The sequence below is a fragment of the Stieleria tagensis genome (assembly GCF_024129865.1).
In the GTDB taxonomy this organism is placed as follows: domain Bacteria; phylum Planctomycetota; class Planctomycetia; order Pirellulales; family Pirellulaceae; genus Stieleria; species Stieleria tagensis.
Genome location: NZ_JAMYFE010000081.1, coordinates 1 through 57,671, shown reverse-complemented (window position 1 = coordinate 57,671; position 57,671 = coordinate 1). Strand labels below are relative to the sequence as shown.

Below are 57,671 nucleotides of genomic sequence, written 5' to 3'. Positions count from 1 at the left end.
CTCCAAGGCTGCCCCGGGCAGGCGATCCTTATCATGAGCCGCATTTTGTGATCAATCGGAACTAGGTGAACAACCGGCAGGTCTAGCAAACCTGGGACCAATTTAGCTGTCGTGTAGTTGGTCACCCTAACCAGCCGATGACTTTGCTACGGCATCAAGGACGCCGTACGCCAGACGCTCACGATCCTCCCTCGACACAGCTGTCCGTCAAACGGATGCCGGTCGTCTCTATCGTTTGTGTGCCGCGGCGACATCGCACCGATCAACATCACGAAAAGTCACATGTCTGAATTCGCCGCTCCTCCTGTCGATCCCGATCTTGCCGAAGTCAAAAGTATTCGCAAGACGACACGGCGATCCGATGCAGCCCAGTCACCACTGGAAACCTATCTTCGCGAAATCAACGAGACGGCGCTGCTGACGGCCCGTGAAGAATTGGAATTGGCCGCGCAAATCGAGCAGGGTGATGTCGAAGCTCGAGACCGAATGGTTCGTGCCAATTTGCGTCTGGTCGTCAATATCTCACGTGGCTACACCGGCAAAGGTCTGAGTCTGCAGGACTTGATCGAAGAGGGCAATCTGGGGCTGCTACGCGCCGTCGAAGGGTTTGATCCCACCGTCGGCACGCGTTTTAGTACGTATGCCAGTTACTGGATCAAACAATCCATCAAACGCGCGCTGATCAACAGTGCGAAAACCATTCGCATTCCAGCTTACATGGTGGAGCTACTTAGCAAATGGCGGCGGGCAACGGCGCGCCTAAACGAAGAACTCGGGCGGACGCCGACCAACGAAGAAGTCGCACGCGTGTTGGGATTGCCAAAGAAGAAACTGCCGATCATTCGCAAAGCGATCCGCATCAGCAATAGTACCCCGCAAAGCGACCAATCTGAATCCGGATGGTCACTTGGGGAAATGGTGATGGACGAGCGGCTGAAGGCGCCCGACGAAATGATGCTCGATCACGACATCTTGCGCCACGCCATGGAATTGCTCGGTGACCTGGAGGAACGCGAGGCGATGGTATTGAAGCTTCGTTTTGGCCTGGACGGCACCGATCCCAAAACGCTCAAAGAGATCGGCGCCGAATTAGGGCTGACCCGAGAGCGTGTGCGTCAGATCGAAACCGAAGCGCTGCGAAGACTGGCCGACGGACTGACCGACCCACGCGAGCGGTTCGGCGCCTAGCTAATCGATGATGACCGAGTTGGATACCGAGTTGCCAAGGTGTTCAAAATCCATCAGCGACCAGACAACCTGTTTGTCGCGATCGATTTCCACGATCTGAGGTTGCCCGGGTCCGGCGTGACAATTGCCTAGCACGATGTTGCCGTTGTCCATGACTTGCAATGTGGTGACCCAGGCCAACGTGATGTCTTTCAAATCGTTTTGGTCGACCTTCCAAACGATATCTTTTTGCGGGGTGACTTCGATCACGCTGTGCCCGTTGCCGGTGCTGATCAACGTGTTACCGTTTTCCAATCGCAGTGCGCAAAAAACCGCGTCACCAAACGCTTCCGGGCCGTGACCGCCTTTGGCTTGTTTGCCGAACATTGGAACATCATATTCCCAAACAATCTTTCCGTCACGATTGTATTCACGGACAAACCCGTCGCCTTCCTGAGCAACCAAATAGGTCCACTGATCACCGGCGATGACCGGACGTACTTGTCGCGTGTCACGATGCGGATGCGGATTGTCACGTTTCAGTGTGATCGTGCGTTTGACGTTGCCGTCGCGGTCGATTTCAAAAATCTTGCCTTCGCCGCTGAGCGCGACCATCATTTGGCCATTGGGAAGCGGCGCGATCGAGTGCAGTTCGACGCGATCAACGGTCGCCAACTTTCGGGCGTCAAAGGACCAGACGACTTCGTGTGATTTGCCATCGAGTTCGACAATCTCGGTGCCTTGATGGGTCAAGACATTGCCGTTTTCGAGCACATGAATGTCGTGCGGCGCACCTTTCAATTGAACGGTCGACGTGACGTTTCCATCGGCATCAAACCAACACAGTTTGCCGCCTTCATTGGCAACCAGCGTGTGTCCGGCGGAGAGCGATGGAGTCAGGAGGGCCACCAAGGCCAGGCAAATCAAAGAGCGCATAATGGGGAAGGGGTTTCGGGGGGCGAAGAAAGTTAAGTTGCATCCAGCACACCGATACTTTATCAGTCATCGGTGTGCCGTGTCAGTTGCCCGCTGCGAGCGATTGCGAGCATCAACCAAAACATCAGCGAAACACCGCCGATCACGCCCAGCAAGCCGAACAGACTGATCGGTTCGAACTCGATCCCAAACGCGGACGAAAACGTGGGTGGAACCCGCTGAGCCATCAATAGCGACGAACCGACAAAAACAGCGCTGGCCATCACGCCCAGCACCAATCGATTGACCGGTGCCCCCAATCGCTGGTGTTCGAGTGTCAGACGGGTTTCGCCGCGACGCATCATTTGCATCAGTGACACAAATTCATCCGGTGCCGATTCAAGAAAGCTCTCTGCTTCCATGTAGATCCGACGTGCTTGGCGAAGACGCCGCTGCGGGCTAAGTCGACGCAACATTGATTTTTGCGCCAGCGACCGAATCACTTTCATCGAGTCAAAACTGGCGCCCAATTCAGACAGAGTGCCTTCCAATGAGATCAGCATTTTCAGCAGCAGCGCGGACTGGTTGGGCAACTTGATCGAATGCATGTGCAACAATTCGGTCAGCGCGTTGAGGGCACCGGTTAAATCAAATTGATCCAGCGATTGGCTTCCATAGGTGCCGACAAAATCAGCGACATCGATCGCCAACGCGGACTCGTCCAACGTCGGTGGGGCTTCGCCGACACGCCGGATCAGTCGAATCAATCGGTTTTGGTCTCCACTGGAAATGGCCACCATCATGTCTTCGATGTTTTCACGCAGCGATTCATCGATCCGCCCGGTCATTCCAAAATCCAGGATGCCCAACCGACCGTCGTCCAAACAGAACAGATTTCCTGTGTGAGGGTCGGCGTGAAACAGTCCTTCTTCGAAAATCATTGCCAAGTAGACGTCGGCAATGGCCTCACTTAGCTGCGTGCGTTTGGATTCATCCAAACGAATCGCTGGATCGGCGTCTTCATTCAAACAGGCGGCCAGCGATCGCCCTTGCAATTCATCCATCACCAAGACATGCCGGGTGCACAATGCTGCGACCGGCGCCGGCACAACGACGTCATTATGGTGCTGTGCGATCCATGCCACGAAATGTTCAAGTGATTGGCGTTCGCGGCTAAAATCCAGTTCCCGGGTGATGATTGGGGCCAGTTGTCGGACCACGTCGTTGGGACGCCAGGCGGCAATCGTATCGACGTGTTCGGCCAGCTGGGCCAACCCACTGAGCACCTCGATGTCTTGCTTAAGTGTCTTTTCAATTCCCGCACGCAGGACTTTGACCACAACCGCGCGGTCGTCATTCAAGACGGCACGGTGGACCTGACCGATCGATGCAGTTGCCAACGGCGTCGCGTCGATCATTTTGAAGTGAGATTGGTAGTCTTTCCCCAATTCACGCGCCAACGTTGCCCGCACGGTTTCGATGCTATCGGGGCGCACGTTGGCCCGTAGGCCTTTGAGTTCTTCGCTGAGTTTCGTGCCGACCAGATCGGGGCGGGCGGCCAGGATCTGCCCCAGTTTGATGAACGTGGGCCCCAGTTCCGTCAACGCCATGCGGACCCGCTGTTCGCGCGTGTATTCGGCCAGGGGGGTGCCCCGGTGGTCTTTGAACCATCCGCGAAACGGCATCTTCCGATGCTGGCTCAACCAATCCGCCAGCCCGTAGCGTCGAAGCACCGTCAGAATCTGTTGCCAGCGCCGTAGATTGCGATACAGTTGTGGAATCGCGGTGAATTTCATGCAGCGGCTGCCAAGAGCGAAAACAGGAACAATGATGCTATTGTAGCTCGCAGGGAAAAAATTCCTGCTCCCCGTTTCTTTGCCGGGGGTAGCTGGCACACCGATTTGATGGATTGAATCGGTTAGACTAGTGGTGCGTCAAACGTCAACTGAAACCTTGGCCTTGGTGCACCCCAGTGCTTTCGCTTGCCCGCTTGCCACCCTCTGCAATTTGACCCCATTCATGACCGAAGCACCTCCAATCGTTGACCAATCCACCGCTGCCGGCTCTGCGGCCCGCAGTGGATCTCAAGTTGCCGATGTTGCAGCCGTCTCGGAACTGGCCAAGCGGGTGATCGCCAATGTTGAACACGCGATCGTCGGTAAACGAAAGCAACTGGTGTTGTCGCTGGTGGCCTGGCTGAGCGGGGGACACATTTTGTTGGAAGACGTTCCCGGGGTGGCCAAGACGATGCTGGCACGAGCGCTGGCCAAATCGATCGGTTGCCAATTCAAACGGGTGCAGTGCACGCCCGATCTATTGCCCACGGACGTCACCGGCACATCCATTTTTAATCAAAAGAACGCTGAATTTGAATTCCGTGCCGGTCCGGTATTCACGCAGATCCTGTTGGCGGACGAAATCAACCGGGCCACGCCGCGTACCCAGGCTTCGCTGCTGGAGGCGATGGCCGAAGGCTGTGTCACAGTGGACGGCACCACGCACCGGTTGGAGCAACCGTTTTTGGTCATCGCCACGCAAAACCCGGTCGACCATGAGGGGACGTTTCCACTGCCGGAAGCTCAGCTGGATCGATTTTTGATGCGTTTTAGTTTGGGGTACCCCTCGCTGGACGAGGAGATGCGGATGTTGGAATTACTGCAACACACCCATCCGGTCGATTCTTTGCAGGCGGTTTCGTCAGCCGCGGAATTGATTGCCGCGCAAGGGGAGATTCGCAAAGTCCATGTGGACCCACGCGTGCGGCAGTATTTCCTGCAAATCATTGACCAGACCCGTCACAACAGCGACTTGGCGCTGGGCGGCAGCCCGCGGGCCACGATCGCCTTGTTTCGTTGTGGCCAGGCGATGGCCGCGATCCGAGGTCGCAGCTATGTCACGCCGGACGATATTAAACGTGTGCTGGATCCGGTCATGAATCATCGCTTAATCTTGCGTCCCGAGAGCCGGCTTCGAAAAGTCACGACCGAAAGTGTGCTGCAAGACATCGTCAGCGAAATTGCGGTGCCGACGGTCCAGACATGATCCAGGGAATGACGGGCAACGATCGTCTGTCCAGGGGTGTTCAACGTGGTGCCGAGCGATCTAGGCTGTATGCAATCATGACCGACCAAAGACCGACTTCGCGAGCGAGGTGAAGGGGTGCTCGAAGACATCACTAAAAACACGTTGCCTGGCAATGTCGTGCACGATCCGGGTGAAGTCCCGTTGGTCATTCATTCGGCGGTCACAGGACCGATCGCCGAGTTGAGTTTCATTCGTCGATCGCTATTGTTCGCCGAACTGTCGATGATTTCGTACAACGACCAGGCCGAAGCCACGAAAGCCGCGGTCATCGCCGGTTTCCCTGACGTCACGATGTTTGACCGCGATGGATCCCAGGCCTATCGGTTTCGTAATCAGCACGATTGTGTGATCGCGTTTCGAGGCACCGAGCCCAACGAGTGGAATGACATTCGCGCCGACGCCAACGCGCGAAGCGTGATTGCCGAAACGGTTGGACGGGTTCACAGCGGATTTAAACAAGAGGTCGACGACCTGTGGCCGATGGTGGAAACCGCGTTGCTGGACAACTCGCATGAGTTGTACTTTTGCGGACATTCATTGGGAGGTGCAATGGCGACGATCGCGGCCGGCCGCTGTTTCCTATCGCATATCCCCAGCGAACCTGCGGCACTGTTCACCTACGGCAGTCCTCGTGTCGGCGACAACCGCTACATCAATCATGTCAAACTCAGCCACTATCGTTTTGTAAACAACAATGACATCGTGACCCGTGTCCCGCCTTCGTTGCTGGGCTATCGACACAGCGGCGCGGAAGTTTATTTTGATCGCAACGGACGGATCCGCAAACTTGGAATCATTTCAAAGCGTCGCGACAAGTGGCGTGGCTTTCTACGTGGTCTCAAACGCTGGAAAATCGATCATTTTTCCGATCATTCCATTCACCGCTATATCGAATCCCTCTTGATCGCCATCGGTGATGAAGAGGAACGCATCAAGTCGGGCGGTCAAGCGAAACCGGCGTCTGCTTATGCGGGCACCGATGAATGACTGCTCCTCCCCTAGCCCCACGGCTGTGACACTCCCTATGACTGACGCGAAGCCCGATGCCGGTGACGGCAATCACGAGCATTCGACTCATATCGATATCCATTCGATCCGTTTGAAGTTGGCCAAACCCTACGAGAACCCGGGGCGCTGGATCGGCCAAAGTGAGATCTTGCAACAGCTTTTGGCATGCTGGATTTCATTGGACGAAGCCGATTTGCCGCTGACGCCACGAATCGTCGGTGCGCCAGGTGTCGGCAAGACCCAACTGGCGATCGCTGCGGCCAAGGCGCAAGGTCGACCGCTGTACATTTACCAGTGCACCGCTGATACCCGGCCGGAAGATTTGTTGGTCACACCGGTGCTAAGCCAAAATGGACAGATCGCCTATCATGCATCGGCATTGGTGACGGCAATGATTCGCGGTGGCGTCTGCGTGTTGGATGAAGGTAACCGCATGAATGAAAAATCATGGGCTTCCCTCGCGCCGCTGTTCGATAGCCGGCGCTACGTCGAATCGATCGTTGCCGGAATCACCATCGATGCACACCCTGAATTTCGTGCGGCGGTGACGATGAATCAGGACGAATCGACATTCGAAATTCCAGACTACATTATGAGTCGGCTGCAACCGACCCTGCCGGTTGGGTTTCCGAACAAGCAAGACGAGATGGCGATTCTGCAGTACCACCTGCCGTTTGCCGAACCGGAAATGCTGGCGATGACCGTCGAGTTTCTGCAGCGTTCCCACGAACTGAAACTAGAATTCTCGCCGCGTGATGGTATCAATTTGCTGCGATACGCGCTGAAACGGATCTCCCAAGACCCGGATCATCCCGTCAGCCGAGATTCGGCCTGGCAAGAAGCGCTACAAAAATGTTTGGGCGACGAAGCGTTCGATCTAGAACAATTGTCACAACGCAAGAGCAGGACCCTGGGCGGCGACGCTGTTCCATTGGGTTTGGCGGACCTGTTCTTCGACGCCGACGATCCAATGCACCCCGATCGCGACGACGATGACGAACAGGACGACGAGGATTTTAATGTCTGACACAGTTGTGAAGCAGGCAGCACATCCCGAGGTAAACACCGCCACTGGGCCTCGAAGTGTGGCTGTCATCGATATCGGCGCCACGGCGATCCGCATGGCAATTGCCGAAATTCACCAAAACGGTGAAGTGCGGACCTTGGATCAACTGGTTCAGCCCGTTCAATTGGGGCAGGAAGCATTTGAAACGCGACGGTTGTCACGTAAAAGCATCGAGCGTGTTGCTAGCGTGCTGACACAGTACCAACGTGTGTTGCATGAATATGGTATCGATCGCACCGCTGACGTCCGCGTCGTCGCCACGAGCGCCGTTCGTGAGGCGAGTAACCGATTGGCATTTGCCGATCGCGTGTTCACTGTGACCGGGCTGCATGTCGAACCGATCGACGAAGCCGAAGTCAATCGAATCACGTACATGGGAATCACGCCTCAGCTATTGGCCCATCCGGATCTGGCCGACGGCAAAGCCATGGTGCTGGAAATCGGCGGCGGTAGCACCGAAGCGTTGGTCGTCCGCAGCGGCAACGTGTTGGCCAGTCACTCGTACCGGCTAGGCTCGCTGCGAATGTTGCAGGCCGTCGATATGGCACGTGCCGGCGTCGAACGCGAACGGGCGCTGATGGAGAACCATATCAATCGCACGCTCACTCAATTGGGTGATCTGCTGCGCAGCGAATCGAAGCTGAATTTGGTTGCGGTTGGGGGTGACATTCGATTGGCGACACGATTGTTGGTCGACGACTGGCAAAGCGGTGAATTGGCCATTTTGAAGACCAGCGATCTGACCCGACTGACCGATTCGGTGATCCAATTAGCCGATGACGAAATTGTCAAACGCTATGGCGCCTCGTTTGTCGAAGCCCAGACGATGGGGCCGGCGCTGCTGGCCTATTCGATGATCGCCAAGCACTTTAACATCGACAAACTTTATGTCAGTGACACCAACCTCCGCGACGGACTGTTAAAAGACATCGCGCTTGGTGGCAGTTGGACGGCGGAATTTCGCAATCAAATCGTGCGTTCGGCTCTGTCGCTCGGGCGACGGTTCCACTTTGATGAAATGCATGCCCGCAGTGTCGCCGAACTCTCACGAAAGTTGTTCGACCAACTGCGCAACGAACACAAGCTGGACACCCGCCACGAAGTCATCCTGTATGTCGCGGCACTGTTGCACGAGATCGGCATCCAAATCAACGTTCGCAGCCATCACAAGCACGCGTTGTACATTATCAAAAACAGCGAGCTGTTCGGGCTATCACAGTCCGAACTACTGCAGGTCGGTTTGGTCGCCCGCTACTACCGCCGGGCCGCGCCACAGCCGACGCATACTGAATACATGTCACTTGATCGCGACACCCGCGTGATGGTCGGCAAGCTTGCGGCCATCCTGCGATTGGCCACCGCGTTGGATGACACCCGGACCAGCCGAATTCGCGAGATCGAGTGCTTGATCGATCACAAACGCATGATCATTCAGGTCCCGGGCGTCCGCGACGTTTCTCTGGAACAAATCGCGATGAAACAGCAGGCGTTGCTGTTTCGTGACGTCTACGGATTATCCGTGATCCTACGCGCAGGTGAACGCTGACTAGACGGCTGCGGCGCTGGCCAATCCGTATGCCAAAATCGTTTGCTGCAGCTTGGCTTCGGATGCCTCGTCCAACGGTGTCATGGGCAAACGCAATTCGCCGGTGTCTCGGCCGACCATTCGCATCGCGGCTTTGACCGGGATCGGGTTGGTCGCTAGCCCTAACATGTTCGAACAGAGTGCGAACAGTTGGTGGTGCATTTGTTGGGCTTTGGCATAGTCGCCTGCGGCGGCGGCGTTGACCATCTTGATCAGATCACTTGGCACAAGGTTGCCGGCAACGGAAACAACCCCTTCGGCACCCACACTCATCATCGGTAGTGTCAGGGTGTCATCGCCGCACAACACGGTCAGGTCGGTGGTGCCGACGATGGCAGAGCATTGATCCAGTTTTCCGGTGGCCTCTTTGACCATCGTGATGCCCGGCAATTCGGCCAGTCGTTGGATGGTGGAGACGTCAATTTCCTTGCCGGTTCGGCCGGGAATGTTGTACACACAAACCGGGATATCGACCGCGTCTGCAACCGCTTTGAAGTGTTGGAAAAAACCTTCTTGAGTCGGCTTGTTGTAGTACGGAGCGACCTGCAGTGTGGCATCGGCCCCCTCGTTAGCGGCCCGTTTTGTCAATCGCAATGCTTCGGCGGTGCTATTGCTGCCTGTACCGGCCATGACTTTGACACGTCCGGCAACACACTGGATGGTTTCGGCGATCACACGTTCGTGTTCGTCATGCGTCAGCGTCGGCGATTCTCCGGTCGTTCCGACTGGGACGATGCACCGCGTTCCCGCTTCGATTTGAAACTCGATTTGCTGTTTCAACCGATCGTAATCGACTTCACCGTCGGCAAACGGAGTCACGATGGCGACCGACAAACCAGCAAAATCAGATCCACGACGCTGGGGCATTTCAGCTCTCTCGAATTGGGAATGGAAGCGTTGAAAGGGCTCTCTCTCGTACCCAAAAGCCTACCGGGGATGAGAAAAAACACAATCACCGGACAACGGGATTGCCGCCGTGGTTCGGGAAAAGCACCATTCCCACCCACACCACAAGGGTGAAAAAACTGATTCCAATCGTGGGCCAAAGCCACCATGGGCGGTAGAAAAATTCCACCCGCCAATCACCCGCTGGCAGCAAAACCGCCTGGTTCAGATGGCTGGACCGGTGCACCACGGCATCGATTTGTTGTCCCGAAATGTTGGATGTTAACGAGGCTTGCCAGTGACCATCCTGAAAAAAACAGCGTTCCAGCAAACAGGGAACGTCAGTTTTCACGTCGATCTGGCCCTCTGGCCCTAGCTGCAATTGCGGCGGCGCGGTGGAGACCTGCTGGGGAGCCGCCACATTGACGTGGGGCAAGGGAACCGATTGCGTTTGGCCCAGCAACTCAATCAGCGCCGGCATTTCGATTTCCCGTTTCCAATCGCGAAACACGCGGACCTGTTGACGCGGGCCGGTTTTCATCCAGCGGTCGACATACACCATCACTTGGCCTTGGGCCGCGACGCCGCGTGATCCATCGACATGCGACACACCGTCGATCGCCAACCAACGACAGACGGAATCCCAAAACGCTTGCTGTTGCGACGCATCTAGATCTTTCAAATACTGATTGGCCGCCGGCCAAAAGCTCGCAATCGCTTTGCTACGAATACTGACCATGCTGTTGAACACCGCGCGACGCTCTGCCAGGTGCCAGCGGCCGAACCACGCCATCCGCTCACTTGCCGCCACCTCCAACGCGCGCTGTTGTGACGCAGTTGTTTTCCATGGATCAGGCCAGGAACCGGACTGGGTGCGTAGCGTCCGCCAAGGGTGGATCGGCGCCGGGCTGGCTTGATGTGCCAATTGTCGCTCCCGGTTCACGTCGACACGTGGCAACAGCGTGTAAGCATTGATCCCGACGTCCGCTGCGATCAACAACCAGATCGTGCCCACGGCAATGGATCGGACACGGCGTCGTGGGGAAACGGCAACGCCACGGGCGACCAACAAGCCGACCAACATCAGCCCCGACCACATCCATGACATTCGCGAGAGTAAAAAACCGTCACGAATCTGAAGCGGCCCCCAGTACTCATCTGCCGTGATGCTGCGAAATTGTGTCTCGTGGGAGGCGCCCCAATGCGCCACACCGCAGCCACCGACAAACAAAATTAACAGTCCCAATCCTCCTTTCCATTCCAGACCAGCACGTGGCGTAGCGATCCATTGGCCTGCCACCAACGAACTGGCAATCGCAAACAGGGGCAACCATTTCACCGGGTAGCGAAAGGAGGTGTAGCCAGGCACGATCTGACACAATAGCCAATAGGGGCCACCGATTGCGCTTTCGGTTTGTGGCAGTAGCGTGGGAATTTGTTGTAGCAGCCAGACCGCACCAAAATGGCCAAAACACAACAGCAAACTGACCAAGGCAAGGGACAGCCAGGGATCGGAGAAATAATTCTGAGGGGCTAAGAGGCGAAAGAACAACGCCAGCCCAACCACCAGACCGGCGTAAATCGAGGGGGTCCACATCCTGCCGTCCCCGGGTATCAGTTTCGATAGCTGACGATTAATCGGAAACGGATGCCCAAACGGACGCATCGAAAGCGTCTCCAGGGCATGCCAGGGGGCAAGTGAGAAATCGTATCGCTCTGTGGAATGCTGGCCACCCAAGACACGGTCACTGTGACGACTCCAATCCAGCGAGGCGGCGATCTGGATGGATGCCAGACCCAGCGCCAAGACCGATGCCGCCGCGGCGACTTTCATCGAGTCGACAAATTCCAGCGACCTCTCAGCGGGACGAACCCATCGGGCCACACCGCGACACAGCGACACGGCAATCACGACGATCACGCAGTGCAACGCTGATTGCGGGTCTCCGCCAAGCACCATCATTGCAAACGCAAATCCGGCCAATGCGATCCGACGACGGGTCGAGCCCTGTCCCGCCATGCCCTGTCCGACCAGGCAGGCGCCCAGCGCCAATGGCAACCAGGCTGCACCCACTAAAAACGGTGGGTTGCAACACAGCGAAAACACGCTGCCCGATAGCGAGTAAACCAAGGCGGCAGTGACCACGCCGGTCGTTCCGATTCCAACCCGTCGGGCTAACCAGGCGGCTGACGCAGCGGCCAAGATCACGTGCAGAGCGAGATAGATGCTAAGTGCGGTTTCGTTCTCTAGGGGAAACGCATAGACCAGATAGCGCAGCGGGTACAGCACGGCGGTGGTCGATTCACCGACCAGCGGCATCCCGGTGTGATCCAGCGGATTCCACATCGGCAGCCATTCGTTGGCGGTCCGTTGGGCGACATAGTCGTACAGCGGCAAATAGAAATGACTGACATCGCGAAACGCAACTCGCCGGCCGGCAAGCGTCGGCCATAGCGTCATGAAGATTACGAAGCAAACAAATCCGATCGGCGCACTCCGACGAATCACGTCACCAAGCCTTTGGTCACTGTCATGAAGACATCTTCCAGCGTCGGTGCGCGATCATTGAAGGAACGCAGTCGGACTCCTTCGGCGATCATCGTTTCCATCAACGTCGCCAATCCTTCGTCATCGGTTTCCAATTCGGCGAGGATTCCGATCGGTTGCTGCTGGATGGATCGTAAATTTGGGCTACTGCGCAAGATCGACATTCCGGCTTCAGCGTTTTCGATAAATTGGATTTCGACATGTCGATTGCGTCGAATCTGGCGATACACCGTGTCAATGGGCCCGCTCATCAAAAGCTGACCGCGTTCAATGATTCCGATCGACGTGCAACAATCGGCCAGCTCGGTCAGGATATGGCTGCTGATCAGAATGGTTTTCCCCATCCGACGCAGTTCCTTCAGCAACTCTTTCACATCCACTCGGGCACGCGGATCGAGCCCGCTGGCCGGTTCGTCCAAGATCAACACCGGCGGGTCGTGCACCAGGGTTTTTGCCAAACACAAACGCTGTTTCATTCCCCGCGAAAGCGCATTGACAAAATCGTCGCGTTTATGGGTCAGATCAAGCAGTTCCAGAACGTTGTCAATGATCTGTTTGCGGTCTTTGCGTCCGATCCGATAGGCAACGGCGAAAAAGTCTAGAAATTCCCAGACCCGCATGCCGTCATAGACACCAAAATTATCGGGCATGTATCCGACGGCTTGGCGGACTCCCACCGGGTCTGCCATCACATCACATCCGGCGACTTCGCCCCGACCACGGCTGGCCCGCAGCAGCGTCGCTAAAAATCGAATCGTCGTGCTCTTTCCAGCTCCGTTGGGACCGATAAACCCAAACGTTTCGCCGGCGTCGATGTGCAGATCCAATTCTTTGACGGCGGTGAAGTCCCCGTAGTCTTTTCCGAATCCGGTCAATGTGATCATGTGCGATTGAAAAAAGGAGTCGTTTGGGCAGCAGCACCGGGCCGCGTTATTGAGAATCGGACGGTGTTTCCGAATCGAGTTGATTGACGCGGCGAAAATCGCTCACCAAATTGAAATCGGATTCCGGCGGTGGAAGTTTGGCGTGCTCGAGATGGATGATCGCGATGGTCTGGGCGACGTGTTGGCTGGCCGTCGGCGTGATCTGGACACCCTTTAGCGACCCGTCGATGCGGGCCACCAATCGACTGCTGCCACCAGGAATCAATCCGGGCGTGGCAAAGCGGCGGATCAATCGACTCGTCTGCATCGGCAATCCGGTGGCGACCATCAGCCGCTCGGTACTGCGAAAATCCAGTGTTTTTGTTTCCCCGGCGGCGAGCCCACCGACCAAAGCCACTTGGGTCTCGCCGTCGACCGTCTTGCGCACCACCAATCCATCGGTCAGGTCCAGATCGGATTCACTAGTCAACGTTTGTTGTCCGTCAAAGAAAAACGAACCTCCCAAATCCACGATTTCTTCGGTGTGCACATACCGCATTCGGTTACTGGGCACGGCCACGTCGGCCAGTGCCGGCCCCTCTTCAAACGACACTCGCAATCGCGGCTGCACGGTGGTGCCCGGGTCGGTTTCGTTGTTCAAGGTCGATCCAATGCCATCGACTGAAGCGAATTGCAATTCATAGCGACTGGACAGTGAATTGTAGATCCCGACCAGACGCGTCAGATGGGCTCTGGGATACCCGGCATGAGCTTCCAAGACCGCCAGTTCTGTATTGCTGCGCGCAAAACCGATGTCCAAACGGGCTTGGCGGGCGGCCCAAATTGCGCCCAGCACGGCGATCAATGGGACGGCAAACCAAGCGTATTCCAGACGGTTCATCAAACGAAAGACGATGTAGTTAATCGGCACCAACACGATCAAGTAGATTGCCAACGACCGGATCACCAGCGCCGAACCCGGAATTTCGATCCCGGCTTCGCTGGTCAAGGTTTGTCGCAGCAACGCGATCGTGTCGCTGTTGTCGTTCCAACTGGAAAGACCAGTGATGGCGTCGATGCGATGAAACGAGTCAAACGGGCTGTTCACCTTGCGATCGTTATCAGTTCCCGCTGCAAGAATCCAGTCGCGCGTCGCGAGTCGAAACTGGGTGTTGACTGCGGCATCGGCACTCGATTTGGTGCCTGTAAACACAAGCCCCAATTCCTCTGGTGCATACCCATCGTCTTCCGGGTCGACGGCTTGATTCTGGCTGTACTTTCGCGGCGGTCGATTCAGCACCACGCAATTGACGAAACTGTCGTAGGAATCCCAGCCTTCGACCCAATCATCGGTCAGATCGAATCGTGGCTGAATCACATGGCCGCGGCCGACCGATCGCTGCAAAACCAAGGAGGCTGTTTTTTCGACCGCGGTGGCGTTCGGATCAAGTTGCCCATCGATGGCGATCCGACTGTTACCCGATTGCACGTACTGAATTTGCTTTTTCAACGAGCGATCGGTCTTCACCGACCAGTTCGTTAACAGTTCCGACGCGGCTTGGCCATCGAGTTCGATGTTGCTGGTCGGCAGCAGCGGCAATAAATCAGCCAGCAGCGTATTGGCAATCGCTTCACTGGCAGCCGGGCCGTTGACAACCAAACGCCCACCAAAGCGAATCCAGTCTGCGATCGCCGACTGTTGCAGCGGGGTCAACGCGTCTTCGGATAGGTCGTCCCAGAACACCACGGCGGTGCTGGTCATGTCCAACATCGTTTCGGGCAGCGGCAGAAGTTCGCCGGCTTTCGGGACCACGATCCGATAGTTCACATCGGGGACCGCCAAGTCTAAATTCTGTTCGGACGATCGCGACCAATCGGCAACTTGGAATCGCGTGAAGCGGTCGGGGCGGTTGGTCAAAACCACAAAGAAATATTCGCTGGCTCGCATCACCGTGAACGGTTGTGCTCCGGTGTCCAACACACCGCCGCTGCGCGGTAGCAAGCGACTGGCCAAATTGATCCGCCGTGTCTCCACCGATCGAGGCACCGGACAAAGAAAGCGAAAATCGAACCCCCGCATCTGGCCTTTGGGCAGAACGACCGGACGAATCGTATCCAAACTTTCGATCGAATCGCTGGTTTCCATGTCCATGTTTCGCAGCGATACCGCCGATCGACTGATCAATTCACCTCGCATGTCGCCTTTGTTGCTGCGAATCGATTGCTCAGCGGTCATCCAGTGACCGGGCTTCACCGCACCAAAGGTTGCACTCTGGTCGGCCGGGAAAACCACGGCCGGTTCGGTCGAATACGCTTGCCGCGGTGCTTCGTCGTCGGCGCTGGAATCCTGAGGTCCGGTTTGACGACAACCTTCACAACCGACAATCAGCGGCAGCGAAAGCAATGCGAACAAGAAAAACGCGGGACGCTGCATGCCGAACAATTTCGATTAAAAGAAAAGACCTAGAACGTGCCACTAGTTTATGCGATCCGCTACGCTCGCGGGGAAGGGGTGGATCAAGCCGGTGGATGGTTCAATTGCCGGCGGTTCTGATCATGCTGGGCTGCGATGGGGGCGCTGCGGCGGTACTGCGAGCCGTCATGTGTTGCCACAGTTTTTTTGCCGCATCCAAATCACTCTGACGTGCTTTGCCACGCCCATAGACAATGCGATCATGAGCAAACGCTAAACTGCGTGCCGCCGATTCAACCGGCTGCAGCAGAGCGCTGGCGTCGCTATTGCGTGCGGCAGCTGCGCGCAAGCGATCGATGAATTCGGACGGTGTTTCATCCGGCCGGCGCGGCCATCCACGTTCACGCACCCACGCGTCAAAGGCATGCACCGTGATCAACACCGAGCGTCGCGGATCCTTTTCTCGACCGAGGGGATTGGTAAACGCAGAAAACGGCTTGGGCGGCGCTTGCTGAAGGTCTGAGATTCCGCTCGGCGCGGCCGACGGCGAATTTGCGGGCTCTCGTGAAAATAAGGATTGCCACCAATTCAGCAACTGCTCACGTATTTGGTACAGGTAAAAGCCGACCACGGCGATTAAACCCAGAATCATCAACAATCGCAGCAAGCTTCCTAGCGCCCCCAAGGCTCCACCGAGCGAGGGCATGGAACTCGGCGAAGTGGAATTCGTAGAAGACTTTGAACCGGAATCGCTTTGATTTGACGACTGTTGCTCTGAGGCCTTCGATTCGCCAGGCTTCGATTCGTTCTCGCCGCTCTCCGATTGATCGTCCTCGGATTGTTTTTCGTCGCCCTTTGAATCGTCATCCGTTTCAGCATCTGATTCGTTCTGCCCCTGTTTCCGCTCACCCTCCTCCAGCGATTTAGCCTCAGCGTCTGCCTTCTTCTTTCCGTTTTCCGACTGTTGCTGACCCGACTGTTGCTGTCCTGACTGTTGCTGACCCGACTGTTGTTGTCCCGACTGTTGTTGTCCCGACTGTTGTTGTCCCGACTGTTGTTGTCCCGACTGTTGTTGTCCCGACTGTTGTTGTCCCGACTGTTGTTGTCCCGACTGTTGTTGACCTGACAGTTGTTGACCCGACTGTTGTTGTCCTGACTGTTGTTGTCCCGACTGTTGTTGTCCTGACTGTTGTTGTCCTGACTGTTGTTGTCCTGACTGTTGTTGTCCTGACTGTTGTTGTCCTGACTGTTGTTGTCCTGACTGTTGTTGTCCTGACTGTTGTTGTCCTGACTGTTGTTGTCCTGACTGTTGTTGTCCTGACTGTTGTTGTCCTTTCGCCTCCTCTGACTGCTTCCCATTCCCTCCGGTCCCCTTCTGCTGCTTGCCGTTGGGTTGGCTATCACCGGCGGTCTCGGCAGCGGATTCGTCTTCAAATTTGTCAGCAGCCTCGTTGCCCCAGCCGACTGAACTGGCGTTTTGTTCGCCCGTCGTTAAGAATTTCGGAACGGAAATGTGGGCGAGGGCGGCGCCTGGCATCGGAGCCAGAAAGGCGAGAATCAGGAGTGCAGCGATCATGGCCACGCCGCCAGCGAGCCAAGCGACGGTGACATTGGTTGGCATGTCGACATCGCGTTGACGCAGGTAGCGTCGCAGGTTCAAAAAGCTGGTTGTCACCAACAGGGACAAACTGGCGAACAGATACAGCCCCAGCATCAACTGGGCACGCGCCCAAACACGAGGGCTATCCTGGAGCATGAATTGGCCGAGACCAAACAACGGTAGCGCAGCGAGTGCGAGTAGAAAGACGGTGCGTCCAGGTTGGTGACTTCTGCGTCGACGGCGTTCCTTGTCGGTCAACGGCGTCTCCTCAGCAACGCGGTCAGCGTTGACGCGGTCCGGCAGCCCACTGGCTTCATCGAGTCCGCGGTCGATCAGGCCTTCGCCGCTGGCATCGACCGATTCGTCGATCAACGTGCAGTCATGCACGATGCGGTCGGCCAGGTATCCAATCAATACGATCAGACCCAATGTGAAAACCGGGTTGCCCAAAAACCGGGTCATCACGAATAGCATCGCAGCGCCCAGTCCGATCGCATAACCGGCCGAATACGCCCGGTTTTCTTCGATCACCAAGCGTGCCAGCGCGACAGCGCCCATGGTGTACATCAGAATCAGGTAGAAAACCCGATCGTGGTAGTTGCCATCATAAAACAGCATCACAAAGAAGTTCGCCAAACTGCTGATCATCAAAAAAATCAGCACCGGGCCGACACCCACGGCAGCATAATCAGCGGTTTCGGGGCGGCTTTTCAAGAGACAATTCGCGAGGCTACTTGGCCGTTGATTCGGTCGATTCCGGATGAGCTCGTTTCCAGTGCTCCATCGCGGGCCCGATCTTGCTCATCGGAATCCACTTATTGCGTGTTTTGGAGCTCTGCACAAGCGTCTCCGGCTCGATTTGCCCTTTGTCAATCTGCAGCAGTAGCTCGGCGTCCGAAAGTGGGCCGATTCGTTTTGACTTTCTCAACCACCCGCTGGCGATATAAAACCATTGTGTAGACATTCGATCTCCACCTTCTCACTCGGGGTGAAACATTCGTGGAGAGTCACCGATCCAATTGCTGGCGTGCCCGCTAGGATCGACCGCAAGGCTTGCAAGAAACCTAACGGCGGATAGCTCCACTGTAAGTTTATCTTAGCGTACACCCAAACCGCGATGCGCTCTCAATCGGTCGGGATTCTGGCGCAAACTGCGTTTTCGCGACTGCAAACGCCGTGATTCGGACGGTGAACCCCCTCCGAGGAGCTGTTTCGGGGGCGGGGCAATGGCGAATCGGAAAGCGAGCGGTATAGTTTGGCAATCGGCCCCCTTCGTCTAGCGGCCCAGGACATCAGGCTTTCCGCCTGGAAACGCTCGTTCGAATCGGGCAGGGGGTACTGGCTCGGGCATTTTGGCAAGGTTTCTCTAGAAATTCGCTATTTTCAGCGCGTGATCCTTGAATTGCTCGCTAATTTTGTTTGACGAGCTCTGCGGAACCATGGGATAATCTGGAACCGCAAGTGGTCGCATCGTTGGCGGCTGGATTGCCGATGCGTTTGCGGTCCTTCTCTTTTCTGTGGCAACGCCTGCCCACCTAAACAATGGATTCGTTATGACTCGAACGACCTCTGATCGCATTCACAGTCAGCCCACCGCAAGTTCACTGGCCGTCGTGGCAGAACGAGCGCTACCGACATCCAATCTCGATCAGCAAACTTCGGCCATTCGCTGGGTCGCTCTCTTTTTTGCGCTCGGGTTTGCGGCCCTCGTCGCAGGAACCGTGTCCGGCCAAAAACCCAAGTACCAGGTGATGGAACTGGACGAACAGATCGACAAGAACCTGAGTGCCTATCAGCGCGAAGCCAGCTTGTATGCAACAGCGCAAGACGTGTCCAGCATTCCCGAAAATCGAGCGCTCGGCGTTCGAAAGTACTTTCAAATCTACGTGCCGTCAAAGATCACTCAGCCAGACGCGACGGACCAAATCTCTGAAATCATGAGTCATGCGATTTCATCGATGGATCGTGGTATTCGTTCAAAAACGGCTGGTGGCAATGATGTCATGAAATGGCTGTACATGGGACTGAAACCGGTCGCAGTTGGCAATTACCAGCCGGCAGCCCGAATCAATGCCATCCTGTTCATTTCGCGATTGGCGCGACCACCGGCACAACGCGGCGGTCTACCCCAGCCGTATCCCTTTGTGCTCGCTGACATGTTGGCTATCTATGGCGACGCAGCAGCACCCGCAGCCGTTCGCGCGGCCGCCCTGCAGGGGCTGGAACGGTTTGTCCGCTACACCCCGCCAGCTTCGATTCCCGCTGCAGCGAAAGAGCAACTGAATCTGGAAATGACAAAGTTGTTGGAATCCCAACCGGCGCCGGGCCAAGACGAACTGGTGCATGCATTTTTGCAGCGTTACGCCGTCAACATTCTGTCGAATCTCAGCACCGACGCCACGCTCGGAAAACAGTTGGTCAGTCTTAGTACCAATGAATCCAGCCCCAATTTGATTGCGTTGCATTCGGCGGCCGCGATCGCCAGTCTGCCACAAAAAATGGCCGCCGGAGATTTCGAGACCAAAGAAGTGTTGTCGCAGTGGTCCCAGCGCGTTTTGAAAGCCTATGAGTCCGAAGTCAAGCGACTAAAAGCCTTGGATCCCTCGCAGCAACAGAAAGCACGGCAGCCGGTCGCACCGGAGAGCTTTCTGAAAAAGAAAGTCGAAAAGACAGCGGCCACCGCCCGGACCATGATGGGTGGGTCGGACATGATGATGGATGACAGCATGTACGATGACATGATGATGGACAGTTCGATGATGGATGATTCCATGATGGGCATGGATATGATGATGATGGGCGGCGGAAGAAGAATGATGGGAATGACGGATAAACCACAGCCCGCCGAGATCATCGCCAGTCGCAAGAAACTTAATCATGTGTTGGAACAAGTGTTGCGTGGCGTGACCGGCAGTGGCCAATTGGTCGAAGATGTCGATTCCATTGAACCCACTGCGGGGTTGATTGCCGCGACACCAGCCGAATCGCTGCCTAACGTCAAGATTTGGATCGAGTCGATTAACACGCTTGCCGGTGAATTGAACGACCGCAGCATGATCGAGCGACGAGCCTTCGTGAAGGCGCTCGAAGCCAATGTGGAGTCGCTGAAGGAACTGGCCAAGGGCAAAGCGGTCGTGGCTCGCGAACCGATCGAACAGTTCCCGATGGGATTCGGTTTCGGAGACCAACCGGCTGAAAACGCCGGGGGACAACCACCCGCCGCAGGTGCTGGCGCAGAGGGCGCGGCGGCGAACCCTGCCGCCGAGGAAGCCCGTGGCATTGAAGCCGAGATGAATGCCCTGCTCAACGAATAGCGAACCGGTAACCGGCCAATCACCGCCTGGTCAATCGGCTCTCAAAAACTCGCTCATGCGGTCAGCGGATGCATCTCCGCTGGCCGTTTTGCGTCTGATACTGGGCGTGACCTTTTGGTTTTGGGCGTCCGGATTTCTGCAGGATGATCGTTGGCGGATCTTTTTTGTCCAACCCATCCTGTTGTTCAAATACGACTACTTCCGCTGGGTACAGATTTGGCCGGGTGATGGAATCTGGTGGCATTTTCAAATCGTTCGCGTCGCCGCAGTCTGTTTTGCCCTGGGACTGCTGACGCGAATCAGTGGCGTGCTGCTGTCGGCATCAATGGCATATGTGCTATTGGTTGAACGCCAACTGTATAACAATCATGACTACCTGTTGGCGTGCAGTGTGTTGATCTGCGCGCTGCTGCCGTCCCAGCGACGGTTCTCAATCGACCGCATACTCTTTCATCGTTCCGATTGGCCGACGACCATGCGTCATTGGCATTGGTGGTTGGTACGTTTTCAATTGGGGCTGCCCTACTGCTTTGGCGGCATTGCCAAACTGAATGCCGACTGGTTGGCCGGGCAACCGGCCGGATTATTCTGTAGCGCGCACGTCGACGCGCCGGTTGTCGGACCGTTGCTTGCTATGCCCCACGCCGCCACCATCATGGCCTGGGGCGGGCTAATGTTCGATCTGTTCATCGTGCCAGCCCTCTTATGGAAACGTACTCGCCCGTTTGCGATTGTTGCGGCACTCGGGTTTCACCTGACCAACGCAATGGTTTTCCATATCGGCGTGTTTCCCTGGTTCATGATCGCAACCCTATTCGTCTTTTTTCCGATCGACTTTATCCCGCGACTGATCACGCGCCTCGGCGGTAAAAAATTCGGCTTTGAATCGATCTTGCCGCCCAACGACGCGCACCCATCGCTGCCAGCGTCGACCCTGCACAAGTTGGCTGCGACCGCGGCGGTCATCTATGTCGTGATCCAGTTGCTATTGCCGATTCGCCCTTGGGTCATGCCCGGCGATGCCGGTTGGAACGAACGTGGCCATCGCTTTTCGTGGCGGATGATGCTGCGGCACAAAGATTGTTTGTTATGGTTCAAACTGGTGACAGAAAAGGATTTCTTGTTCGCACCGGCCACGATGGTGATGACACCTAGTCAAGTGTTGCGGGCGCCCCGGGATCCGGAATTGATCCGACAGGCTGCTGTGAAAATCAAACAGCTGGCAACTGAAATTGGGCAACCGGATTGTCAAGTTCACGCACTTGCATTGGTTTCGCTCAATGGTCGTCCGGCCAAACCAATCGTTGATCCAGAAGTGGACCTGACCGGTGTGACTCGGGGCTGGTGGTACGATGATTGGGTGCCACAGGATCCAGGGCCGCTGCCGCAAGATCCATGGCAAGTCCCGCCCGATCAATGGTGGCAATCGGTTGATTTAGGCACCTCCTTTTCGGCTCTCAAGGCATACCGCCCCAGTCAAGCACAAGTGTTGTACGATCAACTTCGACAGCAAGAGTTAGCGAAACAACCAACGCAACCGTAGCAATTCCCCCTAGCGCGGGCATCCGTGGTCTGACGACCACGGCAGAGGGTTGTGTCGGCCTGTGGCCTGGATTCTTTTGAAGATCTCGGAAGTCTTTGAAAAGTGAATTGCGGGCGAGAGTCAGAGACGTGTATTTTGGTCCTCTTGCAAGTCGAACGTCCAACTGAAATCCGCATCACACTCGCTTCATGACGAACGAACACGCCGATTGGTTGACCGTTACGTATCCAAACATCGCTGCTTTCTGCATTCCGCCAGATGCACATCAGCGATTGATTGATGATGATTGCACGATTTGTGTGACCCATGACGGGACCGACGTGCTGGCCAGCATTTTCCCGCTTCAACAATCAGCAACCGCTAGTTCGAGTTCACTAAAACGTGAACTGCGCGATTTTACCGAACGCTGTATCCGACCTCTCGCCAAAGTGGTCACGGAATCGTACGAAGCCGCGACAGACGTTGACTTCCCCGGCGTTGCATGTATCCAGTCGGTACTGATGATCGACCCCAATCGGGTTTGGATTGCGCGGGCGTATGCTCGAATTGGCGGCGACGAATTGCTGTTGATACACTGGAACGGTCCACGCGATCTTGCACCAAAATTCCCCATGATGCTTTTTGTGTCACTGGTTCCTTTGTTTGCAATCCCCACCGGTGATTAGCAATGACATCTAAACCAACATTCAACGCAGCGTTTCCATACCAAGAAGACGTGCTTGCGCTTCCGGTAACGGATCTTTCCTGTGCTTCCGACTGGTATTGCAAGCACTTCGGAATGGAAGAGGTGCAGCGAATCGCAAGCCCGGTCCCAACGGTGGTCCTCCAACGAGACGGAACCCGACTTGGATTTTCTGTCAATGGTGGCGACGCGTCCCAGGACGGCGCGGCAATTCTGGTCACTGACATCCGCGGATTGAAACGCGAATTCGATAGCGGTGGACTTAAGACCGGGGACATCCGCACGGATGAACGCGATGGAACGACGTTTCTCGTTTTCTTCGTCGTCGCACCCGACGGTCTGTGCTATTACTTTCATGAACCCAGCAACGAAGAAAAACCAACTACCATTTGACATCGCACCCATTGAATGCGATGTCTGCATCTGGATGTTTCTCCGGCCCCAAAAACAGCGTGCGTGCAACTACGATTCTTTCGTTGGCTGACCGTCCGGATTGCGCCAAGTTTGTTGTCGATTGGCTGCATCGGGAATGGGGCATCGACGTTGACGAAATCTCGAGCTTGATTCAAGCTTCTGACGAGCGGCCTGGAGCAATCCTGGCGGTTGAAGACGACCATCCGATGGGCGTTTTAGCCTACAAACGCTACCACGCAAACTTTCAGTTGCGTCCCGAGTTGTGGATCAACGCCGTTTACGTTTTACCTGATTTTCGGCGAAACGGTGTAGGACGCAAACTGGTCATTGCCGGCAGCATGCCGCGTTACGTCGGCGATCCCAAAGAAATTTTCGTGTACACCGATGTTCCCGCACTGTACCTGTCGTGCGGATGGAAACTGGTGGTGTCCGATGCCACGACAGGGATGCATACACTGCGGTTTCCGATCGTGTCCAGGTAGCGAAACGGTGGCCCAGTTGGCTCGTATCGCTAACCATCCACGCGATCTGCGTCAGCAAAATGGATTAGGGAGCTTTGTTTGGAACTTGGCCGGGGCCCATCAGGTATTTAAACAGCTGGCGGACTTGGTCATCGGTCATGGTTTCCAGTTGTCCTGAGGGCATCAGGGACGCTTTGGAGAGGGATTGTTGTTCGATTTCATCTCGTGACAACACGATTTTTTCGGTCGCGGTTTGCACGGTCACCGCGTCGTCATTTTCCGTTTGAACAATGCCGCTGATGACACGTCCGTCGGCGGTTAAAAACGATTGCATTTGATAGGCGCGGCCGATCAATGCATTGGGCTCCAGGATATTCTCCAACCAGTAATCGACTTTATTGCGGTTGGCACCGGTGATGTCAGGGCCGATGTCGCCACCAACACCGAACAGTTTGTGACACTTGCCACAATTGGCTTCGTACAAGCTGCGTCCCAGTGATGCATCGGCGCCGGCAATCGCATCGGGATGGAGCAGGTTGCGGTATTTGGCATACTGATCTTTCATTTCCGCCGAACTGACCGTGATCTTGCCCCAAACCGTTTCCAGTCTCTGGTTGAGTGATTGGTTGTCGAGAGCCAGGATTTGGCGGACGATGAATGCGGGCACTTGGTCGGCGGGAATCACATTGGATTCCATCGCGGTGATCAAGGCATCGGCAGATGAATGTCTGGCAACCAAGGTGGCTAGGGCGCTTGTTTTAGTTGCTGCATCGAAGTTGGCAAATTGTTCGATCAAGCGTCCTGCCGTTTTGGGATGATCAAACTGGGCCAACGCCGCTGCGGCTTGGGCAGCCAGATTTGAATCGTCCAATAACTGCTGCAGTTGCTCTGCCAAATCAGGATCTTTGGCTGTCCGCAATGCCGAGAGCGCCTCGACGCGCTGATCGATGGGCAGGCTGCGGTCGGACAAGATCGCGCGGAAGTGTGGCAGGACCGCAGCGTCACCAAACTGGACAGCCACACTGCGAGCTAACTCAATCACCCGGGGCTGCTTGGCGCTGGACAAATGAGCAAACGCAGCTGGCCAATCGGAAGGCATCTGAACGCCGGCCCGAGCCGTTGCGGCGGCACTCAATTCCTGTAGGATCATGATCTCATTGCCGGCTCGTGTGGGGTGAAGCAATTGTTTCACCAGTGCATCGCGGCCGGTTTTCGATTCGGCGACCCGACGGACGACAAACCGCAGCAAATCGTTGCGACCACTTTGGGCAACCGTTTCCAAGATCGGATCAGGATCTTGTTCGACCAGCGGTTCGATGCCGTACCAAATCAACAGAGGAATGTTGGGGTCATGGGACGAGGTCGAATTCGCAATCAGCCCTTGGGCAATCGAAAAACGTTGCTGCAGCGGCAACCGTTGCAGAACCGCAGCCAGGTAGCGTTGGACGATCAAGCTGGAGTCGTTTGTGGCGACATCAACCAACGCTGCGTACTGTTGTTCCGGTAGGGCTTTGGCGGGCTGGCCGGCCAAGTAGATCGCCCAGGATCGAACATAGGGATCATCGTGACTAAATAGCGTGGTGGTTTGATCGACATCCAAGCCACCGATGACGTAGCGTGCCCAGATTGCGCGTAAACGATCGCGAGTCGATTCGGCGCTGCTAAACCAGGCCTGTAGTTTGGAATCCACCAGCGCGACGTCTAACAAACCAGCGGCGGCACGTTCCTGCAGGATCCTGGCCGCTTGGCGAGCAAAAAAGCCGTTGTCACTGTGAAGACGTTCCAGCAGTTGTGAATCGGTTTCGCTCCACAGGTCAAACTTGTAGGGCCGGGCATCGCCGTAACGAATTCGAAACAACCGTCCGTCGGTACGATCCCAAACTTCTTGGTCGTGATTGTGACAGGTCTGGGGATCGTGCCAGTCCGATGTATAAAGCGCTCCGTCGGGGCCAACCATCACGCCAACGCCGATTTCGTTGTGATCTTGTGCCAATGCAAAATCGGGACGATGGCGTCCGACATAACCCGAACCATTGCGTTCGACCGTGTCACGGACCAATCGATGTCCGTGCAGGTTGTGAAAGATCAGTTCTTGGTTGTATTCGCTGGGGAAGACGCCGCCATTGTAAATTGCCAATCCACAATGGGCGTGGCCGCCACCGAGCACCGATGTATCGAGTGCTGAAGCGGGGCGTGTGATTTTGTTTTCACCCCAGAACGCGTGGTCACGAATGCTGCCCGCATAGTGGGCGTGATCGGCAATCGTTTTGATGTCGTCATAGGTGTAGGGATTGAAATGCTGTCCGGCTTGGCGGTGGTATCGACCGCCCTGGATGATATGAAACAGGTGAGGGATCACGCAGGACGAAACGAACCAGTCGCCATTGTCATTGAAATCAACGCCCCAGGGATTGCTGGTTCCGTGGGCAAAAACTTCGAATTGTTTTTTGCTGGGATGATAACGCCAAACCCCGGCGTTGAATGGCTGGCGTTGATCGTCCGGCGTGCCGGGAATGCCCACATTGGAATGTGTGAAAATCCCCTGGCATCCATACAACCAACCGTCGGGCCCCCAGGTGAAACTGTTGAGCGTTTCGTGGGTGTCGTGGTGTCCCCAACCATCAAGCAACACAATCGGCTGCGAATCCGGTTGGTCATCGCGGTCGGCGTCGGGGATGAAAAGAAGTTCCGGCGCGGCGCCGACAAAAACACCGCCGAATCCGACTTCGATTCCGCTGGCCAGGTTCAAGCCTTCGGCAAACAATTGCTTGGAATCGAAGGTGCCATCACCATTGGTGTCTGTAAAAATAACGATCCGGTCTTTCCCTTGGCCATCCGGCGCCTTGGTCGGATAGGTGTGGCCTTCGATCACCCAAATTCGGCCGCGGGCATCAAAACACATTGCGATCGGCTGAGTCAGTTCCGGTTCACTGGCAATCAAGTCCACGGAGAAACCGTCGGGCACGAGCATCTTCTCGACCGCCTGTTGCGGCGAGAGTCCTTCGGCGTACTTGGATTGGTCGCGGCCTGCGGTGATTCTCCAACGCTGCGCTGCACCGGCAAGTTGGTCCGAGTTTCCGCCGGACGCCAGGTCGCCTTGGAAGTGAAGCGTCAGTCCGTGCTTGCTGGCCGAGACGATATCGGGTTTGTTGTCTTGATTCAGATCGGTGACAACCACGTCAACGCCGACGCCGGAATCGTCATCAATCAGGTGTGGGACGAATTCGACGGCACCGTCGCGCAGGGTGTGTCGGAACCAGTACAGCACCGGATCTTGCAACCCACCGGCGTCTTTGCCGCCGTGAGCAAAATGGCGACGGCCTGTCACGATGTCTTTCGCACCATCACCATCAACGTCGACCAGTGCAACCGCATGAAGTTGGCTGAAACAGACACCAAACGGATTGTCGATGGACGAGTCGCCCATGATGTCATGTCGCTCAAATTGTCCCGGGCTGGTCTGTTGGAACCAGGCCAATCCATAGCCATGAGCGTTTAAAGACGTCACTAGATCACTGTCGCCGTCGCCGTCTAAATCAGCGACACAAATCTGGGCGCCACCCTGGCCATAGGCATCCGGTGCCCATTGGTGTTTGGTCCAGGTTTGCGGGTCAGCGTCGCCGGATGGCTGTTGCCACCAAAACGTTTGGTCCAGCACATCAAGTCGGCCGTCTTGGTCGACATCACCCACACCCATCGCGTGAACGAAGCGGTTGGGACAAGCCCCTGGCCGGCTGATGGGGTTCCAATGCCAGGGCTGTGTTGCATCAGCGCCGGCGGAATAGTAGCCGTACTGGGAATCGTGTCCGCAAACAATTTCCGGCGCGCCGCCAGGGATCAAATCCACGACCGCAGGCGATTCGTTGTCGACCGATCCGGTGATTTCAGTGACCGCCCAGTGCTGATCTAAATTGTCGGATCCAGGATTGAGGTACAACCGCGCCGGCGTGCCCGGAAAACCGATCACGATCACGTCATTGGCTGAATCGCCGTTGACGTCGGCGATGTGGCTAAAGAACTGGTCGCTATAACCGAGTACCGGAAAGCTGCGCGGTGCAGCAAGTTCGTATTTGGTTTGGAAGTCTGGGCCGCGATACCAAAGCGGGCCTTCGACCAAATCGATTTTCCCATCACCATCCAAGTCGCCTGCCGCGGCACCCTCGGCGTGAAACGATCGATGCAGCTGCTGTGAACGCCAGGGGTCTTGCCCACCGACGGCGCAGGGGATCAACAGCAAAGTCAAAAACGCAACAGCACACGGGATCGACTTCATCACGAATAACCTGGACAGGGCGGGACGCGTTCAAGCGGGAGGTAGGCGGGAAGGCTGGCGACTAACGTTGCCGAGTGAATTCGGGCAGTTTGACAATTTCACCACCCTTGTTGGCTGACTCGTGCGCACAAATGCCGACGCAAGTCCAGTTGGCGCTGGTGACGGCATTGGGCCACGGGTCGCGGTCTTCGGTCAATGCACTGACCATTTCGTTGACCAAGTGCGGATGCGATCCGCCGTGTCCGCCACCTTGCACGAACGACAAATGGCCGGCGTCATGGATTTCCGACGGCAAGGTGAACTTTTGAATTTCGGCAGGCAACAGATGAGCGAAATCAGGAACCTCGATTTTTTCCGCAATCTCATGCTCGGGTTTCTTGGCGGTGTGTAAAACGTGAGGTTCGTTTTCGATCAACGTCCACTCGAAACTCTTCTTGGTGCCATAGACGTCAAAGCTTTCGCGGTATTGTCGCGCGACGTCGTATAGGAAACGCCAGATGTGCGCCGAGACATCGCTGTCCTGCAGTTTGATGTGGCACGATTCGACGGCGAACCGGTTGCCAGATTTCTTGGCGATATCATCACGCACTTGGCCGGAACCGAAACAGCTGACGTATTCAGCCAACGAGTCAGTCAATCCCAGGCAAGGGCTGACCACATGGGTCGCGTAATGCATGGGAATCATTTCTTCCCAATAGCTTGGCCAACCATCCATGTCTTGGGGGTGTGATGCGGCCAGGTGTTGAATCTTGCCCAGTTCACCTTTTTCATACAACTCTTTGATGTACAAGAACTCGCGGCTGTAGACGACCGTTTCAGCCATCATGTATTTCAAACCTGTTTCGCGCACTTTTTCAACGATCTGTTGACATTCCTCGATCGTCGTTGCCATCGGCACGGTGCACATCACATGCTTTCCGGCGTCCAAAGCCTTCAGTGACATCCACGCGTGGTCTGGGATCGGGCTGTTGATATGAACGAAATCGATGTCCGGATCGGCCAGGCACTGATCGTAATCCGTGTAGCGACGGCTGATTCCAAACTGGTCGGCAGACTTGTTTAACTCCTGCTCATTGCGACGGCAGAGCGCGACGACTTCCACGTTCGGATGGGCTTGGTAGATGGGAATGAATTCGGCACCAAAACCGAGGCCGATCATCGCGACGCGAACAGGTTTAGACATTTGAAATCCGTAAAGAGAGATAGAGGGCGATTGTAAGTTGTCGGTAAAGTCACAAGAGGCGTGAGTTGGGAAGCTGCGTTTGCTTGGTCACCCGATGCGTGAGCAAGAAATTTAGGGTGCCAATGGGATTCCTCGCTGACGCTTTTTGAAGTTGCGTTTCTACGGTAACCCGACGCGTCAGCGAGGGATTTAGGATGTGGATGGGATCCCTCGCTGACGCTTCGGGTTACCAAAAATCAATGCTCCACGCGGATGCGCAACTTCAAAACTTACGCGTCGAGATGTGATAAGAACGCAACTTCCAAATTTGGGAACGACACAAATGACCGCAGTGATGGCGGTTTAATCAAAATCCTAGCGGATCTTAGACTGCCATCAATGAAATATTGCGCAGACAAGATGTGCGATTTCACAGCTTTGAAATCGATTTTAGAGATCTTCGCCGTGGATTCGCCACCACGTACGGGCGTCGTCGACGGTCCACGGGTAATGGGGGATCAATGCGTCCAGATGTGCGGCCAATTGGTCTACGGTTGCGAACCGCTGGTCGACACTTTTCGCCATACAGCGGGCGACCAAATCGGCGATTTCCACTGGCACCTCGGCGTCACGATGCACACCGATGCTGATCGGTTGTTCGGTCAGTACCAGAGCAAACAGTGATTCAGGGTCGCATTCAATGAACGGTGGTCGTCCGGCCAGCAGGAAGTAGGCGATACAGCCTACCGAGTAGATGTCTGATCGCGGATCGATCTTGTTGGGTTCGCGATAGCGTTCGGGCGCCATGTACATCGGGGTGCCAGCCCAAATCGTCTCGGCAGTCTGGTAGGCATCGGCGTCGGGCTGCAGCGGTTTCGCTAAACCGAAATCAAACACGACGGCCCAGTCGCCGACAGACGCATCGAGGGAAAGCATCACGTTTTGTGGTTTCACATCGCGGTGCACCAGTCCCAACTGGTGTGCTTCACCGAGTGAGTCACAGATTTGCCGCAACACGAACAACACTCGTCCATAGTGTTGGAATCCACTTCGGGCGACCACGTCATAGAGCGTGATTCCTTTTAGAAACTCCATCACGCAATACGCTTCGTCTTCGTCGCTGCGGCCGTAATCGTAAATCGTGACGGTGTGTGGGCTGCTAAGCGAAGCGGCGAGTTTGGCTTCGCGATCAAACCGCAGTCGATCTTCAATGTTATCACGATCACCACGCAGAACTTTTAGCGCGGTGTCGCGTCCGAGTTGATTGTGTTTGGCCCGATAAACAACTCCCATGCCGCCACTCCCCAATTCGGTAATCAGCTTGTAGCGGCTGAGGGGGTGCACGGCAGCTTGTGCCAGGGCGGTGCGTTTGGCGATTTGTGCCGCAGCGATCAATGCGGTCAACGACAGCATCAGCCCCAAGCTGACAAAACCAAACCGCACGATGTTGGCGGTCGCAAACGCGCTGCTAGTCGAACGTTCAACAACGATGCCCATGTCCCAGTCATCGACCCATCGCCAAGCACCAACGACAGGCACGCCGGCATAATTTCGATAGGGCGTCAGCCGCGACCCGGAGCGTCCGGACGATGCACCTGCGGCAGCATAGGTCAGCGGTTGTGTGCGTCGCAGGCTGTTGGCGATCGCCGTGTCACCGAGCAGAAACCCCGGATCGGTCACACGCAATTGGCAAGCGACTGCGCTGTCTTCGCTTTCGATGTCAGTGTCGTCGCTGGCAGGTTGCCGAATGAGGCTTGATGCGGCAGGGCTATTGGTCAGCATGACACCGCTGCGGCTGACTGCGTAGACGTCCAACCCGCCGGAATCCGAGGCTTGGCGAAAGAGATTGTCGTAATCTTGGTAAACACCAAAACCGCGAATCAAGATCGCTGCGATGACTCTGTCTCGGTCATCATAGACCGGCATGATCTCCGCCATCACAGGCTGATCGGTTTCTGGTTCGAATCCGTTACCCTCGGCGCGAAGAATTTCCGGGCCAAAAAGCACCGTTTCCCCGCGCAACGCACGGTTCAGGTTGGCCGCGCCGTCGGGGGCGATATTCCCTCCCACATCAGCCCCGTCTTCTAGCCAGCTAGCGATGATCGTTCCGGTGCGATCCCAGACCACATATTTAATCTCATCCAACTGAGACACCGAGACCAGTTGGGAACGGATCGCGGCCGCATGTGGTGACTGGCGAAGCGATTCGGCCGAATCATCCTGTGCTTTCGCTTCGATCAGTCCCGTGACGGCGCTGCGCAGTTCCGGCTGGCGACTCCACGACCGAGCCAAGCGGGATTGATCGTCCAAGAATCGATCGACACTGATCCGCACGCTATCCACCACACCGGCCAGTTCGTTGGCCGTCGATTTGCGCATGCTCTCGACGACTTTACTGTAGGTCCACCAACCGATCATCGCGGTGGGCAGAATGGCGGCCAGCCATAACCAACCGGAATTAAAACGCCGATGCCGCTTGGCTCGGGTTTGCCAAATCCCAGTCGACGGTGGCTTTCGCGGCCGGGGAGAATCACTTTCATAGCGCGGAGAAGCGTGGGTTCGTTGGGAACCGTGCTGAGTGACTTGGGCGGTGCCGCCAGCGACCCCTTTGGCGGTACTTTGTCCTGCAGGGGGCTGCCCCTCGCGCCGCAGAGGACGTTTTCGTTTCTGTGACGCCAGCGGATCTGATGGACCGCGCGGGCGTGCCGAATCGGCGGCGACGTCAGGGCGCGCACTAGGCAAGAACGGTGACGCCGACGCGGCAGCCGATTGCAAACCATCGGCTGCGGTCGGATCGTCGTTGGCCGCAGGACCGGTCGAAGGTTCATTGCCGCCAAGAGTCTCTGTGGCCGCGGGTGGGATAGTAGGCTGTTTTGCCGAATCGCCTTCGATTCGGGCCAGTTCCATATCGTGTTCGTCCAACAACGACATGACTTCGGCGATCAATTCATGGTCGTCGCCACATTGCGACGCCACAAATTCATACTGGCGATCTTTGCCGATCTCGTCGGCGGCAAGAAACAGGTCACGGACCCGTGCGTAACGATCCGCATCCATCAAGTCGACTCGGGTTCCGAATCGGGAGCCAACGGCGATTGCGATTCAGTGGAGAGGTCTTCGTCAGCCAATTTCTCTTCGTCGCGTCGCAGTTCGCGTCGCATCCAGGCACGGCTCATGGCCCATTCCTTTTCAACGGTGCGCAGCCCCAGTTTCATTTCGGCGGCGATTTCACGCATGGTCATCCCACCAAAGAAACGCAGTTCGACGATCTTGGCTTGACGAGGATTCAAAACCACCAGTTGTTCCAACAATTCATCGAGCGCGACGACGTCGTCGTCGCGATTGAGTTGAAAGGTGACGTCATCGACCAATTGCCGCCGCTCCCATCCGCCGCCACGCTTGAGTGATTGGACCTTGCGCGCATGGTCGACCAAGATTCGTCGCATCACGGTGGCACCGATCGCGAAGAAGTGTGTCTTGCCCTGCCAATTGATCCGCGAATGGTCAACCATTCGCATGTAGGCTTGATGGACCAATGACGAACTGCTTAGCCGATGACGCAGCGGTTCGTTTTGCAAGAACCGCCCGGCGAGCCGCCGTAGGTCATCGTACATGACCGAAAACAGACGGTCCGTTTCGCCTTCGGTCCCGCCTTGGCTGCGATTGATTAGATCGGTGACTGAAGTCATGTTTGCGGCTACCGCCCAAGCGATCAATTCGATGGTGCAACAATGCGGCGGACTTCCGCCTTGATCAAAGTGTAACCGATTGCACGCAGTGGGTGGCTTTCGGCCGACCTCTCAATCGGCTTCCGGGGCGCTGCGACGAAACACCGCCACAATATCTTCGACCGGAACGACAAACAATTGGTTGTCATGTTCCAGGTCCACCGGGACAGCGTTTTTGGGGTGAAACAAAATCTTGTCGTACTGCCGCAGTGGCAATTCCTCGTCGTTCTCGACGACCGCACTGATGGTCACAATGCGCCCCGTGATGGTGGGGATCTCTGCCGCGTCTGGTAGCGCGATGCCGCCTCGAGTTTCACGCTTCGGCTCGTCCTTTCGGACCAGCACCCGATCCCCTATTGGTTCAACATATTCGAACGACGCATTTGCCTTTTTTTTGGCCATCTCCACTCCGAAAACAAGCTTTCAATTTCAATAGTCTAGCGATCATCAAGTGACCGCTACGGGTGCCAGTCGCAGTGTTTTCCCATGCTGCAAGGGTTTCGTACACCCGGCATCCCTGCACAACTTTCACCCTCCCACGCGGGGTGTACTGGCCGGGCGCACACCACCGCGAGTGGCAGTGAAGCTCCGATTGGGCGGAATTTCCACCGCCGGCGCAACCGCGCTGGATCAGTCTGAGGATCTAGCCGATTCACTGCCAAGGTGGTGCATGCAAACCGGACGCTTTTCTTTCCCGATCGATGGACTTTTGATGCGCAAGGATGTGAAACGGTCTCTGATGATTTGGCCGCTAGCGGCGTCAGCGTTTACCATTGCGCTGTGCTGGCTGGCAATTCAGCCCGACTTGCTGTCGCGACAATGGGACAAGCTCAAGAGCCATCAACGGGTCACGCAGAGCCACTTGATTGCCGGCAAATCGGTGTCTCATTCAAGCAAGCTCGCTGGCCTCAGCGCCGAATCCGGACAGCCACAACCGAAATCCCCGCAGACACTTTCGCTAGCAATTGACGAACCGGTTGTCGTTGGCATCCCCGCCCCTCAACTGGACGCCCAAAGCGACCTGTTTGGTTTTGAAAATGCAGTGCTCACAACTCAGCCCCCGGCGGACAATTCGGACCTGGCGGTCGTGTCACCGGAAACCGAAGCGGACTTTGAAGAAATTTTAGACGGGCTTGCTCGTGACCTGACGCTGCCACCAGTGGTGGATTCCGCCGCGGTCGCGGTGTCGGATCTGACCCCCAGGTCAGATGATCTGCGGCGAGTGGCGGTTGAGGAACAGCTGGCGGTTGATATCGACCAAGCATGGTCGCACCCCGAAACGATGGCATCGGTTCAGTCGACGTTGACCGCGCCGATACAGTCGCGCGGGACGCAATTAAATCCGCAGCGGCAAACCACAACCGTCGGCTCCCCTCTGCCACAGATTGATGCGCCGGTAGCGGGATCCCCCACGACAAAACGTTCACTGACATCGGCGCGGAGCGCTACCTGGCCAGTTTCTCGACGATTGGTGGAACAACTGCGAACGGTCGAAGCAGTGGCTGCCAATCGCCGACGGGGGGATGATCGAATTAGCGGCAGCGGTACGGTTGCCACCTTGGCATCCGCCGGTCCCGATCCAGCGACCGCACAACAGATGGCCCAGTGGACGACGGAAGTTCGCACGTTACTGGAACAGTTGCCGCAATCTCGTCGCCTGGGTGACCCCAGCGTGGGAGAAGGACTTGCCGAGCTTCGGCGATTGCAACAGTTCGCTGCGATTCAGGCCGAAACCTTACAAACACCGAGCGCCCGTGTGGCTTGGTTGCAGGCGGCGTATTCAATCGAGCGACGGCTTGCGGTATGGCAGCCGATCTACGAAATCAATTCCACGCCTGACTCGATGGTTCGACCTGTCAGCGAGAGCGTGGTTTCGGTAGGCGATGCAATCGAGCAACTCGAACTGCAATTGCCGGCCACTGGCGATGCAGACGGTTGGTCCACCTTTTTATTGATCGACGAATTGCGAGATGCATTTCACGACGGTGACGACCAGCAACGGCGCGAGCTGGCACAGGTCTATCTGTCGCGAATGACTTGGCCCAACCTGGCGCCCATTCACCAACAGTGGATCGAAAGCCCCCCAGTGCAAGCGGTTGCTCTGGCGGTTCGTCCTTGGGCCAGCGGCGCGGTCGACTATGCGGCATTGCTGCATCAAATTGAAAAAGCGGAATCCAATGCGATCGACTTGGTCACCGCCGAAATCGCTGGATCGATGCAAGCTCTGCAATACGCCGATCATCCACAAGCGATCCAGCTGGCAAAGAATTTGGACACGCATTACCGCAATGCCAATGTCCGATTCTCGATCAGCGACCAAATGCTTGCCGAACTGTTGCCCGATTTGCCATCGCGCGACGTCCCCGTACGAACGACGTTGCTGGGCAGTCGCGTGACGGGTATCAGCCGTATCGAGAGTGATCTTTCGATCCAGTTACACCCTTCGCCGTCGAGTTGGGAACTGACACTTCACACATTGGGCAATGTTGCGACCCGCAGCATCGGTCGTCGTGGTCCCGCTGCGGTCAGCACGTCCAGTGTCAATCCGTTCTCTGCGTCGATCCCGATCTCGATCCAGCCGACCGACATCGAATTGGGTGATTCAACAGTCGAGGTCGACGGGCAATCAAAGTTGCATGGCATCGACACACAATATGATTCGTGGCCATTGGTTGGAACGTTGGTCCGCAGCATCGCCGAAAGCGAGTATTGGAACAAAGCCTCGTTGGCAAACCGAATCGCACGCAACCGGATTCGCAACGAAGTCGGTGACGAGATTGATCGCAGTATCACAGAAAAGGTCGATCACGCATCGTCGAAGTTCAGCAAGACCGTGCTGGGACCATTGACCAACCTGCGATTGGCTCCGCAAGTGATTGACATGCAGACCACCGAGTCACGCCTGGTCGCTCGATATCGCATGGCCGGTGACTGGCAACTTGCCGCGATGACACCACGGCCCCGAGCCCCCAGCACAAGTTTGTTGAGCGTGCAGATTCATCAGTCGGCGATCAACAACACCTTGGAGCAGTTGGTGCCGCAAGACCAACCGATGCCAATCCACGAAATGCTGAACGAGTGTTTCAATTTGGTCGGCGTCGATGGAATGGAAATGCCCGAGGAAATGCCGGAGGACATCCAAATCCAGTTCGCCAAGCATCGACCGATCACGATTGAAATCGAAGACGGCAAAGTTTGGTTGACGATGCGCATTATCCGGCTCGAACGCGAACGAGGCATCAAGCTGCGGAACTTCATCGTCCGCGCCGCTTACCAACCGGTGACCGACGGATTGACCGCGTCGCTGGAACGTGATGGACACCTCAGTATCAGCGGACCGGGCATGTCGATGCGTGAGCGGTTGCCCGCCCGCGCGGTGTTCAACAAGGTCTTGTCACCGAATCGATCGCTGCCCCTGACATCACCGGAAATGCTGGCGGCGTACGTGCCGGAGCAATCGCAGGTGATTCAATTCGAACTCCGCGATGGTTGGATTGGTTTGGCAATTGGCCAGCAACATCCCAGCGATCGCGTGGCGACGGGCCCCAGCCAGCAAACACCATCTGGCAAACATCCGGTCCGCTGAGCAACAACAGAATCAGGCACGACCGGAGAGTGCTTCGTCCACAATTAAAAGTGGGATAAGCTTCCAGCTTGCCGTCACCACACCGGGTGAAGCACTAGCGGCGGAGACTGGCGTGCTTGGCGACGGCGAAGCCGAGTGCATCGTCATGATCGGCACAGTAGTCCATCACCAATTGATACACGGTGGTGTCACCTGCCTGTTCCGCTCGCGAAGCGTATTCCATCAACAGTGGAACGATCGTCTGGGTGGGGACGTCGCTGGGGACGTGCTGGATCGCAAATGCGACCGCGTCGCGATGACGCCCCACGCGATCTAGCAAATCGACATAGGTTTCAATCGCCCCAGTTCCGTATTGATCTGTGTCGACCGTCTTGGCCTTGCGTTCAAAAATTTTCAAACCTGCATCGACGTTTTCACCCAACAAGATCGAATAGAACGCTGCGTAGGCGGGATAGAAATCGACAAACGGCTCGTCACCGGGGTATTGAAATTGGTGATGCAGTTGTTTGCCGTACTGAGTCAGTTCCCATGCCTTGCGCAAGTCATCGGGATCGGTCAGAGTCGATGCGATGCGCACGGTGGACGACAGGTGTGTTGTGTCGAGGTGGTAGCCGCCGTCCTTTAGCACCCAGGGGCGAGACGAGATCATGTCGTAAAGTGATTCGTCGGCGGCCGGGGCTTTGTCTCGCGCGGTGATATCGGCCCGGACCAGTTGACTGAGTTCATCGTAGAAGTGGTGCAGCAATTTTGTGCCGGCGGCCCGCTGATCGGACTTGCTACGCTGGACGATCGCTTGATCAAACAGAGTGATGCTGTTGCATGTGCCCTGATGGTCGAGCACAGATTGAAACCCGCGACCGACATCAACACCTTCGTGCAACAGCACACGTTGCATTTCGTCGTAGTTGTCGTCGGTGATTTCGACCTCTGACACCAACCGTCGAATCAATTCGTTATCGCCGATCGGGCGCAAATAGGTCCAGCCTTCGAACACGCGGCCCGCGGCAATCAGCATTTCACCGGCTTCGCGACAGGCATCCAGCAATCCCAATTCCAATTGTCGTTCAATCGCTTCGGGTCGGCTGCAGTCATCGTCACCACTGAGAAGCGGCAATCCCAATTTGCCACGGACCACCATCTTGCGCGCTTCGAACAATTCCATCGGCTGTTTTTCGGCTCGATAGAATTCGACCAATCGATCCAGAAGTTCCGTTTCGGAAATGTCGTCACTTCGCAAAGAGTCAAAGAGAGAGTTCACTTGGCTGGGCATTCAGTCGTTCGTTTCGGTGGGCGATGGGGGCCGCGGACTGGGCGTGTCCTGCGGGCGCGGAGCAATGCCGGCGGATTCGGCATAACGGTGAAGAGAATCGACCAACGCGGCCAAATCGATCGCAGCAGCAGGCAAAAGATTGTTGCTGTGTTCGGTCAAATCGGCTAGAGGGCCTAGCATTTCGTCACATTGGTGTTTGATCTCAATCGACAGTGACTTGGCCAAACGCTTTTTTTCTTGACACAATCTCAGCCGGTCTTTGGCGCGTTGCACGCGTTTTCTGGCGTCGGTCGCGACGATCGAATCGCTGTTTGACGCTGTCGATTGCTTTTGATGCAAGTGGTCCTGTGCAGCGGTCAATTCCTGATCCGCCAATTCGGCCTGTTGCCGCCAGTAACTGGGCACCGTGTCGCCATAGTATTCCTCGGCGCGATGGATCACCACTCGGACCTCTTGCAGCGTCTTGTCCCAACTGTCGGCGGTGGTCAGGATTCCGGCACGCAGGCGTTGCAATGAGTCGATGTTTCGGACGTCGCTGGTGGACATGCTGCACCGTCTGGGTTAAAGGCTGCGGAATCAGGCAAGCCCACCATTCTAACGCCTTTCCCAGACTGATTGCAGTTCTTCAAATCCGGCTTCCATCGAAATTCTGACGCGATAACCCAAGCGTTCCTTGGCTGCCGAGATGTCAAAGTAGTGGTCTTTTGCCAGTTGAGCCGCCACAAATCGCGTCATCGGCGGTTCCTCGCGGCGACCGGTCAACCGGTACGCGGCTTCCATCGCGGCACCGATCGCATAGGCAGCGGCAAAGGGAACCCGACGGCTGGGTGGATCGACCGAACCGGCCCGACAGATTTTGGCGATCCAGTCCCAACAGTTCACCGGTTCGTCTTGGGCGATGAAATAGGCTCGCCCACCGGCTCCCTGCGGATCACGCTGCAGCGCCGCAAGTGCATCCAAATGTGCGGCCGCGGCGTTGGTGACATGCACCGTGTCGATCAGATTCGAACCGTCACCGACGATTTTCAACTTTCCCTGGCCGGCTCGCTCGATCACGCGTGCCAACAAATGTGGATCATTGGCTCCCCAGACCAGGTGCGGACGCAGTGCACAGGTATGAAGCACGCCGGATCGATGCGCGGCTAACACTGCTTGCTCGGCGAGTGCTTTGGTTTCTGGGTAGGCACACAGGTAATGCGACGGATACGGCTCGGATTCATCGACGCCCCGTTGGTGCGTGCCGGCAAATGTCACGCTGGGGCTGCTGGTGAAGACAAGCGTGCCGATTTGATTTTGCCGACAGGCTGCGATCACATTCAGCGTGGCCTGGGTATTGATTCGGTAGAACCGTTCATAGTCGCCCCAGACGCCGGCGATCGCTGCGGTGTGAATGACGGCGTCGACATCGCGGATCACCGTGTTTGTCAGTTCCGAGTCAGCCAAATCACCGCGATGGTACTCAACGCCTTGGGCGACCAGATCGGGATAGTCGCCACGTGAAACGCCCACCACCCGGTCGCCACGCTCCAGTAACTGACGCACGATCTCGCCACCCAGAAATCCGGCCGGTCCGGTGACGAGTACACGCATGGAGAGTTTCAAAAGGGCTGTGGTCTGTCGTTAAATCAGGCCGCAACCGGTGTGGCTGTGACGCGTCTGAGTTTGGCGACGGAATCCTGTGAATACAAATTGTGATCGTGAAACGGCATCACCACAGCAGCCGGCTGAGCCGCTGTTGGTATGGCGGAAGTGTTGTCACGTAGCGTTGCTAAGAAACGAGCGCCGTCCAACAGGTTGTCGTAACAGTCGACAGCATTTTGGGACATTTCCGTCAGCCGATGGGCATCGAGTGTATCGATCCTGGCGATCGCTTCAACGAGCCCCTGTCGGCCCTGGAAACAAATCGCGTTGATGCCATCCTGGATCTGTGGGTGCAGCCGATCAGCATATTCCAAAATGGGAATGCACCCCACCGACATCGCTTCGATGACATTGTGGCAAACCGGTTGCGACGCACCAGGGCAGCAGAGAAAGAATTGATGTTTCGCCAGCACTGACATCCACTGGTCGGCTGCGATCGGATCGGTCGCGCTGTCACGCAACACGATTCGGTCACCACGTCCACCGGCATCGACCGGGGCAATTCGATCGGGGAAGTGCTCGCGCAGCAATGACAAGATTTCCAGACGCGGCAAAACACCGAATTCATTTTGCATGCCGTCGCGCCCGTAACGGGACTTTTGATTTCCCGCAAAAAACACTCCGGCTTTGGGGATGCTGCGCAGTTGCCGCTTCCGATCCGCCGTCAATCCGCGGATTTGGTGAGGGTGCATCGGATAGGGCATGACGGGAAACCCATCGATGCGGTCGCTGCCGACCAGCAGACTGACCGTGCGCTGCCCGGCTAAATCACGACTGGATCGTTCGGCAAGTTCGTCCATCAACACCAACGTTCCATCGGGAAACGGAGCCAACGAATCTAGCCAAGTGACATGGTCCATCGCCAAAAATTGACGTCCCAGTTTTTTGTGTGCAATTGCGGCCAGCATCCAACGGTCGCAGCGCAACATCAGGTTCGATCGAATCTGGTGGGCCGATGCGGCGAGACAAGTCAGATGCCGCGCACAATCAAACAGCAATTGGTCACTGTACAGATCCAGTCCGATCGCAGGATATTCGCTGTGGGTCGTTCGCGTTCCACTGGCTAACTGACGTTTTGCCTTGCGAATGTCCATCGGATAACGAAGTCGATGTCGCCACTTCATGTTTGACTCTCTCTGCTGTCCGTTTATCCGGCGACACGTCGTGAAACGGGGGATGCATCAGGGATCCCCATTTGCCGCAGTGTGTTCTGTCCCGAGTGAATTGATTTCAGCCGCTGGCCATGCAGCTGGCAGTTGCTGGCGACTTGTTCCCATTGTTGATCGACGGCTTTCAAGATTTCCGGGATCTGTGCGGGCGATTGATAGATCCAACCGATCGGATTGCGACGGCCCGCCGCGTCAACTTGATCGGCCAGCCAGCATCCTTGGGGAACAATCACCGGCACTCCACGAATCATCATCTCCAGCAGCACGCCGCTACACCTGGCAACATAGCGCTGCGGATCGTACAGAAACAGCCCGATGTCGGCGCTGTCGAGCCAAAGATGGTAATCGCGACTGTTCAGATTCCCCTGCAAAATCTGTAACGCGGAATCGTCGTCGTTCGTTTGCGTTGCCTGTTGGTATAGGTCATGCATCGAATCGGGAATCATCCGCTGCCAGCGTTTTGGGCCGAGTTGCATTGACCATTGGTAGCGCCCCGAACGCAATTCCGATGACTCAAGGCTGGACAGCAAACGTTTGATCTCGTCGCGTCCCTTCTCCGCTCGCGGAACGCCTGCCAAGACAATTTTTCGGCGTGGTGATTTGACGGACTGATTGTGCGACGGATAGATTCGCGTCGGATAGGGAATCGGGTTTGCCGTGACTGCGACGGCGGCTAATTGATGCGCCAACGATTCCGTCGTCGCGTGGATATGAACGGCATGCTCACCGATTTGATTGAGCGCCGCGGAAATCTGTTGGCCAAACGCCTGAGCCCGCTCGGTCGGTCGCGATTCAAAGACGGCGAAGTGGAAAATCACATGGATCGACAATGGCCCGGGTTGGGTTTGTTCGTCCAGACGATTGATCGCAGCGGCCAAAGCCAACATTTGAAAGTCGCCACCTGTATTGACGACAATCTGGTCCTGGGGCCCGGGATCAAATTCCTGGACCGCCGCCACAAAATCATCTGCCCACGAATTGAGCATCGCAGCCGGTCGCCGCTGAGGGCGACAAGCGTAGTCGCAAATCGTTTGAATCAGCCGCGTTGCAGCTGTCCCACCGGTCGGTTTGGCATCCAGATCACGCGGCAATCGCGACGGACCGTCGACGCCCAGCGACCAGTTTTCCATCCGCCGGACCTGAAACCGAGCATCAACCGGCACGCCCACTAAGCGCGGATCGGACAACGCATCGGGGTTGCGTGTCAGAAGCGATCGGTTCGTCACCAACTGCGGTGCATACCCCAGCTCACGTGCACCATCAGCCAACAAACTGGCCAGTTCCAAATAGTGTCCGCCAATGTCGCGAACGTTGTCATCCATCAACAGGATTCGCGGCGACGACATGAAGTAAACTTGGGGCGGAAAGAGAGTGTCAGGTTGAGTCGAGTGATGGCTCGAGAGGGAGCAAAAATCGATTCATAACAAGTTCCTTCCACCGCGTCCACGTCGTTTATCTTTGCTAGCAGGCCCGGGCTACCTCCCCCACGCCGTAGCTGGACCGGCCACGGTTCAGACTCCCCTGCACAACCCACTGAACCCTCGGCGGGATCAGCTACGACCCTCGCGTCCCCCCCACACCGTAGCTGGACCGGCCACGGTTCAGATTCCCCTGAGCACACGACCCACTGAACCCTCGGCGGGATCAGCTACGACCCTCGCGTCCCCCAACGCCGTAGCTGGACCGGCCACGGTTCAGACTCCCCTGCACGACCCACTGAACCCTTGGCGGGATCAGCTACGACCCTCGCGTCCCCCACGCCGTAGCTGGACCGGCCACGGTTCAGATTCCCCTGAGCACACGACCCACTGAACCCTTGGCGGGATCAGCTACGACCCTCGCGTCCCCCCACACCGTAGCTGGACCGGCCACGGTTCAGACTCCCCTGCACAACCCACTGAACCCTTGGCGGGGTCAGCTACGATCCTCGCGTCCCCCAACACCGTAGCTGGACCGGCCACGGTTCAGAAACCCCTGCACAACCCACTGAACCCTTGGCGGGATCAGCTACGGCGTTGACCGAGGCCCCAAAGAAGAGTGCGACTCACTGTTCGCGACCGCCTGCTTGAGCCGTTGCAAAATGTCCGCCGGGTTCAATCCATGCTGGTGGCAAACGTACTGCAGCGACTTGCCTGCACAGCTACAGTCCATTCCCAGCTCGGAAAAAATACGAGTGGTTTCGGGATAGTCGATGATCCAGTCAGGAAGACTGGTGTCGAGATCACAGTGCATGCTTTCGATTGTAGCGTTCTCCTTTCCAACCGATGGATGGTCGGCACAACAAAAAAGGGGGGGTGATCAATCGGGCCGCTGTTTATGCTACGGTGTCGCCGCGGATATGATCCAATTGAACCCCTCATTTTCACGCGGCCAGGCGACCCAGCCAATCATGACGCATTCATTCACGCCATTGCAACTGATTTGCCTGTTTTCGACGCTCGGATTGGTCGGCTGTGGTCGATCCACGTCGCCTGATCGGTCGGCACCGCCTCCGCCGGCTGTCAGTGTTTCCACACCGCTGGTCAAATCGATCGTCGAATGGGACGAATTCACGGGCCGATTAGAGGCGGTTGACTTTGTCCAGGTCCGCTCCCGCGTCGGTGGCTACCTACTGGATGCCAAATCGGACCAAACGCTGCTCGACGGCAGCGCGAGCGGCAGTCTAGGATCAAAGTCGATCCAAGACGGGGACGATGTTTCCAAGGGGGATCTGTTGTTCATCGTCGATCAGCGTCCCTACCGCGCTGCGGTGGACAATGCCAAGGCGGCAGTGGAGGAAGCCAAGGCGAGTTTGACTCAGTCCAACGCCCAACTTGCCCAGGCCAATGCGATTAAAGAAAGCGCAACCGCAGAAGCGGATTTTGCGGAAACGGATTACGACCGCCAAAAGTCGTTGCAAAAGCAGAATGCGACCTCGCAGTCGGCAGTCGAACTCTCACGCAATCAATTCTTAAAAGCACGTGGGCAGTTGGAGGGAGCCAATGCGGGAATTGCACTGGCGCAAGCTGCAATCGCCACTTCCACGGCGGCCATTGAATCCGCCAAAGCACGGCTCCGCGAAGCCGAGTTAAACCTCGAGTACACGGAAATCAGAGCGCCGATCACGGGCCGCATCAGTCGTCGCTATGTTACGAAAGGCAATTTGATTAGCGGCGGATCAGAACAATCCACTCTGTTGACCACCATCGTCTCGCTTGATCCGATCTACTTCGTCTTCGATGCAAGCGAGCAACAAGTTTTGAAATTCAAACGTTTGGTCCAGGAGGGTGCGCGGCGCAGCGTTCGCGATGTCCGCTACGCAACCTATCTGGAGTTAGTTGACGAAGACAATTTCCCTCACATCGGATTCATTGATTTCGTCGACAACCGATTCGATCCAAACACGGCCACGATGACCGCGCGTGCCCGATTTCAAAATCCCGACGGCCTGTTGACTCCGGGAATGTTTGCCAAAGCCAGGATCGCCAGTTCAACGAAATACGATGCCTTGTTGGTGCCCGATGAAGCGATCGGAGCCGACCAGTCCGACAAATTTGTGTACGTCCTGGACGCCGAAAATAAAGCACAGATGCGGGTGATTGAAACCGGTCCATTGGCATATGGGTTGCGTGTGATCCGCAACGGGATTTCAGCCGACGACAGAGTGGTGATCAGTGGATTGCAACGGGTCCGTGCCAACAATCCCGTCCAAGTGTTGAGTGCCGAGAAGGGCGCAAAAACCATCGTGGCTGTCGAGACCGAAGATTCGCAACAACCGGAACTGTACGAAGCATCGCCGAACGAAACGCCAACGGAAGCAGGGGTTGAAACACCCACTGGTTCGACATCGGATGCCGCGGCTGACCCGGCGAAAGCTGCGACAGCAGACGACCCTTCGTAGCAGAATACTGATCCCTTGTTTGCGGTCATCCCGCGCCGGATATGCTCCGTCTAGCATGCCGCCCCACCATCGAAATCGACTGAACCCCACGTCATGCATTTCTTCATTGATCGGCCGATTTTTGCCACGGTGATCTCAATTGTGATCGTTGTGGTCGGTGGCCTCGCGTACGTGAACCTACCGGTCTCGCAGTATCCGGACATCGCGTTGCCGACCGTCGTGGTGCGTGCCCAATATGCCGGGGCGACTGCCGAAATCGTCGCTGAAACCGTTGCCACGCCGCTCGAGCAAGAAATCAATGGCGTGGAGGGGATGCTGTACATGGAATCGTCCTCGACCTCCGACGGTACGATGCAATTGACGATCACTTTTGAACAGGGCGCCGATCTGGATGACGCTCAAGTTTTGGTGCAAAACCGCGTTTCCTTGGCCGAACCCCGGCTGCCTGCGGAAGTCCGCCAAGTCGGTGTGACGACCCGCAAAAGTTCGCCGGACATGCTGATGGTGGTGCACCTGTTTTCCCCCGATGATTCGCGCGACGCACTCTACATCAGCAACTACGTCTTGCTGCGGATCAAAGACGTCTTGGCGCGCCAAGACGGTGTCGGCGACGTCACCATTTTTGGTTCCCGCGAATACAGCATGCGAATTTGGTTGAACACCGAACGCCTGGCGACCCTGGACATGACAACCGGCGACGTGGTGGCCGCACTCCGCGAACAAAATGTTCAAGTCGCAGCGGGTGCGATCGGACAACCACCGACCAACAGTGCACAGGGTGCCTTTCAATTGAACATCAGCACCCAAGGACGGTTGGAGGATGTGGAACAGTTCAAGCAGGTGATCGTGAAAACGGGTGACGGATCAAATTTGGTCCGCTTGGGAGACGTCGCCCGAGTCGAATTGGGCGCACAAGATTACTCCACCAGCAGCTACCTGGACGGCCGTGAAGCCATCGGGATCGCGGTCTTTCAGCGTCCCGGATCCAACGCCGTGGCCACCGCCGAAAACATTGTCGAGCTGATGGATCGGTTGAGCGAAGAGTTTCCGATCGGTTTGGAGCACGCAATCGCTTACAACCCGACGAAGTTCGTCGAAGAATCGATCAACGAAGTCTTCCGCACCTTGATCGAAGCCACGGTGTTGGTCGTGCTGACGGTGTTCCTATTTCTGCAAAACTGGCGTGCGACCATCATTCCAGTGGTCGCAATCCCGGTGTCATTGATCGGGACGTTCGCCGTGATGATGGCACTCGGATTCAGTTTGAACAATCTGTCACTGTTCGGCCTGGTACTGGCGATCGGAATTGTGGTCGACGATGCGATCGTGGTGGTTGAAAATGTCGAGCATTGGATCGAACGCGGACTCTCGGCGCGAGATGCTGCGCATAAAGCAATGGGCGAAGTCGGTTCGGCGTTGGTCGCCGCGACGCTGGTGTTAATCGCCGTGTTTGTGCCGACCTCCTTCATCCCCGGTATCAGTGGCGAATTCTATCGCCAATTCGCAATCACGATCGCCGTTTCGACGACCATTTCACTGGTTGTCTCGCTGACGCTAAGCCCCGCGATGTGTGCCCTGCTGTTGCGTGGCAAACCGGTTCGCAGCAGCGCCGGCGAATCCGCGGTCGACACCAATGCGGTTCCCGCCAGTCGCGGACGCCGCATCGGCCAGTGGCTGATGCGTGCGTTGGGCGCGCCGCTACGATGGTTCTTTGCCGGGTTCAACTGGCTGTTTGACCGCGGCGTCAACACCTACACCGGGATCGTAGCGCGTCTGGTCCGAGTCAGTTTCGTTGGCATGATCATTTATGCCGGCCTGCTGGCGCTGACGTGGGTGGGATTCCACAACGTGCCCGGCGGGTTCATCCCGCAACAAGACCAGGGCTATATCATTGTCAGCATCGAACTGCCCCCGAGTGCGTCGCTGGCACGTTCGGGAAAGGTCGCCAAAGACATTGAAGAAATCGCAATGGAGGTGCCTGGGATTGCCCATGCCGTTTCGGTCGTCGGTTTCAGCGGTGCGACCCGGGCAAACAATTCCAATGCCGCAGCGGTCTTTGTCACCCTGTCGGATTCCAAAGAACGCGCCGCGCAAGGACAAACGGCAGATGAGATTTTAGCTCAACTGCGTCAACGCACTGCAGTGATCGATGAAGCCAATGTGCTGGTGATCCCGCCGCCTCCCGTTCCCGGCATCGGTACCGGTGGTGGATTTAAGATGCAGGTCCAGGATCGCAGCGGCGCCGGTTCCGACCAATTGGAATCGGTTGCCACGGACTTGGCGGCGGCGGCGATGGAACAACCCGGCATGGCAATGGTTTACACCATGTTCCGCAACAACACGCCCCAACTGTATGCCGACGTCGATCGGACCAAGGCCAGAATCTTGGACGTGCCGCTGTCGAACTTGTTCGATACGTTGCAAACTGCGTTGGGATCGGTTTATGTCAACGATTTCAACTTCCTTGGCCGCACCTATCGCGTCACCGCGCAAGCGGATTCCCAGTTCCGAACCGATCCGGATGACGTGTTGAAATTGCGGACTCGATCGAGCAATGGATCGATCGTGCCACTGGGATCGCTGGTGCGAATGAATCAGCGAACGGCACCGGATCGTGTCGTCCATTACAACCTGTATCCGGCTGCCGACATCAGTGGCGCCCTATTGCCAGGTGTCAGCACCGGGCAGGCGATGTCGGTGATGGAACGTTTGGCCGACGAGAGGCTGCCCGAAGGTTTCGGTTATGAATGGACCGATTTGTCGTACCAAGAAAAACTGGCCGGCAACACCGCATTGTTCATTTTCCCGCTGTGCGTCTTGTTCGTCTTTCTGGCACTCTCGGCACAGTATGAAAGTTGGTTGTTGCCATTGGCTGTGATTCTGATCGTGCCGATGGGGTTGCTATTTGCCATCGGCGGTGTCTGGTTGATGGGCATGGACAACAACATCCTGACCCAAATCGGATTCATCGTGCTGGTCGCATTGGCTTGTAAAAATGCGATTCTGATCGTTGAGTTTGCTAAATCGGAGGAGGACAGCGGTAAGAACCCGTTCGATGCCGCGGTGTCGTCAGCCCGGTTGCGTGTGCGTCCGATTCTGATGACATCAATCGCGTTTATCTTGGGGGTGGTCCCCTTGGTGATCGCAACCGGCGCCGGATCCGAAATGCGCCGAGCGCTCGGCACAGCCGTCTTCAGCGGGATGATCGGCGTGACAATCTGCGGACTGTTTTTGACACCGATCTTTTATGTCGTGCTGCGTCAATTAGCCGGTCACGGCAAACAGAACGCCTGAGCCAAGCTGGTTGCAGGCGAGGATCGGTTCAATACGCTTCCTTGGTTTGGATGCCTTCGCGGGTGTTGTTCATCAATCCATCGATGTTCATCTTTTGCTCTTGTTGAAAGATCCCGTTTTGTCGGAACAGGTTGTCCAGCAAGGCTTTCTTACCCGATTCCTCACCTTCGGCAGCCTGTGGGGCGTCCTCGCTGAAGGGATCTGATTGACCGCCACCAAAAGGATTGCCGGCCTGGCCGAGTTCCCGTTCTTTGGCACGCAGTACGGAAGAATCTTGCAACCGCAGCGTACCGCGGTGGAAGGCGTATTGGTTGTCTTGACTGACCGCGATCACTGTACTCGTCCCTTGAATTGCATCGGCGACGAACAAGCCTCGCAAATCGGTTCGTCCGGAGACAAATTTCTCATTAGCCGATCCGATCACTTTGACATCGACGTCAGCGACAAAGGCATCTTTGGTTTGATCTTTTACACTCACACGTACGCGGCCGGAAACCGCATCCTCTTGAACCGACAGGTCCAGCGGACTGATCACGACCAATCCGGACGCGTACAGACTCTCACCGCGACAAACGACCAGGTACGCACCCTGTTCCTTGAGCGGTAGATCCAGTTGACTTTGACGGTCGCGATAGTCCTTGCCGTCACCGAGTTTCATCGTTTCTTCGTGATACGGTTTGATGCCGGCCAAATTGATGGCGGTGATTCGATCCAAGTTGCGTTGGGTCAATCCGAATTTCATCAAATCAATTCGATAGACTTTGACAAAGGCTTCTGCCAAATTCCGGTGTTTCAGCTCGACCTGAACTTCATCGCCTGGCCGTAACGTCGTCACGTCGGGCAAGCCGATCGATTGGCGGTTGAAATAGTCGATCGCCTCGGCAGCGTCTTTGAATCGTTCGCTGACTTTGGCGTATTCATCAATCGCGGCGGCGGCTTGTCCCAGGCTGTGGTGAATCTGCCCCATGATGTAAATCGCTTCCCACTTGTTGTCGGCTTGGCGGGTGGATCCGGTTTGTGGGTCCTCGAAACTCGCTTCGGCGACCTTGCGGCACATTTCCAACGCCTTCTGATGATCTTGCAATTCGAAGTAGCAGAAACCGATGATGTACCAGAACGAATCCAGCAAACGGCTCTCGGGGTAACGCGCTGCATACTGTTGGCCCCGATCGATCGCGCGATCGTATTGCTTTAAATCAATCAACGCGGTCGCCAAGGCAAAACTCGCTTGATCGCTGGATGGATCCTCTGGCCAATTGGTGACAAAATGGTCCAGCATCCGAATGGAACCGGCGATCAAATCAACACGCGTCACTCCGGCGTCCTGCAGTTTTTGATCGTCGGCAACCGCACCGGCACGGCGATAGACCTCTTGAGCCAAGGCATAACTGGCCGTGGCGACATACGATTCCGCCGGATAGTCACGTAGCAACGACTCCATGGTTTCGACACTGCGAAGGAATTCGCCGCGTGCGTTCAAGAACCCCGCCACCTGGTTCTCACGTTCAAAACTTGCTTGAACGGTCGCTCGGTAGACCAAATAACTCCGTTCGTATTCCGAGATTTCACGATAGGCTCCGGCCACGTCCAAAATCTCTTCGAACGACAATTCGACGTCCGGAAATCGTTCTTTGATGATTTCAAAATAGCGGACGGTTTCCGGATGCAGCTTCAGTTGCATCGCTGCGCGAAACAGCAACGTCACCGATTCTTTGTACGGCTGCGCGTCCAATGTCCATTCGCTGTGCAGTTGACTCAAATGGTCGAACGCTTGTTGATATTCCGCTCGATCGAAATGGGCCTTTCCGAGAGCGAACAATTCGTCCGGAGTCAATTTGTACTCGTCCGCTGACTTTTCACCGGCCGCAAGCACTTTGATCGATGCCGGTTTTGAGACCGCGATTTGCGACGGCGAAAAATAGCTGCGCAGCACCGACGGGGCGACTCGGTAGGTGCCGGGCAGATAGCCGGCCAAGGTGTAGCGGATGTCACTCGGTGGGCGTGAATCCCCCAGGAAAAATGTGATTGCACCGGGTGTGATTTCATAGCGGTCGAACACACCGTCGATCGATTCCTCCAACACGGTGCATCCGGCTGGGATGGGTTCAATCAGCATCAGGTAGGCTTGTATCGGCTGCGAGCCTTGATAGCGGACACGCGGCGACAATGTGACTTTGCCGCGCTGGCCGACCGGTAATTCGGTTAAACGGTTCGGCGTCCAGGAATAGCTGCCATTGATCACGCGATGTCCACGCTGAATCAGACGCCCATCAAATCGCAATTCATCAGGCTCGTAGCGTCGACTGACTTTCCAATCCTTGGTCGTATCCTTGATCGAGTCAGCGTCGGCGAACCCTTGCAACACGGCGCTGTAGGAAAACTCGCCGCGCCCTTGCAATTCAAACTCGATCCGTTGTTGTCCGGCGACCAAAAACGATTCCGGGACTTGGAACTGTTGCCCCGAATCCGTCGGCGCGATGGTTAGATTTTGAAAGAGTTGATCATTGATGAAAACTTTCAATGAGATTTTTTCTTGGCTGGGCGGAGTTGATCCGAAATGAGCCGCAAGTGCCGCGATCGCCGGACCATTGTCCGATTCGATCGGCCACCTTGCCCCGCTGCGCTGTGACAGCAGACGTTCGGCCAGTTTGGCCCGCCGATCGGGTTGAGCATTCATGTTCTGCAACGCCAATAATTCCGTGGCGTTGATTTGAACTTCGGTTTGAGCGGTCGATGCGAACAATGCCGGCGGCGTGGGTTTGATCAACGTCACCAGTTCCGCTGCCATTTCGTTGCGTTTGAGTGCCGAAAGAGCCAGCATCAGATGCGCGATTCCGTAGGAGTCCAATCGGTTTCGTTCACGATACAGACGATTGGCGAGTGCAAAATCGCCACACCCGCACTGTGCCTGGGCGGACAACAAGACCGATTGTCGATTCAGATTTGATTCTTCGGCAAACGCAGTCTTGAGTGCCGCGGTGCCTTTCTCAAATTGCTCGTTGGAAACTGGAAATCCCGATTGCCGCGCCATCGAAAGTGACCACATGATACGTGCGGTTAACATCGGGTCACTGGCCCCGTCACTGCGCCCACTTAGACTCCAACCCCCGTCGTCTCGCTGCGCGGCGACCAAGTTGCTGATCGCACTGACAACGATCGCCGAGACTTGCGCGGCCTGAGGCGAATCCTTTTGCGTTGACTGACGAATCATTTTCAACAGTGCAACGCCACCCATGCAATCCGATGCGCTGCGTGACAGAACACTCGTCGCGACACAGCGCCGCGGCAAAAGCACATCGCCCCGGATCAAACTATCCAACAGAGATTGATTGATATTCCCGCCAATCAACAACTCCAATGACTGGCCACGTGTTTGTTGATCGGCCGGCATTTCGATCAGCGCCAGCGTACTTTGTGATGCGGTTCCGCTGGCGGTTTGGTAAACCGGGAATCCGTAGGGAAGGACGGGAACCGTGACCAGCGTGTTGTCGCCGGCCACATCGGCTGTTGCGACGGTCAACTGAAACTGCACCGAATCCGATTCGATCGGTTGGATCGTGAACGACAGCGGTTGGATCCCAGGACCGTCAACACGCAGCGTTTCGCGCTGCTCGGTCGACGTGTTTCCCATCGTCGATTTCAACGTGACCAGAATGGTGCGGGGGCCTTCGAGGGCATTGTGAATTTCAACTTCCACGTCGGCCTGGTCGCCCTGTGTCAAGGCGGCCGGTGTTTTCAACTGGCCGAACAGAGACTTTGACGTCACCAAATCGACGGTTGTAGATCCCGCTAATGAATCACGATCGATCGCGCTGGATTCCAATCGCCAAGCCGTGGTCTCGGCAGGCATCGTAATCTCTACCGTCGCTTTACCTTGGTCATCGGTGACGATCACCGGCGCCCAAAACCCGGTCTCGCCGCTGGTCGCGCCTGCCAACACTCGGGCGCCGCGATCGCTGGTCAATTGTTGAACTTGCCGCACATCCAATCCATTCACGGCCATCAGGGTGCCGTCTTGCATCAAACTATTGACCGTCACATTGCGTTGTTGCAACCATTTCACGTCGACTTGATCGAGTTGGCCGTGCTGCACGAAATCCAACGATTCAAGTTTCCGCAACGCTTTTCCAGCGTCCTGAGGAGAACGCAGTGAACCGTCTGCGATGCCGCGTCCGTTGATGTAAGCATTGTAAACGTGGTCCACCACAGTTGCCTGGCTGGCAACAATTGAAAATTGATCCATCGGTCCACTACTGGGAACGCTGGAATCATACATCACGGTGGAGTTAGGCGACCGTTGTTGCTGCGGAATCATCGCCTGCTCCATCGAATCACCAAATAGATCGTTTAGCCGCGCGTCTGGAACGGAATAGGCTGCATTCGGTGCGTCCATGTTGCCACCACCCATACCGCCGCCGACTTGGGCACGAAGTTCGCCACGATCGTCCATCAGCATCCACAGATTGGATCGATTTGCAATTTCGTCACCGTTGCGATCTAGCATGGCAAGCGCCCCCAATTCCAGTTCACGGCGAGAACGGCGTTCGGATTCCACCAGCAGAGCGTCGTCGATGGATTTTGTTTGCGTCGAGTAGTTGAACGTGCAACTGGAGGTTTGTCGGAACTGGCGTTGCCGCATCCCACTGCTAAATCGATCGATGATGGCGATACGATTTTGGCCGTACTGATCCATCAGATTGGCCTGAACCAATGCCAGTGCCAATTCGGCCTCCACCGGATTGCCACTTGAATCGGTCACTTCGATCTCCACGGTGACCTGGTCGGTCGGTTGCATTTGTGTTTCCGACGGTTTCAGCGTCACCTGCAACCGTTTCGCCACAAAGAACTCGCTGGTCGCTTGATGAAAGTGATTGCGTTTCATGACGGCGACGGACAAATGAAAATTGGGTGCCAAGTGTGCCTGCATCGGAATGTCGATGGCGTTTTCGCCTTCGACCAAATCAACAATGCGGTGCCCCAAGACCGATGCACCTTCAAAGGTGACCAATGCCAGCGCAGGGGATTCCCGCCAGTGCAGTCGCACGCGTGCCTGGTCGCCGACTTGGAAATGGTGTTTGTCGGCCAGAATTCGAAGACGGGTTGTATCTTCATCGCCCGAGATCTCCAGACGTTTCTGAGCGCTGACCGAATTTCCGAATTGGTCTTTGCCGGTGGCTCGCAGCAGGTAACGCCCGGCCGCGGCGACACTCAACGTCTGCCTGGCCCGTCCGGATTCCGGATCACTTTCGGATGCAAAGGATTCGACCAACCGTTCCCCGGTCACGTTGCCATTTTGAGTGACCAGCAACAATTCGAGTTTTAATTTTGTTTTCACTCCGTCACCGGTCGGCGCTTTGACATCCACAGTGGCATCAAACGTTTCACCGGCGATGTAAACATCACGGGTGGTATCAACGGTCAACTGAAATCCACGCGTGGCCAGGAAGATGACTTGCGTCTGCGCCACACTGCGCTCGGTACACTGAACGTTCAGCACGATGGCCTGGGTTTCGCTGAAACGCTGCGTCGGCAGGGTGAATTCCACCTGCCCTTGATCGTCGGTCGTCGCCGTCTGCAATTCCTGGTCGCCGCCCAGGGAATACGTGATCGTTTCACCGGCAAGCGGTGCGCCATAGGAATATTGCAACTTGGCTGTGGCGGAGATTTCATCACCGCGAAAGTAAACGGCTTTGTCAGTTTCGATCAACAGTTGCACCGGTTCCAATTTGTATTGTTTGACCTGGAATTCCGACTCAAACGACAGCGCCGCCTGATCGGGGCCGGAGGGTCGATGCAGGTGCAGACGACAATTGCCCGGAGCGGTGCTTTCAGGGAGGATCAGATTCGTGTGCACCGTTCCAAATGAACTGAGTTCCAGCGTTTCCGTTTTCAGGGTCCGTCCCCTCGAGTCATAAATATCCAGTGTGAACGTCTGGCCCTCGCGAAACGTCAATCGGTCTTGATCGACCCAACGAACGATGCCTTTGATATTGACCAATTCACCGGGTCGGTAGATCGGCCGGTCGGTAAACAGGTGGCCGCTGGGAACCAATCCGACGGCAAAATCTAAACCTTGCAAATTCGTGACAGTCGATGCGGTGTGACCGTCGGTGATTGCAAAGACGCGTAAATCTTGGATGTCTCGCAGTCGATCGGAATCTGTTTTCAAAGTTCCGTCGTCAGCAGTGACTCGTTCTTCGAACACAGAATTGCCATCACTGACGAGCACGTTGACACCGGCGGCGGGTTTTCCGGTGCGCATGTTCTGGGCAAACACGAACAGTTCATTGCGAGATGATTTGACGATCATATCCAGGTCGCTAACGATCACCATCGTGGTTGCTTCCATCGTGTCGCTGCTAACCGTGACGGCCGACACTCCCGGACCGTTGATCGGCAGTTGCAGTTCTTGTTCGACGCGTTTGAATGCTTCGTAGTCCGCGACGTCGTGTTGAAACTGTTCGTCGGGATCAATCAAGGCGATGTCCAGCTTTTCAATGCCGGTGGCCAGATGCATTTTGCGAAAGTAGTCCGCCATGTCGATCGAATAGATGGAGACCGAAACGTTTTTTAGGTTGCGGGTGGTCAACACGATGCTGGCGGATTCATCGCTGCGAAACTTGCGTTTTGTCAGCACCTCCAACTCGGGTTGGGTCAGCCGCGCGATTCGCACTTGGGCATTCGATTGCTGGGTGCCAGTGACTTTCTTGTACGACTCCAACGCCTCTTTGCGACGCTGGAGTTGGTCCTCGAGGGTCACACCGATTTGATAGGATGCCAGCGACGCCTCCTCGGTTTCCGGGTACTTGGCGACCAACCGTTTCCAATCGGCGATTGCGTTCTCATACAACTCGCGACCGGTGTCATCGAGCGTGACATCGTTTGCGGATTGCCCCTGTTTGATTGCTAGGTCGACACGTTGGCGATGGTGTTTTTGAGCCGCCAAATAATTCATCTGGCCGAACTGAAACAAAATCTTTGGCGCGCGGCCATCCAACGGATACTTATTCAGAAATGTCTGCCATAGCTGACGCGCCTGGTCGTAGTCGTCGGCCGAGAGGGCATGCTGGGCAGCGGAAAATTCAGCGGAAATGATTTGCTGTTGGACGTCTGGCCAGTGAGGATCGGTGGGGTGGTTCTCTAGAAAACCTTTCCACGCTTGAATCGCTTTCTGGAACTCATTTTGTGCCAGATAGGATTGGCCTAACATTCGTCGTGCCACCGCTAGCTGTGGTGAATCTCCATAGTCCGGGTTGGCGATCAACGATTCCAAACGCTGTACGGCTTGGCCGTTGCGGCGATGCGTTTCATAGGCCTGAGCGATTTCAAGTTCCGCTTTCGCGGCCAGCGGATGTTTGGGATAGGCTTGTAGAAACTGTTCGGCGAGAGCAACGCCCAGTTCCAGATCACCGATCGTCGCGGGGTTGGGGATTCCATAGGTCTGAGCCAAGCGGTACTTGGCGTTTGCCAGTCGATCGGCCAGTTCCAGACTCTGTGGGTCTTGCCCGGTCGGCGGATCGTATTGCGACAAGAACGATTGCCAACTGCGCCGCGCCGCACTGGGTTGCCCGAGTTCCAATTGGCAAAGCCCCAATCGATACAGTGCCGCCGAGCGCAACGACACCGGTGCGGCGGTGCCGGATTCCGGACTGTCGATCCCGTGTTGTTTTAAAAAGTTGTCGTAAGCGGTGCTGGCTGTTGTCCAGTCCTTCAGTTGTTCGGAGCAGCGTGCGATCTGAAATTCGATCTGTTGCTGCTGATCGATGGAGGGCCCCAGTTTTTTTGCTTCGCGATAGAACTCCAACGCTTGGTTAAAATCCGGTTCTCGATTGCCCGAGGGATCATTGGCTTTGGTGCCTTCAAAAAAGCGATCGGCAAATTCCAGATAGATCCCCGCCAATTCGTCTTTGCGGTCTCGCGACAACAATCGCTCGGCTTCGCGGCGGTAGAGCTCACCTGCCTGGTCGTACTGTCGATTCATCACCGCGATGCTGGCACGTCCGAACCGTGAACGGCTGACCCAGGGGCTTTCAGGAAACCGAGTCTCCAGCTCGGAAAATGTTTTCAATGCCAACTCGCGTTGGTCGGACTGCGACAGCGCGATGCCTTTGAGATAGATCAGATAGTCGGCATGCTCAAGTTGATCGCGTTGCAGTTCGGCCTCAATCGCTTTGACAGCATCGGGATAGTCACGCGACTGCATGGCTTGATGCACTGCCGCTGGGATTTCTGGCAATTCAGTGATCGAGGGACGAGCGGTCGTCTCTGCGGCAGTATCCTCACCAGCGGCAAAGCGAACGCACACGAGTGATAGCAGTGCGCAGACGGACAATCGGAGAATCAGATGATTCGTTGGCCGAGACATGACAAACTCCAACAACGTTGAAAGTGGCGAGCAGCGGATGAGTACAGAGAAGGCCGTGAAGACAAGCGGATCATCCACTCTACTTGATCTTTGACACCGATCCGTCCGGGAAGTTGCCCGCAGAGTGTAAAAAGAATGTCAGGAAACCTGGTCGCTGAGCCATGTATCCAGTTGCCTGTGCCGGCGGTTATGATTGTCAGCCTGTGGAACACTGCGATTTTACAACGGCACCGGAATGACTTCGATACAGACCAGCAACACACCAGACACGGCCACCACCAACCAGGAATTGCGACGCCAGCTTGCCGCCGCGTATCGGCTGTCGGGGCTATTCGGTTGGACCGACATGGTGTTCAACCATATCTCCGTCCGATTGCCGGGTCGGCAGGGCCAGCCTGACACGTATTTGATCAATCCCGAAGGCTATTTGTCGGAAGAGATCACGCCGGCCTGTTTGTTAGAAGTCGATGTGCAGGGCAACGTGATCGACCAGCCCGATCAATCGTTCATCCCGGCGGGGTTTGTGATCCATTCGGCGATACACACCCGCCGGCCCAACGCGGGCTGTATCATGCACAACCACTCGATGGCCGGAATGGTGGTTTCCGCGCTAAAAGAGAAATTGCTGCCACTGACCCAGATCTCGATGGAGTTTCATAATCGAGTCGCCTATCACGATTTCGGCGGCATCGAGTTGGACATGGACGTCAGCGATAAAATCGTGCAGGATCTGGGTGAATTGAATTGCATGATCATGCGAAATCATGGTCTGTTGACGGTCGGTCAATCCGTGCCCGAAGCGTTTTACTACATGCACTATTTGCACCAGTCCTGTGAGATCCACATCAACACGATGAAGATCACCGACGACCCGCTGATGCCCAGCGAAAAAGTATTGGAGCACACTGCCCGGCAATACGAACCGTTTCACGAAAAAGATGTGCGGATGGTTTGGAACGCGATGTTGCGAAAATTGAATCGAGAGATGCCTGGTTGGGACAGCTAAATGGCAATTGAATTCGTTTACTTTGACCTCGGCAACGTGCTGGTTCGGTTTGATCCCCAGATCGCCTGTCGCAACGTGGCGAAATTGACCGGCGTCTCGGTTGATGCGGCACGACAGTTGATCTACGACAGTGGCTTGCAAGAACGCTATGAACAGGGCGAGATCACCGGCCATGGGTTTGCCATGTTGGTGCGTGAACAACTGAAGGTCGCTGACGGCGATTTGTCGAAAGAAGATTTGTTGACTGCGATCAGTGACATGTTTTCGCCGATCGATTCGATGGTCGACGTGGTGAATCTGGCGCGTCGCCGCGCAGGGCGCATTGGGGTGTTGTCCAACACCTGCCAGGCGCATTGGAATTGGATTCGCCGTCAACCCTGGGCGATTTCTCAAATCGATTACGACGTCCAGATTTTGAGCTGCGAAGTCAAATCGATGAAGCCGGGTCCGGGGATTTATGCGGCAGCCGAGAAGGCCGCCCAAGTCGGCCCCGATCAGATTCTGTTCATCGATGACAAACCGGAAAACGTCGCTGCGGCCAGCCAGCGGGGATGGAACGCACACCAATGTGTCGGCGGTGATGACGCCAAAGCGGTGATCCAGCAGTATTTCGGTGAATGAACGTTGCATCCAACCGTAGCTGGACCGGCCACGGTTCAGAATTCCTCGCACACCCCGGCCGACTGAACCCTGGCGGGATCAGCTACGACGATTCTCTCCCTACCGTAGCTGGACCGGCCACGGTTCAG

At 56.1% G+C, this 57,671-nt stretch carries 35 protein-coding genes and 1 tRNA gene; 16 read left to right on the top strand and 20 right to left on the bottom strand.

Annotated features, from left to right (window positions below):
- The first annotated feature begins 282 nt into the window (after positions 1–282).
- Positions 283–1,188, top strand: coding sequence for a sigma-70 family RNA polymerase sigma factor (locus NHH03_RS19320; RefSeq protein WP_253158691.1), 906 nt, complete (start codon positions 283–285; stop codon positions 1,186–1,188).
- On the opposite strand, the gene NHH03_RS19315 is transcribed toward NHH03_RS19320, so the two are convergent.
- On the bottom strand, positions 1,189–2,076 hold the full coding sequence (locus NHH03_RS19315) for a beta-propeller domain-containing protein (protein WP_253158689.1): 888 nt from the start codon (positions 2,074–2,076) through the stop codon (positions 1,189–1,191).
- Between the two features lie 89 nt (positions 2,077–2,165).
- Positions 2,166–3,878 (bottom strand): ABC1 kinase family protein, encoded by a 1,713-nt coding sequence (locus NHH03_RS19310; RefSeq protein ID WP_253158687.1) that lies wholly within the window; start codon positions 3,876–3,878, stop codon positions 2,166–2,168.
- Positions 3,879–4,101: 223 nt separating this feature from the next.
- On the opposite strand from NHH03_RS19310, the gene NHH03_RS19305 reads away from it, so the two are divergent.
- From NHH03_RS19305 to NHH03_RS19290, 4 genes are all read left to right on the top strand, one after another.
- Positions 4,102–5,124, top strand: coding sequence for an AAA family ATPase (locus tag NHH03_RS19305; protein WP_253158685.1), 1,023 nt, complete (start codon positions 4,102–4,104; stop codon positions 5,122–5,124).
- 117 nt (positions 5,125–5,241) lie between these two features.
- On the top strand, positions 5,242–6,153 hold the full coding sequence (locus NHH03_RS19300) for a lipase family protein (protein ID WP_253158683.1): 912 nt from the start codon (positions 5,242–5,244) through the stop codon (positions 6,151–6,153).
- A 37-nt stretch (positions 6,154–6,190) separates the two neighbouring features.
- Complete coding sequence (locus NHH03_RS19295; protein WP_253158681.1) at positions 6,191–7,201, top strand: AAA family ATPase; 1,011 nt, start codon at positions 6,191–6,193, stop codon at positions 7,199–7,201.
- Positions 7,194–8,786: a Ppx/GppA phosphatase family protein gene (locus NHH03_RS19290; RefSeq protein ID WP_253158680.1), complete on the top strand. Its 1,593-nt coding sequence runs from the start codon at positions 7,194–7,196 to the stop codon at positions 8,784–8,786. Before NHH03_RS19295 ends, NHH03_RS19290 begins: the two co-directional genes overlap by 8 nt.
- On the opposite strand, the gene dapA is transcribed toward NHH03_RS19290, so the two are convergent.
- The 6 genes from dapA to NHH03_RS19260 form a co-directional block, all read right to left on the bottom strand.
- Entirely contained in the window at positions 8,787–9,692 is a 906-nt protein-coding gene (dapA, locus tag NHH03_RS19285) for a 4-hydroxy-tetrahydrodipicolinate synthase (RefSeq protein ID WP_253158678.1), read from the bottom strand. It abuts the gene before it with no gap.
- Between the two features lie 85 nt (positions 9,693–9,777).
- Positions 9,778–12,171: a hypothetical protein gene (locus tag NHH03_RS19280; RefSeq protein ID WP_253158676.1), complete on the bottom strand. Its 2,394-nt coding sequence runs from the start codon at positions 12,169–12,171 to the stop codon at positions 9,778–9,780.
- A 44-nt stretch (positions 12,172–12,215) separates the two neighbouring features.
- Positions 12,216–13,142, bottom strand: coding sequence for an ABC transporter ATP-binding protein (locus tag NHH03_RS19275; RefSeq protein ID WP_253158674.1), 927 nt, complete (start codon positions 13,140–13,142; stop codon positions 12,216–12,218).
- 46 nt (positions 13,143–13,188) lie between these two features.
- A complete protein-coding gene (locus NHH03_RS19270) occupies positions 13,189–15,555 on the bottom strand; it encodes a hypothetical protein (protein ID WP_253158672.1) in 2,367 nt (788 codons plus the stop codon).
- Positions 15,556–15,655: 100 nt separating this feature from the next.
- Positions 15,656–17,848 carry a DUF4129 domain-containing protein gene (locus NHH03_RS19265; protein WP_253158670.1) on the bottom strand — a complete coding sequence of 731 codons (2,193 nt, stop codon included), beginning with the start codon at positions 17,846–17,848 and terminating at the stop codon, positions 15,656–15,658.
- Positions 17,849–17,864: 16 nt separating this feature from the next.
- Entirely contained in the window at positions 17,865–18,098 is a 234-nt protein-coding gene (locus NHH03_RS19260; protein WP_253158668.1) for a DUF4339 domain-containing protein, read from the bottom strand.
- 301 nt (positions 18,099–18,399) lie between these two features.
- On the opposite strand from NHH03_RS19260, the gene NHH03_RS19255 reads away from it, so the two are divergent.
- The 6 genes from NHH03_RS19255 to NHH03_RS19230 all read left to right on the top strand — a co-directional run bounded on the left by NHH03_RS19255 (position 18,400) and on the right by NHH03_RS19230 (position 23,569).
- A tRNA-Glu gene (locus tag NHH03_RS19255) sits at positions 18,400–18,472 on the top strand.
- 215 nt (positions 18,473–18,687) lie between these two features.
- Positions 18,688–20,448 carry a hypothetical protein gene (locus tag NHH03_RS19250; RefSeq protein WP_253158666.1) on the top strand — a complete coding sequence of 587 codons (1,761 nt, stop codon included), beginning with the start codon at positions 18,688–18,690 and terminating at the stop codon, positions 20,446–20,448.
- Positions 20,429–21,991: an HTTM domain-containing protein gene (locus NHH03_RS19245; RefSeq protein ID WP_253158664.1), complete on the top strand. Its 1,563-nt coding sequence runs from the start codon at positions 20,429–20,431 to the stop codon at positions 21,989–21,991. Before NHH03_RS19250 ends, NHH03_RS19245 begins: the two co-directional genes overlap by 20 nt.
- Positions 21,992–22,179: 188 nt before the next feature.
- Positions 22,180–22,656 (top strand): hypothetical protein, encoded by a 477-nt coding sequence (locus NHH03_RS19240; RefSeq protein WP_253158662.1) that lies wholly within the window; start codon positions 22,180–22,182, stop codon positions 22,654–22,656.
- Positions 22,657–22,658: 2 nt separating this feature from the next.
- On the top strand, positions 22,659–23,066 hold the full coding sequence (locus tag NHH03_RS19235; RefSeq protein WP_253158660.1) for a VOC family protein: 408 nt from the start codon (positions 22,659–22,661) through the stop codon (positions 23,064–23,066).
- A 20-nt stretch (positions 23,067–23,086) separates the two neighbouring features.
- Positions 23,087–23,569, top strand: a complete 483-nt coding sequence (locus tag NHH03_RS19230) for a GNAT family N-acetyltransferase (RefSeq protein WP_253158658.1) — start codon at positions 23,087–23,089, stop codon at positions 23,567–23,569.
- 64 nt (positions 23,570–23,633) lie between these two features.
- On the opposite strand, the gene NHH03_RS19225 is transcribed toward NHH03_RS19230, so the two are convergent.
- The 5 genes from NHH03_RS19225 to NHH03_RS19205 form a co-directional block, all read right to left on the bottom strand.
- Positions 23,634–27,821: a PVC-type heme-binding CxxCH protein gene (locus NHH03_RS19225; RefSeq protein ID WP_253158656.1), complete on the bottom strand. Its 4,188-nt coding sequence runs from the start codon at positions 27,819–27,821 to the stop codon at positions 23,634–23,636.
- A 61-nt stretch (positions 27,822–27,882) separates the two neighbouring features.
- A complete protein-coding gene (locus NHH03_RS19220; protein WP_253158654.1) occupies positions 27,883–29,004 on the bottom strand; it encodes a Gfo/Idh/MocA family protein in 1,122 nt (373 codons plus the stop codon).
- 429 nt (positions 29,005–29,433) lie between these two features.
- On the bottom strand, positions 29,434–32,040 hold the full coding sequence (locus tag NHH03_RS19215; protein ID WP_253158652.1) for a serine/threonine protein kinase: 2,607 nt from the start codon (positions 32,038–32,040) through the stop codon (positions 29,434–29,436).
- A complete protein-coding gene (locus NHH03_RS19210) occupies positions 32,040–32,672 on the bottom strand; it encodes a sigma-70 family RNA polymerase sigma factor (RefSeq protein ID WP_253158650.1) in 633 nt (210 codons plus the stop codon). The genes NHH03_RS19215 and NHH03_RS19210 overlap by 1 nt, the downstream gene beginning before the upstream one ends.
- Before the next feature lie 111 nt (positions 32,673–32,783).
- On the bottom strand, positions 32,784–33,113 hold the full coding sequence (locus NHH03_RS19205) for a co-chaperone GroES (protein WP_253158648.1): 330 nt from the start codon (positions 33,111–33,113) through the stop codon (positions 32,784–32,786).
- Positions 33,114–33,291: 178 nt separating this feature from the next.
- On the opposite strand from NHH03_RS19205, the gene NHH03_RS19200 reads away from it, so the two are divergent.
- Positions 33,292–36,297: a hypothetical protein gene (locus NHH03_RS19200; protein WP_253158646.1), complete on the top strand. Its 3,006-nt coding sequence runs from the start codon at positions 33,292–33,294 to the stop codon at positions 36,295–36,297.
- A 94-nt stretch (positions 36,298–36,391) separates the two neighbouring features.
- Here NHH03_RS19200 and NHH03_RS19195 read toward each other — a convergent pair whose 3' ends face one another.
- From NHH03_RS19195 to NHH03_RS19170, 6 genes are all read right to left on the bottom strand, one after another.
- A complete protein-coding gene (locus NHH03_RS19195; RefSeq protein WP_253158644.1) occupies positions 36,392–37,567 on the bottom strand; it encodes a hypothetical protein in 1,176 nt (391 codons plus the stop codon).
- Positions 37,568–38,113 carry a hypothetical protein gene (locus tag NHH03_RS19190; protein WP_253158643.1) on the bottom strand — a complete coding sequence of 182 codons (546 nt, stop codon included), beginning with the start codon at positions 38,111–38,113 and terminating at the stop codon, positions 37,568–37,570.
- Positions 38,114–38,161: 48 nt separating this feature from the next.
- Positions 38,162–39,157: an NAD-dependent epimerase/dehydratase family protein gene (locus tag NHH03_RS19185; protein ID WP_253158641.1), complete on the bottom strand. Its 996-nt coding sequence runs from the start codon at positions 39,155–39,157 to the stop codon at positions 38,162–38,164.
- 35 nt (positions 39,158–39,192) lie between these two features.
- Positions 39,193–40,332, bottom strand: a complete 1,140-nt coding sequence (locus NHH03_RS19180) for a hypothetical protein (protein ID WP_253158639.1) — start codon at positions 40,330–40,332, stop codon at positions 39,193–39,195.
- A gap of 23 nt (positions 40,333–40,355) precedes the next feature.
- Positions 40,356–41,723: a hypothetical protein gene (locus tag NHH03_RS19175; protein ID WP_253158637.1), complete on the bottom strand. Its 1,368-nt coding sequence runs from the start codon at positions 41,721–41,723 to the stop codon at positions 40,356–40,358.
- A 661-nt stretch (positions 41,724–42,384) separates the two neighbouring features.
- Positions 42,385–42,609 carry a DUF542 domain-containing protein gene (locus NHH03_RS19170; protein WP_253158635.1) on the bottom strand — a complete coding sequence of 75 codons (225 nt, stop codon included), beginning with the start codon at positions 42,607–42,609 and terminating at the stop codon, positions 42,385–42,387.
- A gap of 157 nt (positions 42,610–42,766) precedes the next feature.
- Between NHH03_RS19170 and NHH03_RS19165 the strand changes: the two genes are divergently transcribed.
- Positions 42,767–44,257 (top strand): efflux RND transporter periplasmic adaptor subunit, encoded by a 1,491-nt coding sequence (locus tag NHH03_RS19165; RefSeq protein WP_253158633.1) that lies wholly within the window; start codon positions 42,767–42,769, stop codon positions 44,255–44,257.
- Between the two features lie 93 nt (positions 44,258–44,350).
- Positions 44,351–47,551, top strand: coding sequence for an efflux RND transporter permease subunit (locus NHH03_RS19160; protein WP_253158632.1), 3,201 nt, complete (start codon positions 44,351–44,353; stop codon positions 47,549–47,551).
- 28 nt (positions 47,552–47,579) lie between these two features.
- Here NHH03_RS19160 and NHH03_RS19155 read toward each other — a convergent pair whose 3' ends face one another.
- Complete coding sequence (locus NHH03_RS19155) at positions 47,580–55,916, bottom strand: tetratricopeptide repeat protein (RefSeq protein WP_253158630.1); 8,337 nt, start codon at positions 55,914–55,916, stop codon at positions 47,580–47,582.
- 235 nt (positions 55,917–56,151) lie between these two features.
- Here NHH03_RS19155 and NHH03_RS19150 point away from each other — a divergent pair, with 235 nt between their 5' ends.
- Both NHH03_RS19150 and NHH03_RS19145 read left to right on the top strand, forming a co-directional pair.
- Positions 56,152–56,922 carry a class II aldolase/adducin family protein gene (locus NHH03_RS19150; protein ID WP_253158628.1) on the top strand — a complete coding sequence of 257 codons (771 nt, stop codon included), beginning with the start codon at positions 56,152–56,154 and terminating at the stop codon, positions 56,920–56,922.
- Positions 56,923–57,543, top strand: a complete 621-nt coding sequence (locus tag NHH03_RS19145; RefSeq protein ID WP_253158626.1) for an HAD family hydrolase — start codon at positions 56,923–56,925, stop codon at positions 57,541–57,543. It abuts the gene before it with no gap.
- The last annotated feature ends 128 nt before the right edge of the window (positions 57,544–57,671 follow it).

Excerpts from the sequence above, each read along its gene's own strand:
- NHH03_RS19320 (WP_253158691.1), top strand. The coding sequence starts at position 283 with ATGTCTGAATTCGCCGCTCCTCCTGTCGATCCCGATCTTGCCGAAGTC.
- NHH03_RS19310 (WP_253158687.1), bottom strand. The coding sequence starts at position 3,878 with ATGAAATTCACCGCGATTCCACAACTGTATCGCAATCTACGGCGCTGG.
- NHH03_RS19305 (WP_253158685.1), top strand. The coding sequence starts at position 4,102 with ATGACCGAAGCACCTCCAATCGTTGACCAATCCACCGCTGCCGGCTCT.
- NHH03_RS19295 (WP_253158681.1), top strand. The coding sequence starts at position 6,191 with ATGACTGACGCGAAGCCCGATGCCGGTGACGGCAATCACGAGCATTCG.
- NHH03_RS19290 (WP_253158680.1), top strand. The coding sequence starts at position 7,194 with ATGTCTGACACAGTTGTGAAGCAGGCAGCACATCCCGAGGTAAACACC.
- dapA (WP_253158678.1), bottom strand. The coding sequence starts at position 9,692 with ATGCCCCAGCGTCGTGGATCTGATTTTGCTGGTTTGTCGGTCGCCATC.
- NHH03_RS19280 (WP_253158676.1), bottom strand. The coding sequence starts at position 12,171 with ATGACGCTATGGCCGACGCTTGCCGGCCGGCGAGTTGCGTTTCGCGAT.
- NHH03_RS19275 (WP_253158674.1), bottom strand. The coding sequence starts at position 13,142 with ATGATCACATTGACCGGATTCGGAAAAGACTACGGGGACTTCACCGCC.
- NHH03_RS19270 (WP_253158672.1), bottom strand. The coding sequence starts at position 15,555 with ATGCAGCGTCCCGCGTTTTTCTTGTTCGCATTGCTTTCGCTGCCGCTG.
- NHH03_RS19260 (WP_253158668.1), bottom strand. The coding sequence starts at position 18,098 with ATGTCTACACAATGGTTTTATATCGCCAGCGGGTGGTTGAGAAAGTCA.
- NHH03_RS19250 (WP_253158666.1), top strand. The coding sequence starts at position 18,688 with ATGACTCGAACGACCTCTGATCGCATTCACAGTCAGCCCACCGCAAGT.
- NHH03_RS19245 (WP_253158664.1), top strand. The coding sequence starts at position 20,429 with ATGCCCTGCTCAACGAATAGCGAACCGGTAACCGGCCAATCACCGCCT.
- NHH03_RS19240 (WP_253158662.1), top strand. The coding sequence starts at position 22,180 with ATGACGAACGAACACGCCGATTGGTTGACCGTTACGTATCCAAACATC.
- NHH03_RS19235 (WP_253158660.1), top strand. The coding sequence starts at position 22,659 with ATGACATCTAAACCAACATTCAACGCAGCGTTTCCATACCAAGAAGAC.
- NHH03_RS19230 (WP_253158658.1), top strand. The coding sequence starts at position 23,087 with ATGTCTGCATCTGGATGTTTCTCCGGCCCCAAAAACAGCGTGCGTGCA.
- NHH03_RS19225 (WP_253158656.1), bottom strand. The coding sequence starts at position 27,821 with ATGAAGTCGATCCCGTGTGCTGTTGCGTTTTTGACTTTGCTGTTGATC.
- NHH03_RS19220 (WP_253158654.1), bottom strand. The coding sequence starts at position 29,004 with ATGTCTAAACCTGTTCGCGTCGCGATGATCGGCCTCGGTTTTGGTGCC.
- NHH03_RS19215 (WP_253158652.1), bottom strand. The coding sequence starts at position 32,040 with ATGGATGCGGATCGTTACGCACGGGTCCGTGACCTGTTTCTTGCCGCC.
- NHH03_RS19210 (WP_253158650.1), bottom strand. The coding sequence starts at position 32,672 with ATGACTTCAGTCACCGATCTAATCAATCGCAGCCAAGGCGGGACCGAA.
- NHH03_RS19205 (WP_253158648.1), bottom strand. The coding sequence starts at position 33,113 with ATGGCCAAAAAAAAGGCAAATGCGTCGTTCGAATATGTTGAACCAATA.
- NHH03_RS19195 (WP_253158644.1), bottom strand. The coding sequence starts at position 37,567 with ATGCCCAGCCAAGTGAACTCTCTCTTTGACTCTTTGCGAAGTGACGAC.
- NHH03_RS19190 (WP_253158643.1), bottom strand. The coding sequence starts at position 38,113 with ATGTCCACCAGCGACGTCCGAAACATCGACTCATTGCAACGCCTGCGT.
- NHH03_RS19185 (WP_253158641.1), bottom strand. The coding sequence starts at position 39,157 with ATGCGTGTACTCGTCACCGGACCGGCCGGATTTCTGGGTGGCGAGATC.
- NHH03_RS19180 (WP_253158639.1), bottom strand. The coding sequence starts at position 40,332 with ATGAAGTGGCGACATCGACTTCGTTATCCGATGGACATTCGCAAGGCA.
- NHH03_RS19175 (WP_253158637.1), bottom strand. The coding sequence starts at position 41,723 with ATGTCGTCGCCGCGAATCCTGTTGATGGATGACAACGTTCGCGACATT.
- NHH03_RS19170 (WP_253158635.1), bottom strand. The coding sequence starts at position 42,609 with ATGCACTGTGATCTCGACACCAGTCTTCCTGACTGGATCATCGACTAT.
- NHH03_RS19165 (WP_253158633.1), top strand. The coding sequence starts at position 42,767 with ATGACGCATTCATTCACGCCATTGCAACTGATTTGCCTGTTTTCGACG.
- NHH03_RS19160 (WP_253158632.1), top strand. The coding sequence starts at position 44,351 with ATGCATTTCTTCATTGATCGGCCGATTTTTGCCACGGTGATCTCAATT.
- NHH03_RS19155 (WP_253158630.1), bottom strand. The coding sequence starts at position 55,916 with ATGTCTCGGCCAACGAATCATCTGATTCTCCGATTGTCCGTCTGCGCA.
- NHH03_RS19150 (WP_253158628.1), top strand. The coding sequence starts at position 56,152 with ATGACTTCGATACAGACCAGCAACACACCAGACACGGCCACCACCAAC.
- NHH03_RS19145 (WP_253158626.1), top strand. The coding sequence starts at position 56,923 with ATGGCAATTGAATTCGTTTACTTTGACCTCGGCAACGTGCTGGTTCGG.